The sequence below is a fragment of the Ningiella ruwaisensis genome (assembly GCF_004798935.1).
In the GTDB taxonomy this organism is placed as follows: domain Bacteria; phylum Pseudomonadota; class Gammaproteobacteria; order Enterobacterales; family Alteromonadaceae; genus Glaciecola; species Glaciecola ruwaisensis.
In genome coordinates, this window is the sequence record NZ_RAHT01000005.1 from 173014 (window position 1) to 230684 (window position 57671).

At 41.2% G+C, this 57671-nt stretch carries 46 protein-coding genes (2 of these 46 only partly in view); 27 read left to right on the plus strand and 19 right to left on the minus strand.

Annotation, left to right across the window (positions count from 1 at the left end):
- The 4 genes from D6V41_RS11755 to D6V41_RS11770 form a co-directional block, all read left to right on the plus strand.
- Positions 1 to 908 carry the 3' portion of a PEP-CTERM/exosortase system-associated acyltransferase gene (locus tag D6V41_RS11755; RefSeq protein ID WP_136251716.1) on the plus strand. It extends 19 nt beyond the left edge of the window, so the window shows 908 of its 927 coding nt (coding positions 20-927); the start codon falls outside the window, past its left edge; it ends in the stop codon at positions 906 to 908.
- A 98-nt stretch (positions 909 to 1006) separates the two neighbouring features.
- Complete coding sequence (locus tag D6V41_RS11760; RefSeq protein ID WP_136251717.1) at positions 1007 to 1858, plus strand: ThiF family adenylyltransferase; 852 nt, start codon at positions 1007 to 1009, stop codon at positions 1856 to 1858.
- A gap of 236 nt (positions 1859 to 2094) precedes the next feature.
- On the plus strand, positions 2095 to 2874 hold the full coding sequence (gene pepA / locus D6V41_RS11765) for a flocculation-associated PEP-CTERM protein PepA (RefSeq protein WP_168711018.1): 780 nt from the start codon (positions 2095 to 2097) through the stop codon (positions 2872 to 2874).
- A gap of 86 nt (positions 2875 to 2960) precedes the next feature.
- Positions 2961 to 5525 (plus strand): tetratricopeptide repeat protein, encoded by a 2565-nt coding sequence (locus D6V41_RS11770; protein ID WP_168711019.1) that lies wholly within the window; start codon positions 2961 to 2963, stop codon positions 5523 to 5525.
- A gap of 8 nt (positions 5526 to 5533) precedes the next feature.
- On the opposite strand, the gene D6V41_RS11775 is transcribed toward D6V41_RS11770, so the two are convergent.
- A complete protein-coding gene (locus D6V41_RS11775) occupies positions 5534 to 6004 on the minus strand; it encodes an acyltransferase (RefSeq protein WP_338324261.1) in 471 nt (156 codons plus the stop codon).
- Between the two features lie 384 nt (positions 6005 to 6388).
- Here D6V41_RS11775 and D6V41_RS11780 point away from each other — a divergent pair, with 384 nt between their 5' ends.
- The 3 genes from D6V41_RS11780 to D6V41_RS11790 are packed head-to-tail and all read left to right on the plus strand — an operon-like array spanning position 6389 to position 10382.
- Entirely contained in the window at positions 6389 to 7378 is a 990-nt protein-coding gene (locus D6V41_RS11780) for a polysaccharide deacetylase family protein (protein WP_241664530.1), read from the plus strand.
- A 2-nt stretch (positions 7379 to 7380) separates the two neighbouring features.
- The gene (locus D6V41_RS11785; protein WP_136251721.1) at positions 7381 to 9204 is read left to right on the plus strand and encodes a carbamoyltransferase family protein; all 1824 of its coding nucleotides are present in this window, start codon (positions 7381 to 7383) and stop codon (positions 9202 to 9204) included.
- A gap of 5 nt (positions 9205 to 9209) precedes the next feature.
- On the plus strand, positions 9210 to 10382 hold the full coding sequence (locus tag D6V41_RS11790) for a GNAT family N-acetyltransferase (protein WP_136251722.1): 1173 nt from the start codon (positions 9210 to 9212) through the stop codon (positions 10380 to 10382).
- Positions 10383 to 10389: 7 nt separating this feature from the next.
- Here D6V41_RS11790 and D6V41_RS11795 read toward each other — a convergent pair whose 3' ends face one another.
- Both D6V41_RS11795 and D6V41_RS11800 read right to left on the minus strand, forming a co-directional pair.
- The gene (locus D6V41_RS11795; RefSeq protein WP_136251723.1) at positions 10390 to 11574 is read right to left on the minus strand and encodes an acyltransferase family protein; all 1185 of its coding nucleotides are present in this window, start codon (positions 11572 to 11574) and stop codon (positions 10390 to 10392) included.
- A complete protein-coding gene (locus tag D6V41_RS11800) occupies positions 11552 to 12274 on the minus strand; it encodes a GDSL-type esterase/lipase family protein (RefSeq protein WP_136251724.1) in 723 nt (240 codons plus the stop codon). Before D6V41_RS11800 ends, D6V41_RS11795 begins: the two co-directional genes overlap by 23 nt.
- Before the next feature lie 291 nt (positions 12275 to 12565).
- Between D6V41_RS11800 and D6V41_RS11805 the strand changes: the two genes are divergently transcribed.
- The 7 genes from D6V41_RS11805 to D6V41_RS11835 are packed head-to-tail and all read left to right on the plus strand — an operon-like array spanning position 12566 to position 22751.
- Positions 12566 to 15220 carry a hypothetical protein gene (locus D6V41_RS11805; RefSeq protein ID WP_136251725.1) on the plus strand — a complete coding sequence of 885 codons (2655 nt, stop codon included), beginning with the start codon at positions 12566 to 12568 and terminating at the stop codon, positions 15218 to 15220.
- Complete coding sequence (locus tag D6V41_RS11810; protein ID WP_136251726.1) at positions 15217 to 16179, plus strand: glycosyltransferase family 2 protein; 963 nt, start codon at positions 15217 to 15219, stop codon at positions 16177 to 16179. Before D6V41_RS11805 ends, D6V41_RS11810 begins: the two co-directional genes overlap by 4 nt.
- Positions 16169 to 17317, plus strand: coding sequence for a glycosyltransferase (locus tag D6V41_RS11815; protein WP_241664531.1), 1149 nt, complete (start codon positions 16169 to 16171; stop codon positions 17315 to 17317). The genes D6V41_RS11810 and D6V41_RS11815 overlap by 11 nt, the downstream gene beginning before the upstream one ends.
- The gene (locus D6V41_RS11820; protein WP_136251727.1) at positions 17307 to 18386 is read left to right on the plus strand and encodes a GNAT family N-acetyltransferase; all 1080 of its coding nucleotides are present in this window, start codon (positions 17307 to 17309) and stop codon (positions 18384 to 18386) included. The genes D6V41_RS11815 and D6V41_RS11820 overlap by 11 nt, the downstream gene beginning before the upstream one ends.
- Positions 18387 to 18398: 12 nt before the next feature.
- Positions 18399 to 20282 (plus strand): asparagine synthase (glutamine-hydrolyzing), encoded by a 1884-nt coding sequence (asnB, locus tag D6V41_RS11825; protein WP_136251728.1) that lies wholly within the window; start codon positions 18399 to 18401, stop codon positions 20280 to 20282.
- 22 nt (positions 20283 to 20304) lie between these two features.
- Positions 20305 to 21423: a glycosyltransferase family 4 protein gene (locus tag D6V41_RS11830; protein WP_136251729.1), complete on the plus strand. Its 1119-nt coding sequence runs from the start codon at positions 20305 to 20307 to the stop codon at positions 21421 to 21423.
- Positions 21424 to 21425: 2 nt separating this feature from the next.
- Positions 21426 to 22751: a glycosyltransferase gene (locus tag D6V41_RS11835; protein ID WP_136251730.1), complete on the plus strand. Its 1326-nt coding sequence runs from the start codon at positions 21426 to 21428 to the stop codon at positions 22749 to 22751.
- 22 nt (positions 22752 to 22773) lie between these two features.
- On the opposite strand, the gene D6V41_RS11840 is transcribed toward D6V41_RS11835, so the two are convergent.
- Positions 22774 to 23781, minus strand: a complete 1008-nt coding sequence (locus D6V41_RS11840; RefSeq protein WP_136251731.1) for a sulfotransferase family protein — start codon at positions 23779 to 23781, stop codon at positions 22774 to 22776.
- 221 nt (positions 23782 to 24002) lie between these two features.
- Here D6V41_RS11840 and D6V41_RS11845 point away from each other — a divergent pair, with 221 nt between their 5' ends.
- From D6V41_RS11845 to D6V41_RS11870, 6 genes are all read left to right on the plus strand, one after another.
- The gene (locus tag D6V41_RS11845) at positions 24003 to 25214 is read left to right on the plus strand and encodes a TIGR03087 family PEP-CTERM/XrtA system glycosyltransferase (RefSeq protein ID WP_136251732.1); all 1212 of its coding nucleotides are present in this window, start codon (positions 24003 to 24005) and stop codon (positions 25212 to 25214) included.
- The gene (locus D6V41_RS11850; protein WP_136251733.1) at positions 25214 to 26542 is read left to right on the plus strand and encodes an O-antigen ligase family protein; all 1329 of its coding nucleotides are present in this window, start codon (positions 25214 to 25216) and stop codon (positions 26540 to 26542) included. The genes D6V41_RS11845 and D6V41_RS11850 overlap by 1 nt, the downstream gene beginning before the upstream one ends.
- A complete protein-coding gene (locus D6V41_RS11855) occupies positions 26514 to 28022 on the plus strand; it encodes an oligosaccharide flippase family protein (protein WP_136251734.1) in 1509 nt (502 codons plus the stop codon). Before D6V41_RS11850 ends, D6V41_RS11855 begins: the two co-directional genes overlap by 29 nt.
- A 62-nt stretch (positions 28023 to 28084) precedes the next feature.
- On the plus strand, positions 28085 to 28945 hold the full coding sequence (locus tag D6V41_RS11860) for a sulfotransferase domain-containing protein (protein WP_136251735.1): 861 nt from the start codon (positions 28085 to 28087) through the stop codon (positions 28943 to 28945).
- 59 nt (positions 28946 to 29004) lie between these two features.
- Entirely contained in the window at positions 29005 to 29619 is a 615-nt protein-coding gene (locus tag D6V41_RS11865) for a sulfotransferase family 2 domain-containing protein (protein ID WP_136251736.1), read from the plus strand.
- Between the two features lie 40 nt (positions 29620 to 29659).
- Positions 29660 to 30628, plus strand: a complete 969-nt coding sequence (locus D6V41_RS11870; RefSeq protein WP_136251737.1) for a sulfotransferase family protein — start codon at positions 29660 to 29662, stop codon at positions 30626 to 30628.
- A gap of 52 nt (positions 30629 to 30680) precedes the next feature.
- Here D6V41_RS11870 and D6V41_RS11875 read toward each other — a convergent pair whose 3' ends face one another.
- The 6 genes from D6V41_RS11875 to D6V41_RS11900 all read right to left on the minus strand — a co-directional run bounded on the left by D6V41_RS11875 (position 30681) and on the right by D6V41_RS11900 (position 37471).
- Positions 30681 to 31577: a glycosyltransferase family 2 protein gene (locus D6V41_RS11875; RefSeq protein WP_136251738.1), complete on the minus strand. Its 897-nt coding sequence runs from the start codon at positions 31575 to 31577 to the stop codon at positions 30681 to 30683.
- Between the two features lie 147 nt (positions 31578 to 31724).
- Positions 31725 to 32507, minus strand: a complete 783-nt coding sequence (locus D6V41_RS11880; RefSeq protein WP_136251739.1) for a hypothetical protein — start codon at positions 32505 to 32507, stop codon at positions 31725 to 31727.
- A 256-nt stretch (positions 32508 to 32763) separates the two neighbouring features.
- Positions 32764 to 33606, minus strand: a complete 843-nt coding sequence (locus D6V41_RS11885; protein WP_136251740.1) for a SirB1 family protein — start codon at positions 33604 to 33606, stop codon at positions 32764 to 32766.
- Positions 33607 to 35136 (minus strand): exosortase A, encoded by a 1530-nt coding sequence (gene xrtA / locus D6V41_RS11890; protein WP_136251741.1) that lies wholly within the window; start codon positions 35134 to 35136, stop codon positions 33607 to 33609.
- On the minus strand, positions 35133 to 35951 hold the full coding sequence (locus D6V41_RS11895; RefSeq protein WP_241664537.1) for an XrtA system polysaccharide deacetylase: 819 nt from the start codon (positions 35949 to 35951) through the stop codon (positions 35133 to 35135). The genes xrtA and D6V41_RS11895 overlap by 4 nt, the downstream gene beginning before the upstream one ends.
- 104 nt (positions 35952 to 36055) lie before the next feature.
- On the minus strand, positions 36056 to 37471 hold the full coding sequence (locus D6V41_RS11900) for a TIGR03013 family XrtA/PEP-CTERM system glycosyltransferase (RefSeq protein ID WP_136251743.1): 1416 nt from the start codon (positions 37469 to 37471) through the stop codon (positions 36056 to 36058).
- 319 nt (positions 37472 to 37790) lie between these two features.
- Here D6V41_RS11900 and D6V41_RS11905 point away from each other — a divergent pair, with 319 nt between their 5' ends.
- The 4 genes from D6V41_RS11905 (at position 37791) to D6V41_RS11920 (ending at position 42805) form a co-directional block, all read left to right on the plus strand.
- The gene (locus D6V41_RS11905; RefSeq protein ID WP_421907808.1) at positions 37791 to 38384 is read left to right on the plus strand and encodes an XrtA/PEP-CTERM system exopolysaccharide export protein; all 594 of its coding nucleotides are present in this window, start codon (positions 37791 to 37793) and stop codon (positions 38382 to 38384) included.
- A 125-nt stretch (positions 38385 to 38509) separates the two neighbouring features.
- A complete protein-coding gene (locus D6V41_RS11910) occupies positions 38510 to 40087 on the plus strand; it encodes an XrtA system polysaccharide chain length determinant (protein ID WP_136251745.1) in 1578 nt (525 codons plus the stop codon).
- Positions 40084 to 41073, plus strand: a complete 990-nt coding sequence (locus D6V41_RS11915) for an XrtA-associated tyrosine autokinase (protein WP_136251746.1) — start codon at positions 40084 to 40086, stop codon at positions 41071 to 41073. The genes D6V41_RS11910 and D6V41_RS11915 overlap by 4 nt, the downstream gene beginning before the upstream one ends.
- A gap of 7 nt (positions 41074 to 41080) precedes the next feature.
- Complete coding sequence (locus D6V41_RS11920; RefSeq protein WP_136251747.1) at positions 41081 to 42805, plus strand: TonB-dependent receptor; 1725 nt, start codon at positions 41081 to 41083, stop codon at positions 42803 to 42805.
- 35 nt (positions 42806 to 42840) lie between these two features.
- On the opposite strand, the gene D6V41_RS11925 is transcribed toward D6V41_RS11920, so the two are convergent.
- Positions 42841 to 43914 carry an XrtA/PEP-CTERM system-associated ATPase gene (locus tag D6V41_RS11925; RefSeq protein ID WP_136251748.1) on the minus strand — a complete coding sequence of 358 codons (1074 nt, stop codon included), beginning with the start codon at positions 43912 to 43914 and terminating at the stop codon, positions 42841 to 42843.
- A gap of 408 nt (positions 43915 to 44322) precedes the next feature.
- Complete coding sequence (gene hldE, locus D6V41_RS11930) at positions 44323 to 45753, minus strand: bifunctional D-glycero-beta-D-manno-heptose-7-phosphate kinase/D-glycero-beta-D-manno-heptose 1-phosphate adenylyltransferase HldE (protein WP_136251749.1); 1431 nt, start codon at positions 45751 to 45753, stop codon at positions 44323 to 44325.
- A gap of 49 nt (positions 45754 to 45802) precedes the next feature.
- On the opposite strand from hldE, the gene D6V41_RS11935 reads away from it, so the two are divergent.
- Positions 45803 to 46138 carry a GIY-YIG nuclease family protein gene (locus D6V41_RS11935; RefSeq protein WP_136251750.1) on the plus strand — a complete coding sequence of 112 codons (336 nt, stop codon included), beginning with the start codon at positions 45803 to 45805 and terminating at the stop codon, positions 46136 to 46138.
- A gap of 57 nt (positions 46139 to 46195) precedes the next feature.
- Here the strand turns inward: D6V41_RS11935 and D6V41_RS11940 are convergent, their stop codons facing one another.
- Positions 46196 to 47104: a DUF350 domain-containing protein gene (locus D6V41_RS11940; protein WP_136251751.1), complete on the minus strand. Its 909-nt coding sequence runs from the start codon at positions 47102 to 47104 to the stop codon at positions 46196 to 46198.
- A gap of 358 nt (positions 47105 to 47462) precedes the next feature.
- On the opposite strand from D6V41_RS11940, the gene glnE reads away from it, so the two are divergent.
- Positions 47463 to 50444: a bifunctional [glutamate--ammonia ligase]-adenylyl-L-tyrosine phosphorylase/[glutamate--ammonia-ligase] adenylyltransferase gene (gene glnE / locus D6V41_RS11945; RefSeq protein WP_136251752.1), complete on the plus strand. Its 2982-nt coding sequence runs from the start codon at positions 47463 to 47465 to the stop codon at positions 50442 to 50444.
- Here glnE and D6V41_RS11950 read toward each other — a convergent pair.
- From D6V41_RS11950 to D6V41_RS11975, 6 genes are all read right to left on the minus strand, one after another.
- Positions 50416 to 51012, minus strand: coding sequence for a TcpQ domain-containing protein (locus D6V41_RS11950; RefSeq protein WP_136251753.1), 597 nt, complete (start codon positions 51010 to 51012; stop codon positions 50416 to 50418). The genes glnE and D6V41_RS11950 overlap by 29 nt on opposite strands.
- Before the next feature lie 2 nt (positions 51013 to 51014).
- Complete coding sequence (gene lpxL / locus D6V41_RS11955; protein ID WP_136251754.1) at positions 51015 to 51947, minus strand: LpxL/LpxP family Kdo(2)-lipid IV(A) lauroyl/palmitoleoyl acyltransferase; 933 nt, start codon at positions 51945 to 51947, stop codon at positions 51015 to 51017.
- A 127-nt stretch (positions 51948 to 52074) separates the two neighbouring features.
- Positions 52075 to 52332, minus strand: coding sequence for a DUF3081 domain-containing protein (locus tag D6V41_RS11960; RefSeq protein ID WP_136251755.1), 258 nt, complete (start codon positions 52330 to 52332; stop codon positions 52075 to 52077).
- 102 nt (positions 52333 to 52434) lie between these two features.
- Entirely contained in the window at positions 52435 to 53001 is a 567-nt protein-coding gene (locus D6V41_RS11965; protein ID WP_136251756.1) for an outer membrane beta-barrel protein, read from the minus strand.
- Positions 53002 to 53057: 56 nt separating this feature from the next.
- The gene (locus tag D6V41_RS11970) at positions 53058 to 54251 is read right to left on the minus strand and encodes a hypothetical protein (protein ID WP_136251757.1); all 1194 of its coding nucleotides are present in this window, start codon (positions 54249 to 54251) and stop codon (positions 53058 to 53060) included.
- Between the two features lie 81 nt (positions 54252 to 54332).
- Positions 54333 to 55124, minus strand: coding sequence for an outer membrane lipoprotein-sorting protein (locus D6V41_RS11975; protein WP_136251758.1), 792 nt, complete (start codon positions 55122 to 55124; stop codon positions 54333 to 54335).
- 378 nt (positions 55125 to 55502) lie between these two features.
- On the opposite strand from D6V41_RS11975, the gene D6V41_RS11980 reads away from it, so the two are divergent.
- Positions 55503 to 57671 carry the 5' portion of an acyl-CoA dehydrogenase gene (locus tag D6V41_RS11980; protein ID WP_136251759.1) on the plus strand. The gene runs 90 nt beyond the window's last position, so only the first 2169 of its 2259 coding nucleotides appear in the window; it begins with the start codon at positions 55503 to 55505; its stop codon lies off the right edge, out of view.

Sequence of the window (57671 nt, forward strand, 5' to 3'; positions counted from 1 at the left end):
ATCATTCAGCGCAATCATCACTGTCGCATCAAGCAGACAGCGATACAATGGAAAGGATGTCGGCGAACATAGCGGGAAGCTTAGACAAAACCGTTCAAGAAAAATTGGAAAAAGCTGAACGGGCAGCCAGATTAAAAGCGAAGCGCCAGCGCATTGAGCGACTGCGACAGCACGAAAACCATATGAAGCAAGAAGCTCAATGGGCATTTGAACATTTCACAAAACACTTTACTGCTGTTAGAGCGCAAACTGCAGAACAATTACAAAGCGCTTACAGAATTCGACACGAAGTGTTTTGTGAAGAAATCAAAATATTTGAAGGCAATGCGGCAAGATTAGAGTGTGACACTTACGATGCGTACGCGGAGCAGTGTCTTATACAACACCGACGTTCACTAGACTATTCAGGTTGTGTTCGCCTGATAATGCCTGAAAAACCGGATCAAATTCTTCCGATTGAAAAGCAAGGCTTAGACTACATCGAAGATAAATCAGCTTTGCCAAGTAACTTTGACCGCAATGAAATTGCCGAAGTGTCGCGTATTCTTATACCCAAGGTGTTTAGAAAGCGCAGATTAGATAAGGCTGCATGTGCCGAAAGCACTGGAATCAACGTTGAGCTGTATGATGAAAACGACGTGCGCTGCTTCCCATTTATCGCTGTTGGTTTATATATGGCTTGCACCGCTATGTTCAAAAATAGAGGTCGAAAACATATTTACTTCATGGCAGATCCTCGCTTGGGTAAAAGTATGCAAGTTGTCGGTCTAACAATGAAACAAATAGGACCTGAATTTGAGTATGTTGGCAGAAGAGTTCCTTACTACATTGATTTTGAGGACTTCTTGAAAAATCTTAAGCCTTCATTTAAGTTTATGTTAAATGACTTTCTTAAAACGATTAACTAACTGACATTTGAGTGGTTAATTTATATCAAATGCTTCCGTTAATAAATTGCCGAATGAGTCGATAAAGGACTATCGGCAATTTATTTTTAGGAGATGCGATGTTTGACTACGACAAAGCTTTTTCTCGCAACATTGGTTGGGTAACCAAGCAAGAGCAACAAACTATTAAGAATACCAAAATCGCGATAGGTGGTTTGGGTGGCGCCGGCGGTGAACATGCCCTTGCCCTTGCGAGAATGGGTTTCGAAAATTTTCACTTATCAGACTTTGACGAGTTTGAAGTGCATAACTTTAATCGTCAGGCTGGCGCGTTCATGTCAACGGTTGACAAGCCAAAATGCAATGTAATGGCGAGCATGATACGCGACATCAACCCAAATGCTAAAATCACAGAGTTCCCGGATGGTTTGAACGAATCAAACATCGATGCGTTTTTCGATGGTGTTTCAGTTTATGTTGACGGCATTGATTTTTTCGCACTAAAAGCAAGAAAGCTGGTCTATCAGGCAGCCCAGGATCGCGGTATTCCGAATTTATTGGCAGCTCCCCTCGGCTTTGGCGTATCGTTAATATGTTTTACCAAAGATTCGATGAAGTTTGATGAATATTATCGCTTTAGTGAGAGCAAAACCGAAGAAGAATCTTTCATTAAACTATTGATTGGCCTTTCGCCAGCATTACTACATACAAAATATTTAGCTGACCCAAGTGCTGCGAATTTTAAAGAGCAACGCGGCCCTTCTACGCCAATGGCGATAAAGCTATGCTCTGGGTTACTTTGTTCTAATGTAGTAAAACTAGTATTGGGAAGAGGTAAAGTGGTGACAGCTCCTCGCGTGTTGCAATTTGATGCTTACAGGGATAAATTTGTAACTTCATGGTGTCCATTTGGGAATGCAGGCCCCATTCAAAAAATCAAGTTTGCAGTTGCTAAAAAAACAGTATCGTAAATAGAATCGTAGCTTTAAACGAGAGTTACTCGAGATTTTAAAAAGCACTGACAGAAACGAATATCGGCACGTTTTTCATCTCACCCAGAGACTAAAAAAGGTGTCGATATTTTTAACACATTTGAAAACACCACATATCAAATCAACATTTATCGCATAAAAATCAATACTTTGAAAAGTTGGCATTGTGCGTGCTTAGGTACTTTGAAAGCAACGAAACCATAAAGGAAATGAAAATGTTGAAACAAATTAAAAAAGCGACCTTAGCCGCTTCACTAGTGGTAGCGTCCATGGCAGCCTCTGCTACCACAGGTCTTCCGTTTACCTTCGACGCATCAAGCATCGGCTCGAATGTAAATACAGGGTTAACTCAGTTTACTGGTCCTTATAATGAAGTAATTATGGTTAATCCAGACTCTTCATTCGACGCTACTGTACTTTTAGACTTCACGTCTTTCAGACGCGGTAGTGACATTGCCCGCGGAACTGGTTTAGCAAGCGACTACGGCATGTATGCGATCATCAATATCAACGGTCAATTACTTGAAGGCGGTCCTGATTTTAAAACGGGTAATTGGAACGGTAGCATCGACTTGTGGATTGACCGAAACTTCGATACTGATTCAAACTTGGCATCAAGTTTGGTTGGTTTAAATAACGTAGTATTCGGTGCTGGGCAAACTGCAGACGACGATATTCTGTTTAGCTCCACAATTGGTTCAGGTCAGTCTAACGGTGATGTTGATTCTGCTTCTTTCAGCTTGGGCTCTGACGATGTAGGTCTAACTGCAGTAGGTTCAACATTCTTCACTGCTCCTGATCCTTTTTACAACATGCTAATATCGTTTGGTAACTTGGAAGACTTCTTTGCGCAAGTCGACTTCACAAACTTCACTGAATTACAAGATTTCTCAGGTGAAGCTAACGTTCGCTTTGTTCCAGAGCCTTCAATGATTGGTTTGATCGGTTTAGGTTTGATTGCAATGGGTTTCAGCGCTCGCAGAAATCGAAAATAAATCAGCTTAACAAATATTAAAAAAAGCGACTTATGTCGCTTTTTTTTTATCTGTGAATTATGATTGCGAGAAACATAGGAGGTTTCATGCTCAATTACCAGAAGGTATTTTTACTAACATCGTTTACACTTTTTCTCTTCGCTTGTGGAAACAATTTATCCGAAAAAGAAATTTTATCTGAATCTTTAATAGCTTCAGAAGAAGGACAATATAACAAAGCTGAGATACTTCTAAAGAATTTCTTAACAGAAAACAGCGAATCTGATGAAGCCAGGAGGCTTCTTTCTGACATTCTTGCAAGTCAAGGAAAGTATCAGGAAGCTGAGCATCAATATCTAAAAACTACAGGTTCATATTCAACAACTTCTTCAGAAAAGCGAATGGAAACGCTTTATATGCTAGGCCAAATGGAGGATTTGATCACCTTTTGGGAAAGCTTGGATAGCAAAGAGAAAAATACAGGTCAGCATGCTCAGTTTATTTATTCTCTTGTAAAATCAAGACTGGAAGGCGACTTAAAGTATTTAAGTCAATTTGAGAAACAAGAGAGCACTCCTCCAGTTTTATCAAGCCTGTTCGATGCCACACAGAGCTTTTCTGAAAACCAAGAAGAACCAGAGTACATAGACGATTTATTAAAGATTGTTGAAGCATACAATGAAGCAAAACAGGATTGGCTTTTCACTCATATTACTGCAAATATGCTATTTACCAATCAACAATTTAAAAAGGCATCAGATTATTTTAAGAATCTTATTAGCCTGCGTCCGAAATTTAGTCGACTTAAATTATCGCTTGCGTCTGCACTTGTTGAGGCTAAGCTGTGGAGCGAAGCTGAAATAACCGTTGATGAGATTTTAGCGCAATCTAAAAACCAGGCGATCGCTAACCAACTCAAATCACTTATCCTGCTAAATAAAAACGATGTTCAAAATGCTAAGGTATATATCGAAAGAGCAATAAGTGCAGGATTTACCAGTAAAGCTAACTACTTAATTGCAGGATCAATTAACTTTCAGTTGAACAACTATGAACAAAGTATTTCGCAGCTTGAGCGTGGTTTATCTGGCATAAATCAACGCACGCCATATCACGATCTTCTTATTTACCTCAGAGCACAGGCCAATAGTGCTGACGTAGAAATTGCCGCGATTGAAAAGAATAAAATTAGATCTTTAAACGACATAGAGTTTGTTTCGAGAGTACTAGGAGGCTTAAACGTAGCTGGTCAACAAGATGAAATCAGCAAATTATTAGTTAACGCTAAATTAGACGACCAAGCTTCTGATATTGCTAAAGTAGAGTTTTATTTAATCAAGCCTCCCATTGAAGAACAGGAAATCGAATCTAATATATCGGCTAGTAGAGCAATTTTGCAGGAAAGCATGAAAAATCCTGAATTGTATTCAAATCAACAAATCATGTTGGTTAAAAGTAATATCGTAAATAGTTATCTTGCAGAGGATAAATATCAAGCTGCAGAGGAAGAAGTTACGTCTTGGATTGATAATGAGCCGTCCAATATTCAGAATAAATTTTACTTGGCTGAAATTTATAACTTGCAAGGCCGTTTTACAGATAGCATTTCATTGCTGGAACCTTTAACTGCTGACTTTAATAATTACGTTGGCTCTCAATTACTTTCCTATGCATATCTTCAATTAAAAGAATACGCTAAAGCCAAAAGTGTGGTGATTAACGAGTTAGCAGAGTCGCCTTATAACTTGGATATGCTCAAGCAACTCGTTGCGCTTGAGAAAAGAACAAATGAGAACTTAAGTGAACGTGTGCGGGGAATATATTCCAATCCCACCTCAAGTGTTGCTGATGCTCTTTCACTGTCGCTCTACTTCAGTATGCACGAGAGGTTTTCAGCCGCCATTGAAGTTTTAACCAAGTTAAATGAGCAAGCCAGAAAGACGCCCGCGTTTTACTATACGCTCGCTGAGACCTATATTCGAAACAATCAGAACGATAAAGCGGTAAAAGTACTGGAGCAAGTGTCTGGCTTGAATAATCTTAAAGTTGACGAAGCCCTCAATTTATCTCAAACATTTGAAAAACTAAATTTAACTGAAGCGAACATTAAGTTTTTGGAACAGTTTGGTGCCAATAATCCATATAATAACCAAGTTCACCTTCAACTTGCCAAGGCTTACTTTGCAGATGGCAACTATATGAAAACAATCGAAAAAGTTGATGAACTGACAGTAAATTCCCAAGCTGGCACAATATTGAAGGCAAAATCTCTCCTCAATATTGGTGATATCAATAAAGCGGAACCCCTGTTTAAACGAGCATTCCAACGCTCTCCATCAGAAGTAACAGTTGTGGAATATGCTCAATTCTTGGTGCAAACGAACAGAACAAAAGAGGCGCTAACCATACTACGAGATTTTAATGAATCAAACGGCATGCCGCTTAATTCTACTTTACTGCTAGCCACGTTGGTAGACGCTAGGGCCTCTGTTAGGCTTTACGAACGAGTGTTGCAATTATCGCCTAACAATATTGTTGCGTTAAATAATCTGGCGCTAGCACTGCACGAGCTAAATCAAACCCAGCGCGCGCGCGAATACGCGAGTAAAGCAGCGTCTATTTCACCAAACAACTCGGTTGTGCAAGAAACTTTAGCAACTGTGAATCAGTAGAAACTTATTTAACGACATTTAACAACTTTAGCCGGATTGCCTGCAACAATGCTTTTTGCAGGCACATCTGATGTCACAACGCTTCCTGCTGCGACAATGCTTTTGTCGCCAACGTTCGCCATAATAAGCGCGCCGTTTCCAATCCAGCAATCCTTTCCAATCCTAATAAGAGAAAAGGCGCCTCCCTGTTCTCGTATTGGTGTGTTCAAATCTTCAAAATTATGTTGCTGCTTGCCGCTCATAATATGCACACCGCTTCCAAGCAAGGTATCGTTCCCAATTTCACATTTACCAATGTTGCACTGTGGGCCTATATACACCCCTGAACCAATAGAAGTATCCGTCTGGGATAAAATTGTGCCGAAAGAAATAAGCGCATGCGCATCGCAATGTCGCAATGCTAATCGGTAAAACGCGGCGCGCAGGTATGCACCAACTTTTCCCGGAAAAAGGCTTAAAAATTGACTATGCGCCGACAACGACGCATCTGCAGTCCCCAAAACTTTGAAGATGATAAAGCTTAAAAAAAATGGAAGTATCAATAAGATACAAAACCAATGAGCTAAAAATTTCGCACTTCTTTTAATTACAGCCAAGTTCATTTATCGCATCGTTTTGTTTATTTAAAAAGTCAGAGCTATAGTAACCTCAACTTGGGATAAGCGATAGTGCAAACATTTGTTTTAACACTGCATTCATTAGCTTATCACCAAGTGGTGATAAAAACGTGAAGCACTAGGCGCAGAAGCGACGTAATAGCCTATTGCAAGTAAGTTGATTTATACTGCGCTGTGCATTAGATTAACACCTTCGCGACAAGTGCAGAAAAAGAGCACAGCAAGGGCATAAAGAGGACGCTTTATATGCATCGAATGCATCAGGGATCAGCATTGCATCAGAATCAATTGGAACAACCATTACTGATTGTTGTTGTCGATACTGAAGAAGAATTTGATTGGACAGCCCCACCAGATCGAAACGAAACCGGCGTTTCACATATGCAACATGTGCATTTGACTCACGATATCTGTGTTGAATATGGTCTGTCACCCTGCTATGTCGTTGACTATCCTATCGCATCTAAACCAGATGCTTATCAAATACTTCAAGACTTCAAAAATAAATCTCAATGTGAAATAGGAGCGCATCTCCACCCTTGGGTGACTCCACCTATGATAGAAGAGCTGTCGGTGGCCAACATGTATCCGGGCAATTTACCCGAAGACATTGAGTACAAAAAGCTAGCGAGTTTAGTCAGCAAAATACAGGAAAACTTTTCAGACGCACCAACCAGCTATAAGGCAGGAAGATACGGCTTTGGTCCGCACACTTTAAAAACCATCGAAAAGCTTGGGTTTACCGTGGATTTATCGTATTGCCCACCCATCAATCATAGCGCAGATGGCGGGCCAGATTATAGCCGCTGTAACTCAAATCTCTTTCGGTTTGATAACAGTCATATATTAGGTATACCTATTACTGGTGCATTTACTGGCATGCTTGGTAAGCAGGCACCGAGTATTTTCGAATTGAGCCAAAAGTTCGAGGCAGTCAAACTACCGGGAATTCTTTCTCGCTTAAATATATTGGATCGACTTATACTCTCACCTGAAGGTTACACAAGCGACGAACACATAAAGTTAACAAACTTTTTATATAATCAGGGTCAGCGCGTTTTCACCTGGAGCTTTCATAGCCCAACGGTCGTTCCGGGTCACACGGAGTATGTACAAAGCAAACAAGACCAACACGTTTACCTCGACAAGTTTAAACGTTTTTTTGATTTCTTTTTTAATACACTTAATGGGCGTGCAGCAACGCCAGCTCAAATATACAAAATGATGGAGAAGTAACAATGATTGTTATGGGAATTTCCCCTTTAGATAAAGACGCAACAGTTTCAATCGTCAAGGATGGCGAAATATTATTTGCAGCTGGCGAAGAGCGATTTTCAAGAAATAAACAGCAAGATGGATTTCCGTATCTCGCTGTAGAGCAGGCCCTTGAGTATACTGGATTAAGTGTAAAAGATATTGACAAAGTTGCTTACGCCTTTTTAGAGGCTGATAAAGAAAAAGAAATTTTCACTAAAAACCTCGAAAACGAAAAGCAGTTTATTGAGCAGTTTGATGCGCCAGATGTTGGCCAAATGATCAAAGAAGCGAAAACCAAAGTGCCCAAGCGTAAAGATGCTATCCATGGTTTAAAAGACCCGAACGAGAAAATGGATAAAAGCATCTTACATAAAACCTTTTACAATGTTGCTGGCAAAAGTGGCTCGCTCTCAACTAAAGCGGCCTTAGACGGTTCACAAGAATGGGCAAAAGTCGCGGAAGAAGGTCATAAAGCGTATCAAAAGCAATTGTTAGAGGGGCTTGAAAAACTGGGCCTTAAAGACAAGCTTGTTCGCTTGGACCATCATATGACACATGCTGCGAATGCGTACTTGACTAGCGGCTTTGATCGCGCACTTTGCATTACCCTCGATGGATATGGAACCGGTTTAGCAGGTTCTGTAAGCATCGCTGAGGGAGGTAAAATCAAGCGCGTACACGGTGTGAAATATCCAAGCTCGCTTGGCACGATGTATGAACATGTCACCTCTAGCTTGGGTTTTAAACCAAGTAGACACGAAGGAAAAATTGTGGGACTAGCCAGCTATGGTGATCCCGATATATTAACGCCACTGTTGCTAAGTCGCATTCATCAAGAGAATGGAGACTTCAAAATTTATCAGGCTAACAATATTTATCTGTCTCGTTTACTAGCATCTGAATTTCCGAAGATTGACGTTGCCGCAGCCTATCAAAAGGTACTCGAACTTGTTGCGAAAGACTTTGTTGAATACTGGGTGAATAAAACCGGTATTGATAAAGTCGTGCTTTCCGGTGGTGTAACCGCTAACGTAAAACTGAATCAACGTATTTTTGAAGTCGATGGCGTAAACGAGATTTACGTCTATCCAAACATGGGCGATGGTGGGTGTGGAACAGGCGCAGCGCTTTATCTAAGTTCAAAAGGCGTCCGACCCAGCATTGAAAATGCTTATTGCGGACCTGACTTTAGCGCTGATCAAATGAAAAAAGCCCTGGACGATGCAAACCTAAGTTACAGTGAGCCGGAAAACTATGCCCAACAGGTCGCTCAGCTGATTCACGACGGGAATGTTGTGGCTCGATTTGATGGAAGAATGGAATATGGTCCCAGAGCTTTAGGAAACCGTTCAATCATGTATCACGGAAGAGAGCCAGAAGTGAACCAGTGGTTAAATAAACGATTAGGTCGCACTGAATTTATGCCTTTTGCACCTGTAACATTATTTGAACACAGAGAAGCCTGCTATAACAATATCAAAGGTGCCGAGCACGCAGCCGAATTTATGACAATTACTTTTGACTGTACCGATAAGATGAAAAACGACTGCCCAGCGGCTGTTCACATTGATGGCACCGCACGGCCACAATTGATCAAACGGGAAGTTAATCAAGGCTATTACGATATCCTGTTTGAATATCACAAAATCAGTGGCATCCCGAGTTTAATTAACACAAGCTTTAATATGCATGAAGAACCCATTGTGTGCTCACCAGAAGATGCCGTTAGAGCCTTTTTACAAGGTAAACTCGATTACTTGGCGATGGGCCCATTTTTGGTTGAACACCCTGAGAGAAACGCATAATAAGAATGCCGAATTCGTCTGCAAGGGTTAATCAGATTGATGCAATGCATGCCAACGCAAAAAATGTCAAGGTCGATATCATTAACGATATTGATCTTGCTGAGTTAGAAGCGCAGTGGCAACAACTGCAAGAAGCATCCTCGCATCGATTTTTTTTGTCTTGGCACTGGATTAAAGCATGGCTTGAAACCTGCGCCACAAAACCCTTTCTTTTGCGAGCCAAAGAAGCTGAACAAACCATTGGCCTGGCGCTTTGTTGTGAGCGTCAAATAAGGCGCAATGGTTTTGTTATAAACAGATGTATCGTTCACGAAACCGGTGTTGCGAATAATGACCAACAATGGATTGAGTTTAACGATCTCTTATTACATAAGGCCTTTGAAGAGACTGCCAGAGCCGCAATGCTCACTTATTTAAAAGCTCAAAAAAACTGGGACGAACTTGCTATAGGCGTCGCAGATAGCGGTACAATAACCAACTTTGCAAAAGCGCTTCAACTGCCTATTTACACAACCTGGAAAACGCGAGCGCACCATATTAATCTTGCCAGCTTAAGAGAGTCCAACTCAGACTATCTATCATCGCTTTCCAAAAATGCGCGAGCGCAAATAAGACGAAGCTTAAAGGCCTATCAGCAACTCGGTGAAGTAACCATTAAGCATGCCACCTGCGAAGAACAAGCGCTTGAATTTCTGGATGAAATTGCTCCTATCCACATACAGCGTTGGGGAAGCGGTTATCAAGAAAGCGGCTTTGCCAATCCGACGTTTGTTGATTTTCATAAACAACTTATTAGAAATAGTTTTAAGCAAGGTGTTGTCGATATTATTCGCATCGATGTTGGCGAGGCGCCCATCGCATACTTGTATAACTTTATTTATCAATCGCGGGTTTATTTCTATTTAAGCGCACTTAAGTTTGAAAGTGACAATAAACTTAAACCTGGCCTTCTTTCTCATGCTTTATGCATACAAGAGTATATGGATAAAGGCTTGGATCTTTATGACTTTATGGGAGGTGGTGAATCATATAAAGATAGATTGGCAAATCATCATGATGAGTTTTATCGGGTTGCCTTTCAGCAACCACGCCTAACCCTTAAACTAGAACGCTTTTTAAGAAAAACAAGAAATTATATTCAAAATCGCAAGCCAGCTGAATTCAGGCTGCCTCGATAAACACGCGCTAGTTTCTTTCAACAAGGTGTCCCTTGTAGCTTGCCAGTCTTTTTCCCAAAGAGATGCCGGGTTTTTCTATTAACTTATATGAATAATGCGAAATTAGAAGTGTGGTCGGCAAAACAATCAGAAAAATAATCTCAGGATGCGTCAAAAGCCCCAGTAAATTCCATTCTAAACACACAATTACGAGCGCGCCTAGTACAAGATTGTGGTAGAGATACAAACTATAAGACACCTCTCCTAACCAATAAAATGGACGTACCAGCCAATGGGTTTTAGGTAAGTCAGATGAAATGAATAAAATACTGACAACGCACATTAAGCCGAAGATACCGGTATATCCATATGGGTTGGAAATAATTGGCAAATCGCCAAAATCAATATACGACAGTTGAGTTAGCGAACATAAAAAAGCGGAACACAGCGCCAGTAGCATCGCAAGTGCTGTAGGTAGACGAAAATTAATTTTTGAATAAATGTGAGCGGCCAGAACACCAAAGCAGAATGTGTAAGCCAGAAAAAAGACCAGATTAGATGAAAAATCAACAAAATTAAATTTTTGCAAAATGTAGCAAACGATGGCAATAAGTACGGGCCCTGCCATTCCAACTAATTTTATACTAAGGATAATAAGCGGAAATAGTAAATAGTACTGAAACTCTATTGGCAAGCTCCAGTAAGCGTTGTTAAAAATGCCGCTAGGCCCGGTAATATTAAAAGTAAGCGTTACATATGAAATAAATGTCGAAAGATCCCAACTTGCAAGAAACTGCTGTTCAATCCAGTTACCATTGGCAAATTGATAAAAATGGCTAAATAAAGGCATAAAGGCGATATATGCCAGCAGTGAGACAAAAAAAGCAGGCCAAATTCTAAAAACGCGTTTGATATAAAAACTGGGAGTGGCTTTAAGCGATACTTTGGCGTTGCTGAAATAAAGGGTTGCACCGCTTAACGCAAAAAATACCATTACGCCAAAGGTCCCTAAATCAAAGAAATTGATAAGTCCAATATCCTGACCCGTTATCTGCCCACTGTAATTAGCGCTGGCATACTTTCCTTCAGATGTTCTGATGCTGTGAGAGATAACGACCAAAGTGGCCGCAATGCCTCTTAACCAGGTAAGTTGAACTAAGTACTGGCGCTTATCCATATACTGCTGAGAACTATTCACTTGAGATTTCAGCATTTAATAATGCTGCCATAACCGTATAACCTTTCGTGCTTATGTGTAGGCCGTCCCCTCTGTCATAAGCCGGTTTTAAAAAACCGTCCGAAGTAGTAAAGTGATTGTGTAAGTCTATATACCTCACATTATCGTTCTGCTGCGCAATTTTCACTAGCTGGTCATTGTATAAAAGTATTTGCGCTTTCAGGGGCTTTTTTGTTTCTCGTTCCTGGCTGACGGGTAAAGCCGATATCAAGTATACGTCGGTATCAGGCGGTAGCTGTTTGATGATCTTATTTACATTTGCACTTATTTCCTCGGCACTTATCCCTGCGTTCAAATCGTTGATTCCAATTAATACGGCGACATTTTTCCAGGTGCTCTTCGAGTCAAAAGTGTCAATCGCATTGAGCATACGAGCGCTTGTATTGTTCCCTATTCCAAAATTAACGAATGGCGTATTTAGATTCAGAGTATTTAAACTTTGAACCAGACTATCCCCTAAAAAAATCGACTGATTATCAGGCATCTGTGCATCTTGAAAGCGCTGAAATGTGTAAAGGGAATTAACATAGTATTCAACTCTTTCGTTTACTTGCTGATACCCCAGAATTTTTGCAACGCTATCATGCACTTTTGCAGCAGCAGATGGTTTCAGCAGGATTAATAGTATAATTACATGAAGACTAATGACATAAGCCCAAATCCATTTTTTTTGCATTCTGATTTTCTCTTCTATCTATCGCTTTTCTCACTGGCTTTTAGCGCACTGTCGTAAAAATGAATATCAAACAATGATGCTTGTTGGGTATGTTTCATTATATTCACGCATCTTGCAAGATCCGCGGTTTTTAAATGAAGTATTTTGTTTTATTCTGACCACAAGGTATACTCATAAACTTATGAGTTGTGAGTGAGACTGTGGGTTAACGAACCAGTATGTTTAATTGTGAAATGGTTACTCTCAGCTGATATCAGAACGGAATCTTTGTAGGTCGGTAGAGTCCACTTCATGTTGCATATATTTTCAGTTACGTCTTCAATTTCATCAAAGCAACACTTTTCTTTAGGTATCCCACTTGCCAAGGGATACGCGAAAAAAAACACAAATACAGATGCAAAAGAGCAAGCTCAATTCCTGGTGCAAAACGAACTGGGAGAAACCATTGAAGCATGCGTCACCCCAACCGCATATTGGCCAGATAAAACAATTAAATGGCTTTCGATTGAGGGCTTTCTTGACCAACATTCGCGCACAGGCAAATATTTCCTGGTACCCGATGCAGACCTTAAAGTAGAAAAGCATCATGCCTCAAATTATCAATTAGGTAACTTTTCTATTTCTGACGTGAGCAAACCCATTCATTCTGAATCTCGCCTTTCGGTGCTGAATTTAAAAGCAAAAAAACCTTCACCGTCAATTAGTCTGTATTTGACTCATCATGAAAAATGGCAGCGTCATATTAATGAATCCGTTGTATCGACTTATATATTAAATGATCAGCTCATAAGAAATACGCTTCGCCACTCCAGTAGCTTTTTTGATAGCGATGATAGCAGTGATCGCCAACTAAATTGCTTTGTGACGGTCAAACATTGGCCTCAAAGTGGTGTGATTGATATTCAATTTAAGGTTCACAATCCAAAAGCGCAGAGCAACCAGGGAGGTAAATGGGACTTAGGGGATGAAAACAGTCTTTATTTATCTGATCTAGGTATCTGTATTGACTTACCTGAAAGCACAACGAACACTCTGTCAATTTCAAAGGACGCAGAAAGCGTTACGCTCGATAATAGCAATGAGCAAATTTCGCTACACCAATATAGTAGCGGCGGTGATAACTGGAATTGCGCCAATCATGTAAATTCAGATAACGTCGTAAGCTTAAAGCAAAAAGGCGCCTTGCTAGTTAAAGAAATTAAAGAAGTTAAAGAGTGTAAAGAAGCAAAAGGCAACGAAATACTGCAGCAAATAGACAGACCCGAGCCCGTTGTGCGCATACAAACTGACGAGGTTCAATACTCTTTGCATCCACAGCATTTCTGGCAGAAATTTCCATGCTCATTGAGATTATCTGGAACGAAAGCTGAAATAGACTTTACAGGAGAAGGCTCTCAAGTTGAGATTCAACCGGGTGAGACAAAGTCTCACCGATTGTTTATCAGTTTAGATGACGTTGAAATTGCTAACACCCCTGCGCCTATAGAAATTTCCTTGTCTCAAATTGAAAGCTCACAAGCCATTCCATGGTTCAACGCTGATTTAGACAAAGATCCGCACCAAATTATTTTGAAAAACTGTCTTAATGGTGAGCATAACTTTTTCGCAAAGCGCGAATCTCTTGATGAGTACGGATGGCGAAACTATGGTGATATCTACGCTGACCACGAGGCTCATAATTTTTCAGGCAAACTGCCGTTTATTTCGCACTATAATAACCAATACGATCCTCTTTTTGGCTTTTATAAGCAATACTTTTTGACTGGCGATATCAAATACCAGCAACTTGCACAAGATTTGCTCGATCACACCTTGAATATCGACATATATCGCAGTGAGTTAGATAAACCTGAATACAATCATGGATTGTTTTGGCACACCGACCACTATGTACAAGCCGCGACGGCGACGCATCGCACATATTCAAAGCACCAGGCAGACAATGTCTACTCCAACCATGCAGGCGGCGGCGGCCCGGGAGCTCATCATTGTTACCCTACAGGCTTGGCACTGGGATACTATAGTTGCGCCGATGAGGACCTTAAATCTGCTGTTTTGAAAATGGCGCAATGGATGACCTATATCTATGAGGGCGATGGAACCCTCTTAGGTAAGTTATTGCAGGTCAAAAACTGCAATTATTTGCGCGTTCCGTTTTCTGATAAATTGCTGCTTGGAGCTGGGACCGGGATTACGCGCAATCCATTTACTAACCAATATCCTCTGGATAGAGGAACCGGGAACTACGTCAATATTTTACTTGATGCTTATGAGATGAGCGGCGACAGCGCTTATTTGTCTAATGCGGAGCGAGTAATACTTTGCACTATTGATGAAAACGACGAGCTAAATGACGGTCGCTTTTACGACATCGAAAATACATGGTTTTACACGGTATTTTTACAGGCCGTCTCAAAATATCTGTTTCTGTTAGGTACAGGGCACATTAAGAGAGAGGCTAGCACTTTCATTCTGAATGCCTTCATTCATTATCTTGATTACATTTGTGAACATGAGCGCCTATATTTGGATCATGCCGAAAGACTAGAGTATCCAAATGATACATGGACCGCGCAAGACATTCGCAAGGTACAACTGCTATGTATTGGCACTTGGTTTGTGAGCGCTGAAAAAGCCGACAGCTACATCGCAAAAGCGAAACAGTTGAATGCCGAAATATACAACAAGTTAAAAGAAAGCCCTGAAAATGTGTATACCCGTTTACTTGTTCTAATGATGCAAAATTACGGCGGCCCTTCTCTTGTAGGCAAACGAGCTTCTACATTTAAAATTCCCTCGTGTTCATCGAAAACCAGTAAACAAAACATAAAAATTTCATTTTTAAAGCGCGTTTGGACATTTTTACGTGCTTATTCAGTCTCGCGTGAACGAAAACATTTGTCGCTGCGAGTTCCGAAACTTCAAAAATGGATTGGCAAGCCATGAGTGTAGAAGTCAGTTTCATCATTCCGCACATGGGCAGAGAAGGCATGCTGCTTGATACGCTGAAATCAATTAGCCAGCTTCGCTTAGATGGCATTTCTATTGAAATCATCGTTGTTACCAAAAATCGCTCATTGAATGAAGATACTGTATCAGCTGCAAAGCCTATTCCTTTAAACATCGTTCATGCTCCTCAAGAATTGACCATTTCAGATCAACGCAATTTTGGCGTTGAAAAAAGCAATGGTCGCTTTCTTGCCTTCTTAGATGCAGATATTGCTTTAAATGCAAACTGGTTGTCTGCGCTTTTACCAATTTTAGACAAGCAAAAAGATATTAAATTGGTAAGTGCCATTCAAAAACCTGCTGACAACGCGCCTGCTCTTGAAAAGTTAAGAGTAGCGCTGAGTAACGCAGAAATAGACTGTGATGTTGCATTTTTACCTGGCAGAAATTTATTATTATCTCGCCTTACCTTCGATGTCAGTGGCGGATTTCCCAGTCATCTTGTGACATGTGAAGACTACGTTTTTACGCAAAAAGTATCGCAGCAAGGGCGTTTGTTTTATTCAAGTGCCAGTGACTATGTGCATATTGGCGAGGATAAAGCGTTTTTTGCAATGGCAAAAAAAGAAGTGTGGCGAGGCTTATCGAATATCGCATCACTTAGAGGTCGTAAAATTCCATTACGAGAGTGGCCAAGCTTTATTGTACCACCGGTTTTTCTGTTGCTTTTACTCCTGAGTCTTTTCGCTGCGCTATTAAACGCCTGGTCATTGGCGTTATTCAGTCTGTTTGCGTCAATGTGTATTCCTTTACTATATTCACTAAGGTTGAGACGACTGACAAAAGGCGATCCCAGCTTTTTCACTATATTTATGTTTTATTTATTTTACTTTCCTGCGCGAGCAATAGGTACGATAGGCGGAATATTCAAAGGAGGTAAAAAAAGTGAGCGATAAGGCAAAGCCGTTGCATGTTTTACAATTCATTTGTTCCACCGGTTTTTATGGCGCAGAAAGGTGGGTTCTTGCCCTTAGTCGCAACTCAAATCCGAATGAGATCACCTACTCTTTAGCGACAACGCTAGAGGAAAATTCTAAAGACTTGGAATTAGTCAGCGCGTTCCGCAGCGATGGTGGCCGCGCATTTGAAATACCCATGAGCAATAAATTTGACATAAAGGTTGTCAGTAAGCTGGTGCGCATTATTAAAGACGAGGGAATTGATGTTATCCACACCCACGGATATAAATCCGACATCTTGGGGGTAATCGCTGCCAGACAAGCGAAAGTTCCGGTTGTTATTACGCCGCATGGCTTTGAAAACGCGCAAGATTTTAAACTGCGAACCTTTATTTGGCTTGGCTGTCAGGCCATGCGTTTTGCAGATAAAGTGGTTCCTCTATCTCCTCAGTTGATGCAAGACGTACAAAAGTACGGAATAAAAGAACCCAAGCGTGTGTATATTCAAAATGGCGTTGATTTAAGCGAGGTCGATAAAGTACGTCAGGCCGAGCCAAAAATAAAACCTTCCAAAATCAGAATTGGCTTTATTGGGCAAATGATCAGCCGTAAAAATATCAAAGATATATTAGACATCTTCGACGATTTGGCGAAAAACCGGAAGGATATAGAGCTTGTTTTATTAGGAGATGGCGAAGAGCGAGCCCAGCTTGAAATGTATGCCCAAACCTTGGCATCGCGCGATGATATTCACTTTTTAGGATACAAAGACGACCGTTTGGACTATCTTAAAAGCTTCGATCTCTTTGTGATGACATCAACTCTTGAGGGCATTCCTCGCTGTTTGATGGAAGCTTGTGCGATGGGTATTCCAGTAGCCGCTTACGATATTGCGGGTATTGACCAGTTAATCACACATCAACAGACAGGCTTGCTAGCGCCTCTGGGGAATAAGCAATTACTAAGTGAATACTGGAACACGCTTATTTCTGAACCCGCAGTAGCATCAAAACTGGCAGAGGAAGCAAGACACAATGTAAACGACAAATACTCTGCCAAGCGAATGGCAAATGAATATCAGACCTTGTTTAATAGCCTTGTACAAAATGGAATGATGACTAAAAATGCAAGTTGAAGTTAAACACGTATTCCAAGATATGCAAAGTCAATGGGATGACTTTGTATTAGCGCATCCGCAAGCATCTGCATATCATTTATTTTCATGGGGACAGGCGGTAGAGAGTGCATACGGCTTTACTTGCCATCGTTTTGCCAGCTTTCGCGAAGGAACATTAAGTGGTGTCCTTCCAGTAGTTGAAATGCGAAGCCTGACCGGAAAAAAGCAACTTTGCGCTCTGCCCTATTGTGATATTGGAGGTCCGCTTGCGCTCGACTTAGAAAGTAAGGATGCGCTTTTAAATTCGCTTATCAATCACGCGAATACAAACAAAATAGACCAGGTAGAGTTAAGAAGTACTCACAAAGAAATACTGTCTCTAGACGAAGCGCCTGCAAATGCCAAAGTAAGAATGCTTCTACCCTTGCCGCCATCAAGCGCTGAGCTTATGGCAAGCTTTAAATCAAAATTGAGAAGCCAGATAAGAAAAGCAGAAAAGAATGGCTTGCGTTTTCGTATTGTAAGTTCTGAAACACTAAAGGATGATTTGCCGCAGTTTTATAAAGTAATTTCAGAAAATATGCGCGATTTAGGCTCACCTGTGCATTCTATTAGCTGGTATGAAGCAGTTTTACATCACTTTCGCAAGAACGCCTTTATTGCATTAGTTGAAGCGGATATTGACGAGAGCCCCAATGCCAGCCCCGCAGTCATTGGCGCTGCGCTGGTTTTATTATGTAATAAGCATGCGGTTATTCCCTGGGCGTCAACATTAGCGAGCTTCAATCGCCTGGCGCCAAATATGTTGCTATATTGGGCGGTGCTCAGTACATCGATAGAGCGCGGCGCCCAGCACTTTGACTTTGGTCGCTCTACGGTAGGAGAAGGAACCTTTAATTTCAAAAAACAGTGGGGAGCATTGCCTCAACAACTCGATTGGAAAATACTTAGCGACGGCGAATTTAAAAACCAAGTCTTTTCTGAACCCAGTTCGGCGCGCAATGTAGTGGAAAAAGTGTGGAAAAAACTGCCTTTGGGAGTGGCCAATAAAATAGGGCCTCCTTTAAGAAAACGGATAAGTCTTTAGGAATAATTAAGCATGTGTGGCATTGCCGGATTTTTAACTCAGAATTATCCCCAGTTAAGTGAAGGTCATTTACTTGATATGGGAAATAGTATTCAGCATCGTGGTCCTGATGCCAAAGGTGAATATTTAAACGAGCACGTTGGGTTATGTCACAGGCGCTTAAGTATTCTTGATCTTACTGAAGCGGGCAATCAGCCAATGTTTTCTGAAGATGGCAGCATTGCGATTGTTTTTAATGGTGAGATTTATAATTATCCTGAGTTAAAAGCAGAATTGGCTGAACAAGGTGCAAGCTTTCGTTCAACAACAGACACCGAAGTCATCATTCATCTTTACCAGCGTTTAGGTACCGATTGTTTGGCAAAACTCAACGGCATGTTTGCATTTGCCATATGGGATAATAAGCAACAGTCTTTATTTATCGCAAGAGACAGGCTGGGAAAGAAACCTCTTTACTACTTATCGCATGAGGGTCGCTTTGCCTTTGCGTCAGAAATCAAAGCTATTTTGACACTGCCTGATGTTCCTAAAGACGTTCGTGTAGACGCCGTTTATGACTTTTTTGCCTATCAGTACGTTCCAGACCCAAAAAGCATTTTTAAGCACATCCATAAACTTCCCCCTGCTCACTTTTTAGTGCATAAAAACAACGCATTGCATATCGAGCAATATTGGGATGTCGACTTTTCATCAGTCAAACAACAGGATGAAAGCACGCTTAAAACCCAGTTACAGACGCTTGCACAAGCGTGTACAAAGCGTCGAATGCTCAGCGATGTACCACTTGGAGCTTTTTTAAGTGGCGGCGTAGATTCAAGCGGTGTGGTCGCCATGATGGCACAAGCATCAACTAGCCCAGTCAAAACCTGCACTATCGCCTTTGATGATGAGAAATATAACGAAGCAGAGTTTGCGCAAATAGTCGCCAAGCAATATAAAACAGAACATCATGAGTTTTTAGTCAGTCAAAATGTAACGGATACGCTTGAGCATATTGTCAGCTTTTTTGACGAACCCTTTGCCGACCCTTCACTTGTGCCGACGTATTTTGTTTCAGAGTTGGCAAGGCAAGCCGTTACGGTGGCGATTGCCGGAGATGGTGGGGACGAAGTTTTTGCAGGTTACCAAAAGTATAATACCGACGATATTGAAAATCGCTTAAGAAGTAAGTTCCCCTCGTGGCTTCGGCGCTCGTGCTTTCCCCTGCTGGCTAAAGTTTTTTCTCTTTCAGAGAACACTTTCATGCGCAAAGCATGCTCACTGTTCACGAGTTTAAGTGTGTCTCCGGCTATGGGCTTTTATATTACAAACGCTCAAATTAAAGATAAACAGTGGCATGAACTGGTGAAAGCAGACGTAGCGAACTCACTTGGCAATTATCACCCATCTAAATTCACTGTCGAAACTTACAATAAAGCCAAGGGTGAGGACCATCTCGCTAAGATTTTATATACCGATATAAAAACATATCTCCCGGGCGGCATTTTGGTCAAAGTAGATAGAATGAGTATGGCGAACTCGCTTGAAGTCAGAGCACCTTTACTTGACAAGGAGATGCTGGAGTTTGCAGCTTCTGTCCCCTCTTATTTAAAGTTTAATAAAGGCGAAAAGAAATATCTTCTTAAAGAGGCATTTAAACCATATTTACCAGACGACATTCTGTATCGCAAGAAAATGGGCTTTTCAGTTCCATTGGCAAACTGGTTTAAAAACGAAATAAAACCAATCGCGCAAAAATTTATCATCGATAATCCAAAAGGCCTGCCTCAGTATTTCAAAATGGATGTGGTAAATCGATATTGGAAGCAGCATCAAGAAGGCTCCGCTGATCATTCAAACTTGCTATGGTCAATGCTGATGTTTGAGATGTGGTGGCAAAGGTATGTAGATGATTAATTGTTACTTTGAATATTTATAAATGCAGAAATTAAATATACTTCACATCACCTACGATATGCGAATTGGTGGCACCGAAATGGTCATCAAAAACATAGTAGAGAGCATTGATAAAAGTCAGTTTGACATGCATATTTTTTGTATTGAATCACCTCTAGGGCCATGGGGCGAAGCTTTAAAAAAAGATGGAGTACCGATATCGACAAGGGCGCGACAACCCGGATTTGATGTCTCGCTTATTAAAAGTATAAGAAGGTATATAAATCAGCATAATATTCATATTGTGCATTGTCATCAGTATACGCCATGGGTGTACGGTACCTTTGCGTCAATCGGAACCAAAGCAAAAGTCATTTTCACCGAACACGGACGATTTTATCCAGACTCAAAATCCATAAAACGGCGCTTTGTTAATCCGGTTTTACGACTTTTAACAGCTAAAATTACCGCAATATCGGATGCAACTGCAAATGCACTCGATGAATATGAATATATTCCCATAAAGTATGTCGAGACGATTTATAATGGTATTGATGACAAGTTGCCGGAAATACAACATGATATCCGCAAGCAGCTTAATTTTGGCGAAAATACGGTTGTGTTTGGCACTATTGCCCGTTTCGATCCGATAAAAAATCATATGATGATGCTAGATGGATTTGCCAGCTTAGTAGAGCAAAATCAGGATGTTCATCTAATTATGGTGGGTGATGGCGAGTGCAGAGCCGAAATCGAAGCAAAAATTAAAGCATTGCAAATAGATGCTCACGTTACGCTAACAGGATATATTGCTCGACCTTTCGACTATCTCGAGGCGATGGATGTATTCTTACTAACCTCGTTTAGTGAGGGCACATCTATGACACTGCTTGAGGCTATGCGCGCCTCAAAACCTTGCATTGTTACCGATGTAGGAGGAAATCCTGAAGTAATAAAGGACGGTGAAAGCGGTGTCGTGATTGCTTCTAACGATGTATCAGGGCTTAGCTCAGCAATGTTTAGAATCGCTGCAAATTTCGATTATCGCCAAAGCTTGAGTGAGGGCGCACAAAATCGTTTTCAATTGAAGTTTACTTCATCAATAATGTGCCAGGCTTTTCAGCGAATCTATTCTTCACTAATCAATAGGGAAATTAGTTAACAATGTCATGGTTAAGCAAAGACCGTATTAAAGAGTTTATCAAGTACGATTATAACGAATATAAGTTTCCACTTGTGGTGATGGCGCGCTTTGCCTGTTTTCTTCTTAAATTAATCAACAAACATGACAAAGCATTTTCGATTGCGAGTAACGTTTATAGAACTGGATGGCCGGGTAGTTACGACCTCGGCTTAGACTACGCTAAATTTTATTTTTTTGAAAAACCCAGCATGGGAAAGCTGTTGGTAGATAACTACATCAACGCCATTGAGCCTTTAGAGAACACCAAGAAGTTTTTTGATGACCCTCTGGACATGCTAGATGGCGTTGTGACGGTATTGCAAGCCCCTGCTAATGGCAATAAAGGTGTTTTAATAATCAAGTATAGCTATTACTTCCCTTTGTTCATTCGGCTCTATAATGTAAAGGCAGTTGCTGAGAATTATCATATAATTTTAGAGCCGAGCTGGGCTGGTTTTTGCGATTTAAACCTTTTATCGTATTTGCAGTTTCCTTTTCCTGTATTTGTGCAAGCATATGAAAAGCGTGATAAACAATTTCTCGAAGCGCTGAACAGCAACCTGATCCCGCTTGATGTTGGCCCATCTTGGTTTATTAATCATGAAAATTTCAACTTACCTACCGAAAACTCGGTTCGCGACATTGATATTATAATGGTTGCAGCCTGGGCTAGATACAAACGGCATAAAGAGTTTTTCAACGCGATTAAAAACCTAAAGGCGCAAATGCCCGAACTCAAAATCTTTTTGATTGGCTATCCTGTTGATATGACAAAATCTCAAGTTCTTGATATTGCTAAACAGGCAGGTTTTGAACACAACGTGACAATACTGGAGTGGATTACGCCAGAGGAAGTTGCAGACCATCAACGACGCGCTAAAGTGAATGTTTTATGGTCAAAATTTGAAGGTAATAATCGAGCGATTATTGAAGGCATGTTTAGTAACACGCCTGTTGTTTTGCGCAGAGGCCACAACTACGGCGAACACTACGACTTTATAAACGAGCAAACGGGGTGCTTTGCTGATGAAGCAAATTTAAGTCAAACTCTACTGAGTATGATTCAGTCACAGGAAAAGTTTGAGCCCAGAAATTACGTGATGGAGCATCGAAATTGTATCAGGGCAGCAAAGATTATGGGCGATACCATTGAGCGAGTTGAACATTCACGCGGCAACAGCGGATTTAAAGCGGATTTAGTGGTTAAAGTGAACGAACTTCATGGTATGAAATATTTAAATCAAAGCGCTGATTTTTTCAAAGACTGTTATGATGAGCTTGCATCGCATGTCAGTCAAAATAGCTAAAGTCGAGGTTAATTCAAATTATTCACTTCAGTTTAAGTAATTGTTCATAAATATCTGAGGTATGTAAGTTTATTACTTCCTTCTGTTTATCATCTAAAATACTTTTCCAGGCATCTTGGTCAAATGACGCGGTTCTGAACACGCCGTAATATTCGCCGCCCTCACCCTTTATTTCACTAGATGATGAAGCTTCACCGGAACTTTCTTTAATAAACTGCTCAACGTCGACTGAAAACGCTAAGCCAATCTTTTTGAAAAGAGATTTAACTTCTTCAATTGGATTTTCAACAAAATCCTCATAGAAGCACAGGATGCTATCTGGATGCTCACTTTTAATTTTTAGCATTTCTAAATGATAGAGTCTCCAGTTAATCGCATAAAACTCAGTGTCAGACATACTCGCAATTTTTTCATCATTTAAATCAAGCGCTTTTATATAGTCTAAATCTTCGAAAGTACTAAACCACTGACTCTTATAGCGGTTTCCCGGTGGGTTCATCTTTCCCTTTTTAATGCCCGATAAATGAGAAGCAATAGACCCATGAGGCTTGCGAATAAGAAGCAATTTATTTTTAACCCGTAAGCTCGTAAACATCGACGACATGTCTACAGTCGATCTTGTCTCCTTTATGAGGATATTTAAATCGCTTCGATCGATTGGAATCTTAAATAAGTGATTATAAAGAGGGCGGAAAGGAGGAAAAAATTTAGCTATCATCCAGCATGTATGATGAAACTGAGGCGATTTTGAATAGCTTAAACCCTTTTCAAAAAACGGTGGTTTATCTGTATCGATATTCGCGCTGCAAATTACCTTCATGGCTTGCGCAAATTGATCGTCAGTCAAGCCACCATCGCCCTTTATTTTTTTAAAAAGTTCGTCACCAAATTTATGATAATTGCGGCCAATTAATTCATGTCTGTAAATTACGTTGCGATGAGAATTAAAAATGTTTGCGAACCACGTTGTTCCAGAACGAGGGAATCCTGCCACAAATATAAGTTCCGGGCTTTTTGTCTTGCTATCCATACTGTTCACTAAACTAAATTAATATTCGAATATACTTAATAACTGGTACTATCTTAACTTACCGATGAACAATCAGAAACACAAATATTCAAAATCAACAATAAGTTATTAGGGCGTGTTAAAAAATGAGAGCGTTTTTTAATCAGCTATATTTTTTTGAAACACTACAATAAACAAATGTTACAATGTCGATGTTAGTCGTAACAAAAAAGGAAGTTTAGTTGGCAAACATAGTTGTTATTGCACATCGAGTACCTTACCCGCCAAATAAGGGCGAAAAGCTGCGTACGTTCCACCAGCTTGAACACTTACAAAAAAAAGGACACCGACTTGAAGTACTTGTTCCCTGCGAATCGAGTGAGGACGAGTTTCTTGCTAAGCAACTCGCTGAACATCTGAATATAAAAGTATCAACATTTCGATTGGCTCCCACCATTATTCGGCGATTGCGTGCTCTCGTGTCTGGTCGCTCAATCAGTGAAGTCAATTTTTACAGCAAGGACCTTGCGAAAGCGCTCAAAGAAGATGTTCATAACGTTGATGTTGTGTATTGTACAGCATCCTCTCTTGCACCCTACGTGTTTTCTCAACAACTTGATCTGTCTCATCGATGTTTAATGGACTTTATGGATGTTGATTCAGACAAATGGGCGCAGTTTGCAAATTCTGCAAGCTTTCCTCTGCGCTATATTTATCGACGCGAGTCAAAACTTGTTCAAAAACTTGAACGTGATGTATTACAAAAATTCGACGCCAGCTTTGTAATAGCCCACGAAGAAAAAGCATTAATGCAAAGGCTTTTTAAGCACACCGATACCCTTCATGTATTAGCAAATGGCATCGATAAAAGTTTATTCTTCCCACCAATAGAAAAACCCAAACAAGACGATCAACGGTTCCATTTCTTTTTTGCTGGCGTAATGGACTACAAGCCGAATGTTGACGCGGTGCTGTGGTTTACTGAGAATTGTTGGCCATCTATTCGTCAGAGTATTCCCAATGCTCATTTTACAGTGGCGGGAATGAACCCCACGTCGAGCATTCAACAATTGTCAAATCAGGAAGGGATTGAAGTCACTGGGTTTGTCAACGATATCAAGCCTTTTTTTGACAGAGCTGATGTGTTTGTTGCGCCATTTTTAATCGCTCGCGGTGTACAAAATAAGGTATTGCAAGCAATGGCCTGCGCAATTCCGGTACTATCTACAAGCCGTGGCTTGGAAGGGATCGCATATGAGGATGGAACACATGCAATTAGTGCAAATACAAAAGAGGATTTTATCGACAAAGCACTTACTTTTGCGAAAAATAAAGAATTACGTGAAAGAATCGGACAAGCTGCATTAGCACTGATAAATCAAACTTACACTTGGGAAAGTGTTTTACCACCACTTTATGAACAGATAGCGCACGAACAAAAAGCGAAGTATTAATGATAACCGTAGCCTTATTCTACCTGACTTTCTTAAGCACCATTTTTATGGCGATCAGGCATAGTGCGCTTTATTTATTCGTGCTGTACCAAGCTTATTACTTCTTTAATCCCAAAACAAAATGGTGGGATGACTACGTTCCCGACATACGATTTTCATTTTATATTGTTCTGACACTTCTTATTGTAACTATCATTAAGTGGCCAACCCTTTCTGAAAACAAACTTTTAAAAGTACCACAATTTAAATTTCTCTATCTCTTTGTTGCTCTGTATGGAATTGCAAGCTTTTACGCCATTTTCCCGGATAGTCATGCTATTGCCTTTGATGCAATTTTGACTGCTACGGTGGTTATTACCGTGGTATATAAACTTGTAAAGACACCAAAAGACCTAGACCTGATCATCTATGGATATATAGGTTTTGCCACTTATCTTGCGTATTACATCAATCAGATTGGCCGTGTAAGTATGGGCCGATTCCAGGGTGCGGGGATGGTCGATTCTCCCGATGCAAATGGTGTTGCTGCTGCTCTCGCGCCGACTATTGTTTTATGTCTCTATTATTTTTGGCGAAGTAAAACCTGGAAAAAGAAGCTACTTTTTACCATAGCAATTGCATTTATTGCGAGCAGTCTGGTTCAAGTGGGCAGCAGGGGCGCTTTCCTTGGCGTAGCAACCGCTGTTTCCCTATTCCTCGCCTATATGTATTTTTCAAAAACGCGGACTCGCAACCAACGATGGACGGTAATCGGACTTATCATAATGGGTTTAATCGGCACTGCGGTAGTGACCGATGACATATTTTGGGAACGGGCCAAATCCATCGTAGCAGACACTAAGAAGGATGTGACTGAACAACAAACCGGTGCAACGCGTGTTCATTTCTGGACGGCTGCGTGGGATATGTCAAAAGACTATCCATTTGGTCAAGGTTCAAGATCATTTATTTATTATAGTCCGCGCTACATCCCACCTGATATAAACACCGGCAACAGCAGAAATAGAGCGGTTCATTCTACTTGGTTTGAAGTCTTAACCGAAGCTGGGTACCCAGGACTTATTGCATTCGTTCTTACCATGGTGATGTGCATAAAAACCTGCACAAAAGCGGCGAACAAGCTTAAAGGAAGCAACCTTCAAGATGACTATTACAAAATACTTGCAATAAAATGCGCATTTATAGGCTTTATGGTCACAATGACGTTTCTTAACAGGGCACGTGCAGAAATACTCTATTGGCTGATCCTTTATAGTGCTTGCGTTTACAATGTTTACTTTTTAAAAGGCACTCAAGTTAGTGACCAACTTAAAACAAAAAACAATTAAAAGCTCCGGTTTTGCATTAGCCCTGCGCTTTGTCGAGAGAAGCTTGGGCTTTGTAAGCCTTTTAATACTTGCCCGATTATTAGTGCCGGAAGATTTTGGTATTGTCGCTATTGCTTCAAGTATTGTATTTTTGTGCGATGTATTAAGTGAAACAGGTGGTAAACAATACATCATTCAGAAAGATGAGGTAGATGATGAAGATTTAAACACCGCATGGACTTTGGGAATAATTCTCAAATCCATTTTAGCCATAATTTTGATGATGATGGCAGACAGTATATCGGTATTTATCGAATCTGAATCAGTAAAAGCACCATTAATTGCACTTTCCTTAATTTTACCTATTTCAGCTTTTACTAACCCGCGACTTTTCGTAAAAGCAAAAGAATTGTCTTACAACGTAATCTTTAAGCTTCATGCCATTCAAAAGTTTACTGCGTTTACCGTAACGGTTACTTTGGCGTTTATCTATCAAAGCTATTGGGCCATGATTGCAGGTGTAATCGTGAGTCAAATTACCAAGATGTTTTTGTCGTTCTATTTACTTCCTTCGCGAGTAAAGTTTTCTTTGTCAAAACTAGCTGAGCAGTGGCGATTTTCAAAATGGATGATGGCAAAGGCGATTGTGGGATATACACGATCTGAATTTGACACATTTTTCGCCTCAAAAGCATTTGGAATGACTGAGTTAGGCGCGTTAAATATGATGAAAAACATTGCGCTTTTACCGGGTAGAGAACTTTTAGTGCCGCTGTCTATGCCTTTATTGGCTTCACTTTCACAGCTAAAAAGCAATATGTTTCATTTTAACTCGTCGCTTTTGAAAATCTTAACGCTAATTCTTACCGTTATTTTGCCAATAGTCGGGTTTACCGTTTTGAAAGCTAAATTAATCATACTCGTTTTTCTCGATGAAAAGTGGGTCGAATATTCACCATTATTATCAGCAATGATTTTATTTGTTGTCACATTCTCATTAGGGACAATACTCGAACAAGCGATTACGGCCTTCAATAAGGTCAGAGTTCTAGTACAAATTCAGTTTCTATCACTTGCTGTTATTATCATCTATTTCGTTGGCTTTTTTGAAGGTAATGTTTATGAAATGGCTGAAAGTAGAGTTGTAATAGCTTTCATATCAACATTTGCGGTTTTAGTTGTTACGCATTTCGCGCTTAAAGTGAATTTTTTTAAAGCTGTTTTGATGCTCATTCCCGCCATTTTTGCCCTTGCAGCATCTTCTTTTGCCTTGATTAATTTATCGCCATATATCATGTTTAAATTTCAATTATTAAATTTAATTGTCAATACTTTAGTCTTTTTTGCATGCTATTTTGCTATATGGCTTCTAAGTACCCTGCTATTAAATAAAATAAAATCGATAAATGATTTTAACACTTGGGTGTTTCCCTTAGTAAAAGAACTCTTCACAACTGTCGCGGATAGAATTAAAAGGGCGGCGAGTAGCAAACCCAAGTGAAAACCCTAGTGATGTAAAAGGTTAACGGCGAGCAAATTAAATCGCCCAAATGAGTTAAAATTATGGAAAATAAAATTAAAGCTGAGAGCAAGAAAACTAAAATTTTTGTACTAGGTGCCGGTTTTCAGAAGTGTGGTACATCCTGGGCGTATGAATACCTCCAGAATATGAGCAACTTTAATGCGGGTGCTTATAAAGAGTACCACGTGTGGGATGCCACAGATTTAAACATTGCTCAGAGCAGTATAGTAAAAAAGGTATCCATCCTTGATCGGGTTAAACGCTCACCAAAGTACATCAAATTTAAAATGCAAAACGACGCACAATTTTATTTTGATTACTTTCAGGATTTGTACAACGATAGTAAAAACCTTACAGCTGACATCACACCTGCTTATAGCGCCCTATCAAAAAAACGTTTTCAATTTATTAAAGACGAGTTCGAAAAACGGGATATAAAGGTCAAAGTACTCGTTTTTATGCGTGACCCTGTCGAAAGAATTAAAAGTGCAGTACGGTTTAATTTAGACAGGCATTGTCACACTGAAGGTGTAAGTCATGACATAAAAGACTTTGAAAATGCTATTGAGGAATATTTCAAGAGCGAGCACTGTACATCCAGAACAAGGTATGGTGAAACCTTGGAAAATATTTATTCAGTTTTCGATCGCGATGATGTTTATTGCGGAATCTACGAGTCGATGTTCTCGAGCGAGGAGATCACTAGATTTTCTGAATTTCTAAATTTGCCAGCCGATACTAGTTATAGCAAGGTGGTTATTAATAAGACTAGCGGGACAAAATTAGACTTACCGGAGCTTGAAGAGGAAATCGCACAGTATTACAAATCGACTTACGCATATTGTTCTCGTTATTTCCCGGTCACAAAAGAGCTTTGGCGCTCCTCGACTGTTGAAAATTAGAGGACTACCGAATCGAATTTAAATAACGAGTGTTCTAACATATTCAAAAAGAAGAAATCATGCCAATTTTTGACCAACATAAGTGTATTTTTGTCCATATCCCGAAGTGCGCAGGAACGAGCATTTCGAATGTATTTTCTGATGGGCACCCGATATTTAGCACTTCAAATTACGACGAGTTTTCACTCAAATATATGAAAGGGCGTAACCTGGAACATTCGACTGCAAAGAAAATCCGCCTGCTCGCCCCATTTCGATTTAGACGTTACTTCAAATTTGCTTTTGTTAGAAATCCATTTGACAGAATGGTATCTGAATACAAATGGCGAAAAACTTGGGATGATCAAATGAATGAGAAATCATTTTCAGACATGCTTAAAGACATTCCTGTTTATAGAAAACAGAAGAAACCGCATTTTTTTACCGCTAAAAGCTTTCTTACCGACAGGCGTGGTAACTTAATAGTTGATTATATAGGTAAATTTGAAAATATTGACAATGACTTTGAAGAGATTGCAAAAAGAATTGGCATAGCAAAAACACTCCCCAAAAAAAATGTCACCGCCTCTGAATCACAGAAATTTTCAGATTATTACGACGACGAAACAAAGCAGCTTGTTATGCGCTATTTTTCGGAAGACTTCGAGTATTTGAGCTACAGCACAAATATTTAAGCGCTTTTGATAACTTTAAATTAAAAGAAATAAGTTAAATATGAAAACTGATAAGTCACTACAAAAAGGACTGATAATATTAGGCATGCATCGAAGTGGAACTTCGGCTTTGTCTGGTGCGCTTTCTGAGTTAGGCTGTTTTGTCGGAAAAGATCTTTTTCAAGCGCAAAAAGGCGTTAATGAAAAAGGTTTTTTTGAAAATTCTAAAACTGTTGCCTTGAATGAAAAGTTGTTTAAACAAATGAGAAGTGATTGGGATGACCCTTTAGGTTTTCTACGAGACTTGGACCCCTGCTTTAATCAAAAAAACATTGAGCATGCCACTAAATTTATTCGAAAAGAGTATGGCAAGCATATACTTTGGGGGATGAAAGACCCAAGAACGTCAATTTTGCTACCTTTTTGGAACGCCGCCTTTGAAAAAACAAATATGGTTTGCAAATCCATTATCATGGTTCGAGATCCATTTGAAGTAGCAGGCTCTTTGGCTAAGCGAGATAAATTTTCTTTAGAAAAGTCGCTAATTCTTTGGTTGAGTTACACACTTGCAAGCATAAAATATACCGACCAACAGGATAGGCTAGTAGTTCTCTATGACGATTTAATTTCAGATCCTGAAAAGACCTTGTCACTCATTACCAAGACATTTGTACCAGAATTAAACGATAAAGCTAAGCATGCAGCGTCGTTTATCGATGCAAAGTTGAGGCATCATAAAAAACCCGCTTCAGAAGAAGAAATATCCAGCGATCTTATAAAACTAAGCAAGCGGCTTTACAACTTGTTATCTTCTGAGAATTTTGACGAACAAGATGTAAAGGATATTGAGCAAAAGTACACGGATTATTTAGAATCGTTAAAAGGCGTACTCTCAGAGCATCTGGATCAAGTTAAGAAAAGTGAGTTACAAGCAAGAAAACTCTTTAGTGAGGCCTATCACAGCTATTGGTGGAAATTAAGCTGGCCTCTTCGAGCTGCGGAAAGAATTATCCGTCCTAATAGAGACTGAAGGGTAATTAAAGCTTATAGCGTTAAATGGATTATTGACAGTTGATTATTGATTATGATTTCAAAAAAGAGGCCATAAACGCCTTTAAAGCACGGAAGGAAACGCGATGCCTCATAGACATGATGAATTGGCTTCTAGCATCTGATTTTTGATCGTTTTCAAGATAAAACTCACCAAGCCAATAATGAATACTCGAAAATCGTCGCTTCGCTATTTTCTTCTGGGAAGCGGATGAAAAGTCAAAATGTTCATTAAGCACCTGCATTTCTTGCAACAGCATTTTATCTCGGTTACGGTGCCCTTGATTGCTGTGCGTTCTCCATACAGTCAATGGTTCATTTATATAGTCTAAGTACCAGCGTTTGGAAATTTTTAACCACAAATCGTAGTCTTGGCACGTGTTACCTTTTATTTCTAAATTTATACCACCTACTTCATCGACGCACGACTTTCTTACCATCACGCTCGAATTATAAATGTGGTTTTCTCTGAGCAACTCTTCAAAGCAATTCCCTACAAGTTTCTCCGGTGTGGCTTTTCGATTAATATTTGGAACAAATTCCTGCAAGCCTTCATCATAGGTTCGAACGGCAGTGTGCACTAAACCGATGTTTGGGTTTTGTTCAAAAAGTGACACCTGTTTTTCTATCTTATCTATAAACCAATAATCATCTTGATCCAAAAAAGCGATAAGTTCTCCGCTCGATTTTTCGAGCCCAGCCGTTCTGGCAAATGCTACTCCTTGATTTTCTTGATTAATGTAAATCAGATCTTCAGAGTAGTTCTGAATGACATCGCCAGAGCTGTCTGTTGAACCGTCATTCACAGCAATTAGTTCGATATTTGTGTAGCATTGCTTTAATACGCTTTCTATTGCTTGCTGCAGATAAGCTTCACCATTATAAACGGGAATAATTACTGAAACTAAAGGCTGCTTTTCTTTTGACATAAAATTCCCTTTAAAAATGGTGGTTTACATTTCCAAGCATGATTTTACCTTAAGCGTTTTCTATTTATACAACAGTCAGACTGTGATTTCTAAATATCCTTGATAGAAAAACATCTTATTATTACTCTAGGTGAGCTGAATCTACTGTTATGTTGTCTGAGCATTAATTTCATCGACAACTTGGTCAATTGATTTAGCGTATACACCCTGTCTATGTTTTAGAAGAAAGTGCATGTACTTTACTGCGTCTTTCGACTTGTAAAGATTAAACGATTCTTTGGAACCAATAAGAGGATATTCATCAAAGCTTAATTCAACTGTTTTCGTATGGGCAAATACTAACCTCCAAATACACTCGTCGCCATAGACTGGATAGTCTCTATTAACTTTTAAAGTCTCGATAATATCGATAACGCTTTCCAGCGTAATCATGTTTTTGTTAAATCCGAAGAGGCCACCGTTAAATCGAGATAAAAACGACGCATTAGGAAATATTGCACTGTAGCTTTGTTGATCAATTTTAAGATTTGGATTAACAGGTATAGCGTAGAAATTTTCTGTTGTTGAAGATCGTGTCCATTCAATGATTTGTGTGGGCGGCTTAAAAAATAGGGTGTCAGAATCCAAAACTATTACTTTAGGCGCAGAAGAAAGAAGATGAAAATCAAGAACTTTAAGCGCCCATGCTTTTTTCTGTTTCTCGAACTTTTGGTCTAGTTGAAATAATTCCCCTATGTTTTTTCTTAGTTCAAAGATTTGTTCAGATGTTTCTTTAGCTATCTTATCTGCATCCTCAATTGAGTATACTTTTGCATTTTTTATATGTCGTTGAATTAGCTCCATATCATCTTTATCTAACGATTCATCTCCATGAAAAACAACGCTCATATTAACAAACCGCAACAGCGATTTTACGGCTAGAATGGCCATAAGCAGATCTCTCTTACATGTGACGAGATGTAACTCAGTATTCGAGTTAATCTCGCATGTAAATTCCTTCGAATTATGCACTCGATGTAAGGCTCGTTCTAATGAAGGTCTGTAAATAGTGTTCTGAAGATAGTTTCTAACTGAATATGGAAGACGCCTCTCTATCAATAGAACAGAGAGGGGATGTTGGATTTTTTTGAAGATGCCTCTCATTTCTTCGCCGATTCCTATATTTAATTATTGATTGCTTAACTGATTATCCTGAATGGTTCTCAACGTAACCTTTTGATTTAGATCGAACCAATCTCTGAACCATCAAAAAAACAACAATCCCCAACAATGGCAAAACCCATTTGGCAACATAGGCAAAGCGCTCAAAGTAGAACTTTTTAGTAATAAAGTGATGCGCTCCATCCCATACTGTGTAGCGACCGGTATAGGAGTTTGCAAAAAATTCTGCATCCTTTTGAGTATAGCCAGCGTTGAGATAAATCGCATTTGCAGCATCAATGTTAGGGGCAAGCTCTTCTAAAGAGAACGGTAAGGTCACGCCAAAGTCAGGGTCAAATAAAAGCTGCTTATCTTCCGGCTGAGCCGCTACAATTACGTGCCCCTTAAAGCTGATAATTTCTGCAGGTATGCCCTCTCGCTCCAAAAGCTGTTCCATCACCATCGACACTTCGCCACAAATTCCAATTCCTCGCTCAATACTCCTGTGAGGGTCTGCAAAATGATAGCGCTCGTATTCTGGTATACCGGAGAACTTTCCCATAAAAAACAGGATCCAGTTTTCCCAAATAGGAACAAGCTGATTAAACTCTTCTGGTTCAAAGGTCGTCCAATGAATATGCGCTGTTCCCTGTGCTATAACCTTGGCAAGTCTTTCACTATAAGCCAGTGGCGATTCATTTTCTTTTCTTTTAATTGCTTCTCTATATTCTTCTAGCGAAAGCTGAATATCCTGCGCACCAAAACGCAAATCCTCTTCGTCAAATTGCGCAGGTCTTAAACTCTGTGTTAATCCATATAAGCTGACTGCCAATAGCATCACGCTTATAATTAGCATGCTCCAGTTAGCAAACTTTAACGCTTTAAGCATCTACAAATCCTCTAAGGCTGGTTCTGTCAAAACATTTTTTGATGCTTCTGTCACTGTTTTGATTTCTTCCGACAGTGTTTGATAAACAGCATCAGGCTCATTGCCGTCTTTAAGCTCAATAGCCAACGCAACAAAGGCACTTGGTGGCTTCAAGCCTTGTAGCTTTAACCACGCTTGCATTAATTTAACCTGCGCACTGCCGCTTAGTATTTGAGAATCCATTACATACCAATAGTAAAGCAACATTTGCTCGCCGCCCGGCCCAGCAATAATTTCTTCAATTACTGTGCTATTATCAATATCGACTTTACGTCTTTTCACCAGGGTCCAATTCTCTTGTCGATAAATTTTATTCATGGACGAAACCACTTCACCCTTATCGCCTGCAAATACCGCTTTGTAAAGATGGATATTGCCATTTTGCGTGCTATATGTTTTTAGTTGCTCGTTGTACGCATTTACAAACTGAGGTTGCCAGTTGATAGAGCGATCAACAGGAGTAAACGTCGATTGCGGTAGCTTGAGTTTTGTGTCCGTTAACTGCGGTGCTTGCGCATGCTGCATTCTATAATCCTGGAACAAAAACAACAGAAGACTGGCAAAAAGCGCTACAAGCAAAACCGGACGTGCTTCCACCCTGGCCGTGATTAACGCACTTTTTTCAGTTTCTGGCGGCGCTTCGCGCTTATGCTTTCTGCGCTCAATCTTTCTTATCAGCTCGCCGATGCCCAAAAGACAAACAAGAACAAAAGCGAAAAAGAACCATCCGTAGATAATATGATCTGCGCCAACTGCATGTTTCATATCGCTTAAGTGGGCAATTAAAATAATACCGTATACTCGCAGTGCATTTGCGATGATAGGAAAAACCACTGACAAAACAACAAAGGCAATGCGGTATGGCCACGTGATGAGGTTCATGTAAGCGTATAAATTACCAATCACAATAGAAGCGATTAGGAAGCTAACGCCTGAGCAAGCTTCTGCGACTAAAAATTTGCCTTTGGGAATTTCAATAAACAAACCTGATCTAAATAAGGGAACTCCTGTCCATTTCAGCATTTCGACCGATATGTCGGCCGTTATTTCCTGTAAAAACGGAATAAGTTCTTCGCCAACGGGTATAGCAAAGAGCATAAAAATCAGGGGGAACTTTATTTGCCACGCAAGATTATTACCAATAAACAACCAAATAATTGTAGGTAGCATCGAAAAAATAGCAGCGTGTTGAAAAAGCTGTATATCGGCGGCTGTTCCAAGTGTGTATAAGCACAATTGTAAAACAAGCGCGATTAACGCTAACCATGATGGGCGAGTATCTGTTGCTTTAAGCTGCTTTCGTTTTTCCCATATAAAATAGAGTGATGCAGGCAAAACGAGTAAACAATGATTATAAATATCGTTGCCTATCCAAATTACCACCGCATTGTAAAAAGGTTGATAACTTAGAACAAAGATTATTGAAATACTTGCTAAAAACGCTAAGCAATAAAATCTTTGCTTACCAACAAATGAACCATGCTCGCTCAAATTAAAAATTCCTTATACACATCTTCCATCGTAGACCACTTGTAGTCTTGCATTAGCTTTATCAACTTTTTCTCCATCACATTCAAATTAATGTAATGGCGTAAACGCGATTTAAACGGCGCGCCTTTCACCCGCGGCTGCTCACTATCTATCTCCCAAGGATGAAAATAAAAATTGTAAGGTTGCTCTGTGCTATCGATGTAAGCATCTATCCGTCTTTTTGAAAGCCAATAAGGAAATAAGCGAAAATACCCGCCACCGCCGATACCTTTGTTGTTTCCGTTGTTTTCAATTGTAGGGATTGGAATTTCAACAATTCCTTCTTTGCGTTTGTGCACAAAGCGAGGCCACGCCGGCACGCCATAAAGGTCGTGTTCAATCGGGTACGTGCTCGAAGAATAGGAAAAGCCCAGGTCGTTTAATATGTCAAAGACCCACTCATTGCTTTCATCGATAGAAAAACTTGGCGCTCGGTAACCTTTAACTTCCTTACCTGTAATTTGCTCCAATAAATCTTTGCTATTCTTGATGTCTTTGTAAACTTCTTCTCGAGACATAGCGGTATTGCGTCGATGGTTTGTACCATGACTGGCAAGCTCGTGTCCCTCATCCACAATGCGTTTGATTACATCAGGACAGTGCTGAGCAACCCATCCTAAAGTGAAAAAAGTGGCTTTTACATTATTTTCGTTAAACAAGTCTATTAAACGGTGCGTGTTATCGCCGACACGAGGCGAAATATGCTTCCAATCATCAGGACTAATGACCGACTCAAAGGCAGATACATGAAAATAATCTTCAACATCCACTGTCATGGCGTGAAAACGCTCTGCTACAGGCTCTGATCGTGAGCTAAATTCTTTGCTATTGTTGGCCTGATTATCAGTTTGGTCTTGCGCTTGCTGGTTCACAGTCATCCCTAACGCCCTTTTCCAAAAAGTATAATTTCAACCGTTCTCACCAATATGAGTAAATCAAGCAAAACCGACTGATGTTTAACGTAGTACAAATCGAACTTTAATTTTTCAAGGGAATCTTTTACAGACGCACCATAAGGGTAATTTAATTGTGCCCAGCCCGCCAGGCCAGGCTTTACGTTATGTCGTTGTTCGTAATACGGGACTTCCTTGATAAGTTTTTCAACAAACTCTGGTCGCTCGGGCCGTGGCCCTATAAATGACATCTCACCCTTAACTACGTTAAATAACTGCGGTAATTCATCAATGCGGTACTTACGAATAAAGGACCCGATTTTTGTCACGCGGTTATCATCTTTAGATGCCCACTTTGCGCCGTCTTTTTCCGCATCAGGGCGCATACTTCTAAATTTAAGAATATAAAAGCTTTTACCGTACTTCCCTACTCGCTCTTGTTTATAAAGCACTGATGCACCGGTTCTCCTGCCATCATCTAAATAGATAATAATTGCTGTGATCAGCATGATTGGCCACGTAACAATTAACAAGAGAATAGCCAGACCAATATTGAGCCAAAAATCGGCAAGCTCTCTAAAATAGTTTTGCGACTGAAAGCCATTGGAATACATGACCCAGCTTGGATACATAAGATCAACCGTAATTTGACCGGTTTCACGCTCCATAAAATCAAGCAAATCGGTTATTCTCACCCCTTTTAATCGCGCGTCAAACAGGGCTTTGACTGGCAAAGTACCGCGACGCTGGTCGCAAGCAACAATAATTTCGGCGACCTCGTTTTCCGATATAAATTCTTGAAGAGACGATTCACCCTTCATATCGAGCTCAATACGCTTTTCGTTCTGAATCCCGTCTTGCGCGTCGTCCCCTGCTACTGGCACGAATCCGAGTAAATGAAAGTTGGCACGATCCACGTCTCGTCGCATTCGCTTTTCGATTACCGACGCTCTCACCCCTGCCCCGAGTACCAAAATTTTAGGCTTTTTATAAAAGGCATCAGTGTTGTGAATGAAATATCGAAAAATAACAAGCGCTAGTATAATTAAGGGAACAGCGGTGGGCGCATAGAGAGGATGAGGCGCAAAGCCCGGAAGCAGCACATTTGAAATGATGGCAACGGCGAAGAAACTAAGAATAACGCTGACAAAAATCCGCCTGATGATGCCTCTAAATGATTCTCTCAAACGTTCTTCGTATAAGCCAACCGATAAATTTATGAGCACAACAGAAATGGTAAAAATGCTGACATTGAAAAAAGTCACACTGGTGTGAGCTGAAAAAATAATGTCTAACCATTTAAGACCAAGTGCTGCGAAATAGGCAACATAAGCAATAATGGCGGCTTCGCATATTACAAGCTTGTGAGAGCGACCAGATTTAGACTGCTTCAACTGAGCCATAAGACTTATATTCCTTTACTTTCAAACTGCTTTTATTTGATTTGCGTTGGCAGTCTATCGGCATTAGATTAAAATTGCGAAACATTATAGAAAAATAAGCTTGCCTATAAAACTATATTAGGTCTACTTTTTGATGAAATTATAATATTTTTAGTGCATACTTTTCATGCATTCAGTTTGAATGTCTAGTTCGTGGTAAACATATTTTATAATTTACTGAACTAACAACAGGTTACGCCTCTTAAGGCAACAAAGCGAATATATTAAGGAAAATCATATGACACACTCGCAACGAGTTCTTTTTGCTTTAGGCATATTAATGGGCGCGTTTGCAATTAGCGCGTGTTCAAGCAATAACAACCTCCCCAGTGCGACCTCCCGTGCTTCATTAACAACTGATGTAAATGACTATCGCTATCTGATAGGCCCGGGTGACCAATTGTCTATATTTGTATGGCGTAACCCAGAAATATCTGGCAGCTTTGTTGTGCGCCCAGACGGTAAGGTTACTACTTCTCTGGTTGAAGACGTTGAAGTTGCCGGACGCACACCCACTATGCTGGCTCGTCAATTAGAAGAGCAGTTGTCAACGTACATCAATAATCCCCGTGTAACAGTGTCTGTTAGCCGTTTTGTTGGTCCTTTCAGTGAGCAGGTTCGAGTGATTGGCGAGGCAACGAATCCACAAGCAATCAATTATACTCAGCATATGACCTTGTTGGACCTGATGATCGCTGTAGGCGGATTAACAGAGTTTGCAAATGGGAACAACGCAAAGCTGGTACGCGTGGTAGATGGACGCCAAACGACTTACAACATTAATATCGATGACTTAATTCGCGATGGCGACATAACTAAAAACGTGGATATTCTTCCTGGAGATATCGTTATTATTCCAGAAGCTTGGTTCTAGGCTAAGCGCCACTCAGCGTTTTTAGCGTTAGTCTGCGTTCAACTAAACGCTTGAAGGTTTTTTGGCTTTTATTGTAATAACATTTTTGGCTTTACTTTTGACGACATAGGTCACTGAGAAATTAAATGCAAGATTTACAACAAACAATCCAGATGGTGCTGGATTATATCCGAGGGATTTGGATACGTAAGCGGTATCTTATCATTACTTCTTGGCTAATATGTCCTTTGGGATTTGTCTATGTGGCAAATTTACCTGACGTGTACGAATCTAGAGCGCAAGTCTTTGTAGACACGCGCTCAATGCTTGCGCCTTTGCTATCAGGGATATCAATTTACACCAACCCGGAACAAGAAGTGCAGATGATGGCAAAAACGCTGCTGAGTCGGGACAACATTGAAAAAATTGCGCGTGAGTCAGATCTTGATATTACCGTAACGACGGACATTGAATATGAGGAGATGATTCAAGAGCTAACGAATGACATTCAATTGCGTTCAACCGGCAGGGATAACATTTATACCATTTCATATTCATCCAGACGTCCACAGCTTTCGCGAACGGTTGTGCAAGAAACGCTCGACATATTTGTAGAAGGTTCATTAGGGAATAATCGCCGTGACTCTAATACTGCCTCTCGTTTTTTAGATGAGCAAATTGCAGAATACGAAGCGAGATTATCAGAAGCAGAACAGCAACGAGCCGACTTTCAAAGAGAGCATGCTGATATTCTGCCTCTTCAAGGAACTTTCCACAGCAATTTGCAAAGTGTTAATGAGCAATTGGCACAAACACGCTTACAAATAAGAGAAGCAGAGCAGCAGGCAAATTCATTAAAATCGCGTTTAACCAATGCTAGAAAAGCATCCGATAGTTTTTCGGTGCGTGATAATGATTCTTCTTCTGTAATAACGACGCGTTATGACGAAAGGATAAGAAGCCTTGAAGAAAAATTAGACGAATTGCAGCTACGATTTACGGAAAAACATCCTGACGTCGTTGAAACGAATACCTTGCTTGAATCTTTACAAGATGCACGCGATAAAGAAATACAAGCCTTTCTCAGTCAAGAAGTGGGAGAAGATAACATTCCCCTCAATCCGCTCAATCAGGAAATTACGCTTGAAATAAGCAAGCTCGAAGGCTTAATCGCTTCTTTAAAGGTTCGTGAAGCGAGCTTTGTGGAAAAGATTGCCGACCTTCAAAATAAAATTGATTTAGTGCCTCAAATTGAAGCAGAAGGAATGGCTAGAAACCGGAACTACGACATCATCAAGCAGAAATACGAAGAATTACTCGCAAGAAAAGAGTCTGCGGATATTACTGAGCGCGCTGCCGTGTCGTCTGACGATCTGCAATTTAGAATTATACAACCTCCTTTAGTTCCTACTGAGCCTACCGGGCCTAATCGCTTTATATTTTACACCGGCATATTAATCGTAGGATTTGGAGCTGGGATTGCAATCGCGTTTTTGCTCAGTCAACTTACGCCGGTTTTAGTAAGAGGGAAGCAACTTACTACTATGACAGGTTTCCCAATATTGGGCGCAGTAACCCATTTGAAAGCGGATGAAATCAGAAAACGTAATCGAACTCGCATGTTGGTATTTATTGCTTCAACTGGCGCAATTTTATTTATGTATAGCGTATTAGTGGTAGCTGACTTTATGAATATTGATGTATTGAGCAAGGTGATATCATGAAAAGTACTATAGAAAAAGCCTTGCAGCGCCAAAGAGAAGCAGAAGCCGCAAAACAGGCAGCGCAAGAAGCAAACGAAAATACGTCTATTGAGAAGGCGATTGATTCAACGCAGCTTGAAGGCTCAACTTCATCCTCAAATACCGAAGCCGCATTATCTGAAACGCAAGTAAATGATGCAGTTGTTGAGCAGTCCGTCATAAAAGAGAAGCATAAGCCTCAAACGGGTGGCAAGAAGTCGACAAATCGAATAGATATAGACCTGGACCGATTGGAAAGACTCGGCTTTGTCACTCTCACGAATGCTCGTAGACAAATTAACGAAGAATATCGCGAAATTAAACGCAAACTCATCCAGAATGCCTTTGGCCCGCTGTCCAAGACCTTACCAAACAGCAATATTATTATGGTCTCAAGTGCACGCCCCTCTGAAGGTAAGACCTTCACCGCGATAAATCTAGCGATGAGCATTGCCGCAGAACAAGATAAAACCGTTTTATTAGTAGATGCTGACGTATTAAAACCTAATGTGTTAAGAACGCTAGGTGTGCCTGAGCAGAAAGGTTTAATGGACTATTTATTGTCAGAAACAGACGATATTAGCGATGTAATGTATCGTACAAATATACCTAAACTGCGAATTATTCCAGCCGGTAGTTCTCACCATTTGTCAACAGAGCTATTGGCAAGTGGCATAATGAACGACACCGTAAATGAATTTTCAACGCGCTATTCGGACAGAATAGTCATTATTGATACGCCTCCAATTATAGGTATTAATGAATCGGCAGTACTGGCAAGCTTTGCTGGACAAGCAGTCATTGTAGTAGAAGAAGGTCGCTCCAAATTGCACGATATTCAGCAGTCGGTTGAGCGATTGAACCCAGATATGGCGATAGGTTTTGTGGTAAATAAAACCATCGGCTCGTCTGAAGCAGGTGGATATTACGGCTACAATTATTATGGAGCCGACAGAGAAAGCGAATAAGGAAATGATGAGTAAAGGACGCACACAATTCGATTATTTAAGGCCTGCCAAGCATAGCTTAGTTTATGTAGTCTGCTCTTGTGCATTTTTTACCACGTTTTCTCAGGCTCGCGAACTGGATCTGAGAGCGGGAGTTGAGGCTGAATACGTAATTCAAACGGTAGATGATATAGAACGCTCGCAAGAGATTGACTCAGACAATATCATTATTTCACCTTTTTTTACTGCAATTTACGAAGCAAGAGACTTACAGTTTTTGTTAAATGCTGAGCACAATCACGTTCGGCGCTCTCTCGATTCCAATGATGTAACGAACAATTACACGAATTATAATGCGTCGGGTCGATATGAAATTGTTCAGAATTTACTGGATTTTAACGCAAGAGCCTCTCGTTCATATCGCTCTCTGGCGGCGCAGTCTTTCTTAGTTGATAACTTTCTACTTAATGCGGATAACTTAACCAAGGTTGATCTGCAGTCAGCGGGGTTAAATTTCAATCTTCCAACCGGAGATTACTTTGGCGTAGTCGCGAATGTTTCTGCCAGTAAAACCAGTAGTGAAACTGAAAGTGACCCAGGCGAAGATAACCCCCTTGCTCGCAATGATTTTGATAACGATTTTCTTAATGCTTCAATCAGGATTGAAAATGGCATTGCTACACTGCCAGTTACTTATAATTTTGACGGTAGTTATAATCGTACAGAGCGACAAAACTTTCAGGACCTTACCAGCGAATACTATAACGCCAAATTAGGTTTAAATTTAATCAGCGATTTCGCTATTAAACTTTTAGGTTCGTACGAGAATAACGACCTCGCAAGAGAAGAGAGTGGTGAACAAGGTAGCGCGCTACGTGAATTTTATTCGTACGGCGTCGGTTTTGCATGGCAACCAAGAAACAATCGCTACATCGAACTAGGTTGGAACCGCTCTACTACTGAAGGTCTCAATGGAGAGGAAGACGAGGAAAACGACTTTTTATCAGTCGACGTAAATTGGGCATTCACTTCACGAACAAGTATCCGTGGTAATTACGGGCGGCGTTTCTTTGGTGAAAGTGGTAGCTTAAGCCTAAACCACAATCTTCGGAACTGGCGCTCCAGTATTACCTACAATGAAAATATACTGGCAAACTCCCAGTTGCTTTTAGTTGAGCAGCCAGGTCTACTGATTTGCGCAAACGGCAGTACAGATATTTCAGACTGCAGTTTGACCGATGAAATAAACGAAAGTGATCTAGGCCCTGATGACATACTGGTCCCTGTAATTACAAACGATTTTGAATTGAACGACAGAGTAGTCATTCGAAAAGCCTGGACGGCGCAAACCTCCGTTGATGTAAGAAGAACCACGCTAACCGCTGCCCTTAGTAAAAGCTCTAATGAAGAAGTTGAAATAGCAAGGGATCAAGATATATTGTTAGGTCGTTTGGGTGCGGCTATTGATATCGGCCCCCGAACAGTTTTAATCTTGGATGCCAGCTATTCCGATGTAGAAAATACTACCCCAGAACGAGGGTTAACTGACGCAGTTATCAAACAGGCGTCCATAGAATTTGAACGCAGAATGACTCGTCGCTTGTTCGCTTCGATTGGATTTTCGTATCTTGATAGAGATAATGAACCGGGTGTGGGTAACATCGGCGGTGGCAACATACAAGGCATCAACGGCCCGCTAACCGACCGCCGAATTACTGCCAGTATTCGTTACGAATTTGATTCTAATCGCTAACGTAAATAAGTACAGGCTTACTCATTGTAAGCCTGTTATTCTTCTTTTTTAAGCCTGACGTAAGCCTGATATTTTTGCTTGAGCATCTTATCGATGTATTGCGTGAGTTTAATTTTATGCTTTATGGCATCGTCAAGCGCGTCTACAAGCTCTCCGAGCATTTCTTTATAGTACGCAGCTTCCTGAATCTTATTGCCATTAGGAGTTAGGTAGGCAGTCTCAGGTTGTGAGCTAAGAGGCGTTTGCGTTTGAGCGGCTTCCTGATTAGGTGTCACGCCATCGTACTGCGCCTTGCTAACAAACATTTCACCTTTCACTTCTTCGATTACTTCACTGATGCTTTTGGCATCAAAAATTTCGAGCTCTTCTAAAAAGCCGTAAAGTAAAACTCTATCCATCAAGGTATTTACTTTTCGAGGCACACCGTTGGTGAATCTGTAGATTGAATCGTGCGCTTCGTCTGATATTAAATTTTCTTTATCACACCCAGCATGATGCAATCTGTGCTCGATATAATTTTTCATCTCATCCCGGCTAAGCGGGGTCAAATGGCATGAGGCAACAATACGCTGTCTGAATTGCTCCATATTTGGCGCACGCAAAATGGGTTGTAATTCTGCCTGTCCAAGTAAAAAACTTTGTAGCAAAGGCTTTCCGTCAAGCTGAAAGTTTGAAAGCATACGCAGCTCTTCGATTGTTTCAAGCGGGAGGTTTTGAGCCTCGTCTACCAGTAATAGAGCTCGCTTTCCGTTGGCATTTAACTGTTCAAGAAAAATTTGAATACTTTCAAGTAAATCTGACTTGGAGCGGCCTTCAACCGGAAGGTGAAATTTGGACGCCACCATTTTTACTAATTCGTCAGGCGTTAATTTTGGCGTGACGATTTGTGCCGGATAGATATCTTCTGCGATTTTATCCAATAAACTATTGGCAATGGTGGTTTTGCCTGTACCAATATCGCCTGTAATTACAATAAAGCCCTCTGCTTGCGAGAGGCCATACTGCAAATAAGACATAGCGCGTTTATGCAGCTTACTTTCGAAGAAGAAGCTTGGGTCAGGCGTTAATTGAAATGGCTTGGAGCTCAAGCCATAGTAGCTTTCGTACATAATTAAATCCCTTGATGATTACGCTTGCGACACCTACTCTAATAACAAGCTTAAGCGACGCTCTAGAGTGCTATGCTTAAATGTCAAATTGACGCGAAAAGCGGCGACACAACGCAATCTTTTTTGAGCAATTGACGACTCATCGTTCCGTTGCCTTAATTGTATAATCTTCGAGCAATTAAGGCTATCTATGATTTACACAAATTTGGATGATGAAATTGACCAATAAATCGTTTTAAATCGCTTTGATGAGTAATGCTATGTTACAAATGAAAGCCGCTTCAAGCTCATCCGTGAGACGCTTGACAAAAAACATCCCTGTTTTTTGACACTTTCATTTGTGACATAGCATTACTCAATTTGTCTTTTAAAACGATTTATTGCGTCAATTTCACCAAAATAATTCTTCTAACGTCCGCCTTTTTCTATAATCTGCGAAATAATGCCTGTGGTAGATACACCATCTTCGAACCCAAGCACCTTAACCTCTCCGCCATTTGCTTTGACCTCAGCGCCTCCAACAATTTCATCTTCGCGATAATCTCCGCCTTTCACTAAGATGTCTGGCAATAATTCACTGATGAGTCGCTGCAGAGTTTCCTCAGAAAATTCAAGCACCCAGTCAACGGCAGATAATCCGGCAAGTACGGCCATTCGTCGAGACACGTTATTTACCGGGCGTCCGGGTCCTTTAAGTGCGGTGACAGATGCATCAGAATTGACCGCTACAATCAATCGGTCGCCCAAAGATGCAGCTTCGTTTAAATAGCTTACGTGCCCAGCATGTAAAATATCAAAACACCCGTTAGTAAAAACAATACGCTCAGCACGTTCTTTTGCCTGGCTAACCGCCATTTTTAACTGCGCTTCGCTCATAACTCCGCCATCAATAGACTTGTGAGAATTAAGTGCAAGCGCAAGCTCCGTTGTGCTTACCGTAGAAGTGCCCAGTTTTCCAACTACAACACCAGCAGCATGATTTGCTAACTGGCAAGACAAACGCATGTCCAGCCCTGATGCAATGGCGCAAGCCAAGGTAGATACCACGGTATCCCCTGCCCCCGTTACATCATATACTTCTTTTGCCAAAGCTGGCAGATGGTAAGCGCTGGATTGACGGTCAAACAATGACATGCCTTTTTCGGAGCGCGTGAGTAATACGTGCTTGAGATCAAGTCGATGACATAACTGCGCGGCAAGGTCCTGAAGTTCGGCTTCACTATTATGCTCCCCAGCCACTTCGCTAAATTCACTCATATTTGGCGTGATAACGGTTGCGCCTTTGTACTTCTCAAATGAGTTTCCTTTGGGATCGACTATTATAGGTTTGCCTGCTTCTTTGGCGAATTCAATCAGCTGTTTTACCTCAGACAGGCAGCCTTTGGCATAGTCAGATAGTACGATAACGTCTGCTTGTTCGACATAACGTGCATACTTATTAAGTAAATTTGTTTTATCAACATCATCGAATGGCTTTTCAAAATCAAGACGAATAAGCTGCTGATTGCGACTCATGACCCGTAACTTAGTGATGGTATCTCTGTCTTTTATTTCGCTAAAATCAGGTCTTACGCCTCGCGCCTCCAGCTGCGTTTGAAGAATTTTTGCAGACTCATCACAACCTACCAAGCCCAGCAAGGTCACTGTTGCGCCTAGTGCTGCCGCGTTTACAGCGACGTTTGCTGCGCCGCCCGGTCTGTCTTCGATATCACCTACTTTTACCACTGGAACGGGAGCTTCGGGTGAAATTCTCGCGGTAGAACCTGACCAATAGCGGTCAAGCATTACGTCACCAACAATGAGAAGTTTGCTTTGTGTAAATTCTGGAATTTGTGCCATCTACGTGTAATATGCCACCAAATAAAACATAGCTCGGAGTATAACAGCGATGACAAAAATTGCGACGGTGGAAAGCACCTCGCCTTCATGGTTTTTATATGTCATTGAGACGGCACATGGAAACTTGTACACGGGTATCACAACTGATGTACGCCGACGTTATAAAGAACATTGTGATCAGTCTGCTAAAACGGCCAAGGCATTGCGAGGCAAAGCGCCGCTTTCGTTACGCTTTGTCTGCGTTTTAAATTCTCACTCTGATGCGCTTAAAGCTGAAATCTGGCTAAAAAAGCAACGCAGAAAAATCAAAGAGCGTATTATCAACCAACAGCTTTCCATCCCTTTTGAGCACAATCCTCTAACACAATTGGTCGATTGTAAGTGAAAGTACTTTAGCGAAATTTTTGCTTAGCTTAAGCTAGGCTCTGAATTATTCAATGAGTTACGCGCTAACAAAAATATTGCTAAATAAAAGCGCAATTCCTATCGCTAACACGGCTTCAATACTGGCAATGCCAATGTTGTGCTGCAACGACACCTCAGACTTCCAGTTGACGCCAGCAAGCACCAGACGCTTGCAAATAGAGGTCATCAACATTAACGCTCCTGCGAGAACAAGCCCAAGAATAAGCCATCCTGTCACATTACTGACGTAAGATTGCGGTTCGTAAATAAGTAATTTATTGGCAGCAGATACCGCAATCGAAATTCCAATGAGATTGCCACTATGTTGCAGCGCAAGCGCGATTTGACCGGTACATAAGGTTTTTTGAAAAGACGTATCCTGATTACTTTCAGCATAGCGATATTCATAAACCCGGGTGGCAAAGAGCAAAACAGCAATAACCACAATTACACTTGTAAAAATTGCCACAAAGGCGTTGATGTCGGCACCTTGCGCCCACTCTATAATTGCCTTTGTAATGATCGCTGATGAAATTGCACTTGCTGCATCTACCAGCGCTACCGACACATTCTTTTGCTCGATCATCTCGTTCTTGTTAACTTGATTAAGCACTACCTTGTCGTGCGCCAAGCGGCCAATTTTTACCAGCACAATTCCCAGGCCACCAAATAGAAGCATGCCTATCGCGGCCACTTCGTACCCTAAGCCAACATGACGCCCCACTACCGCAGAAAGCACTATAGTAAGTGCTAACATCCGCCCTGCTAAACTAATGCCAAAAGCAAAGTTATCTCGCTTGCCTAATTCGTCTCGTACACTGGCTTTAACCATAACACCCGATAAGGCTCTAATGGCAAATAACAATGCAATTGCGATAGCCACATCTATTGCCAAATAAACCAATACACTGGTAGAAAAAGGTAAAAGTTGAATCAATTGTTCCATATACACCTGTTATGAGGCTTCTTGCCTCTGTAAAATTAGTCGTGTTAAATCAAGTTAGCGAGTAAAAAAGAAATAGTTTAAGGTGCTAAGCAAAGTAAAGCAAAGCAAGCTTTGATGAGTGACGTTTATTAGGGTCTGTTGATTTTATTGGAGCAGGTCGTAATCGCGAAAGAGTAGCAGCACCGTCTAAAATAAAGTGTCGAAAAACATGGATGTTTTTCGTCAAGCGCCTCATGGATGAGCTTGAAGCGTCTTTATTTTAGACGGTGCTGCTACTCGTAAAAGCGATTTACCTGCTCCAGTAAAATCAATCTTGTACTGTGACACATACCACAAAATCTAAAAAGTTGAGCAAGCCATGCCTGATATAAATAATGCGAAAGATTCCATACGCAAAGCCCTTAGCTACAGCGAATTTGTTTCGCGTGTGAATGAGCAACAGTCAGACGCGTTGTTGGACGCCTTTGTCGATTTAGGCAGCTATATAGACACGTATGCAAGCAATGATGAAGCAAGTCGCGCAGATCATATTGGCAACTTTTACAGAGAAAAGCTGCAGAGCGCGCTAAACGAAATCGCTGTTGATGTAAAAAATGAATCCAAATTAATGGCGGCTTTGCGGAAATTCAGGCATGCCGAAATGGCCGCTATCGCATGCTATGACTTGCTAAACGAGCAGAGCATTGAAGACTCAATGATAGAGGTGTCTGCACTTGCCGATACCATAATCAATTCGGCCTATTTTTGGTTGCATCAGGCGTTTATTGAAAAGTACGGAAGCCCGATATACGAAAAAAGCAGCCAAAGTCCTCAGCATTTACAAATCTTGGCAATGGGCAAGCTTGGCGGAAAGGAACTTAACTTCTCATCCGACATTGATTTAATTTTTACCTATCCCTTTGCTGGTGAAACGCAAGGCTCAAAACGTGCGCTCAGTCATCAGCAGCTTTTCACAAAACTGGCTCAAAAGCTTATTCACTGCCTCGATACCATAACCGAGCATGGTCGTTGCTTTCGGGTAGATATGCGGCTTCGTCCCATGGGTGAATCGGGGCCTTTAGTGATGCCGCATGCGGCATTTGAGTCTTACTATCAAGAGCAAGGGCGCGCATGGGAACGCTACGCTATGCAAAAAATGCGCATCATCAATGCAGACCCTGAAAATAATGCGCAAGCCAAAGCATTACGCGACATCATTCATCCATTTACCTACCGACGATACCTGGATTTCACCACCATCGACGCCATTCGCGAAATGAAGCGATTAATTGAAAATGAAGTAAAGCGGCGTCAGCTAAACGACAATATCAAATTAGGAAAAGGCGGTATCCGAGAAGTCGAGTTTTTTGTGCAGGCACTACAGTTAATTCATGCCGGGCGCACGGTAGAATGTCAAACGTCCAGCACCTTAAAAGGCTTGCTCGCGTTAAAAGAACAAGAATTCGTACCAAACGCCACATACAGTCAAATGCGTGAAGATTATCTTTATCTCAGGCGCATCGAGCACTTTTTGCAGATGTTTAACGATGAACAAACACAAACGCTCCCTTGTGATTCAAGCAAGCAAAAAAGGCTAGCTGAATTGGTCGGGCTCGAGAGCTACCAACAACTTACTGAGTGCATCTTTGCAAGCATGTCTCGTATCCACGATGTTTTTAACAGCGTTATAGAAGACGCTAATGAAAGAAGCTCCCCGCATCATGATTCTTCACATCATAGTAAGGATGTGAAGAATCAGTCAGATGCCAAGGAGATATTTGATGACGTGTGGGAGCTTGAGATGGATAAGGCAGAAATTGACGCCTTGTTGCTACCACTTGTTAAAGATCTCACCAACCCGGACGCAGTTGAAAAGCAGTCAAGTGAACTGGCTCAGCAAATCATCGACTTCCAACACAAGGTAAAGGTCAGCGGCTTAAGTGAACGAGGGATTCGGTCTGTTAATAAGCTTATGCCTTTGTTGCTATCTGAATTACTCATCGACACCAATCCGACAGAGAAAGACTCACTTAAGCAACACTACCTGGATAATAAAGTTCGCGGTGTGTTCAACATTTTGCAAACCATAACCGGTCGAGTCACCTATTTGGACTTACTTCGAGAAAACCCAGATGTGCGCCAACGCCTATATAAACTGTGTGAAAAAAGTTATTGGGTAGCGCAGCAAATCGCGCTGCATCCAATTTTGCTCGATGAATTGCTTCACCCTGTTTATTTGCAAACTGACGAAAGCAATTTAGAAGACTACCGTACGCAATGCATGGACGAGCTAAATCAGTTGCTATTGCGGGTGTTGCCTGATGACGTTGAACAAATCATGGATACGCTTAGACTATTTAAGCACACATTTCAGTTGCGTATCGCTGCCGCCGATATTGTTGGCACCATCGCTATCAATCAGGTGAGCGACAGATTAAGTATTTTGGCAGAAGTCATTCTTGAAAAGGTGGTTAATCTCGCATGGCGCGAAACCACAGAAAAATACGGTTCTCCTTGTAACTGCGATGCAGAAAACACCGGTTTAGGCATTATTGCTTATGGTAAATTTGGCGGTATTGAACTTAGCTACGGTTCCGACCTGGACGTTGTATTTTTGTTTGATTCCGAGCGTGAAGGCAGCACAGATGAAAGCGGCACGCGCAAAGCGCTAAGCCACTTGGCGTTTTACACCAAGCTTATTCAGCGTATTACCTTTTATTGCGTCACCAAAACGTATAATGGTCAGTTATACGACATTGATTTGCGACTTCGCCCCTCAGGTGATTCAGGATTGCTTATCTCACACATTGATAGTTTTGCTGAATATCAACAAAAAAGTGCGTGGGTTTGGGAGCACCAAGCGCTAGTCCGTGCGCGATGCGTATATGGCTCCAAATCGCTTCGACAAGCTTTTATCAGTGTTCGTCATCAAATTCTATCCATCACCCGGGATGCCGAATCGCTTTTAGAAGATGTGCATAAAATGCGCCTTAAAATGCGCGAACATTTAAATAAGAGTACCCAATCAGATATAGATATTAAGCAATGTGAAGGAGGAATTGTTGATATAGAGTTTATGGTGCAATTTTGGATTTTGAACCATACATGCAAACATCCGCGTTTGAGCACTTGGTCAGACAATTTACGTATTTTGGATGATTTAGCTTCAGAGCATATTATTGATGCGCACTTGGCTGAAGAGTTAAAACGAAGCTATTTATGGCTGAGGCATTTAGGTCACCGGATCCAGCTATCTGGACGGGAATTGGCAACGCCCTCCAGTAACTTATCGCAGGTACTTGCGAAAGTGAAAACAGCGTATGACGGGCTCTTTAGTCAAGTTGTTGGCAATTCGATTTAAGCACATCATCATCCTGGTCGGTAATGACCATTACTCGTTGACGTGCGCAATAGTAAACATCGACGCTACGGGTAAAGTTAGCGTCAATCGCGCTTGCCAGTTCTTGAAGCATACCGGCGATATTATTCTCAGATAAGAAGCGGTGACGGACGATAAAATCCTGATTCAAATGCCAGATGAGTTCCATACCCGCTTCTGAAACATAGGCATTAGCATTGCCCATAAGCGTGCTGTTTTGAGCGAAAGGACGCGTTTTATATTCGCCGCGCCAGTTAAAATCTTCCCTAAGTAGCGCCAGGGGTTTGTTTAATGCGCCAAGTTGCTGGGCAATTGGCTGTTCTGACATCTCTAAGGGTATAACAAATTCGCCATACTCTTCTTCAATTTTGCTTTTTGAGACCAGACTAAACTCTTCATAAAATGCGGCCATGTTTTCTTCGATGGACCGTTTTGGTATGGGATTGCCATTTTCATCCAGTTTTTCAGCTTGTGGCATGTAAAGTATTGCGGCAATTGCACCGGCAATCACTAAGCATATTAAGAAAATTCGTTTTGCCCAAAATCCCATTACTACTCATACAAAGATTGAGGCGACTGTTCTGGTCGCGTTTTAAACCTCTTATGCATCCACAAATAGCTTTCAGGTTGTTCTTCAACCATCCTCAATATATCTTCATTTAGCCTTGTGAGCGCACGCTCTTTATTCTTATCGGCCAAATAATCAATTGCTGGATAGCATTTTATTTTATATCCGTTTTTGGTGTACTGCGGACTAATGAGCAAAGGAATACAGTCGCTGCGTTCAGCAAACATAAGCGTGGCGGTCGTTGTTGCGGTATGCTGAACACCACCAAAAGGCACAAATGTGCTTTGGCCTTTCCCATAATCCTGATCGGGTAAGTACAAACACAGTTCGCCCTGATTCAGCGCTTCAATTAACGCACGTGCATTGCGCTTGTGGATCATATATTTATTTGAGCGATTCCGACCATGATACTGAAAGTAATCCATCAGCGGATTGTTATGTTTCCGGTAAAACGCGATACTCGGATGGTAGTAACCAATTGCCCTGCAGCAAAACTCCAGATTGACATTGTGAATGGCTAAGCCAAATACACCTTTACCCTGTTTAAGAACCGATTCGATGTACTCAAACCCTTCCATTTCAGAGTGCTTGCGTATTCGCCAGTCGGGCCACCACCAGCCCATTGCCGTTTCAAACAAAGCCATGCCCGTGCGTTCAATATTGGCCTTAAAAACCGCATCAACCTTTTCTTGAGGCCAGTCGGGAAAGGTCAACTCAAGGTTGCGTTTGGCAATGGCAACGCGTTTAAGCGCTAATACCGCCAGCAGTTTGCCAAAGCTTTTGCCGAGCAACTGTATTAGTCTAAATGGAAGCCAAGTCAGCAAATAAAGGATGCCTGCGCCAAGCCAAACGTGCCAGAAATTAGGGAGTAAAAAACGCGCTTCAAATTTAGGGGCTTTAACAGAATGTCGAGACAAGAGGGAATTTCATATTAATAATACAGGCGTAAATAGTAACACTTATTTGCTTAATTTGTGAATGAAGCTTAGCGGCTCGTTTTTAAGTCTAAAGCGTTGAATTGGCCAATGAACCTATTCACCGGGCTCAATAGGTTTTATCAATATGGACCAGTTTTTTCTCAAATGCTTCATAATGGGCATTAGAATCGTAGTCAAAATGATACTGATTATGAAAGCCAAAGCGCAGTTTCACCAAAGCGTCTTCCATATAAACAGTATAGCCATCAAAATCGGTATATGCCTTTACACCGTCGAGTGAGTACGCATCCTCTTTGTGATCGCCATGCTGCTGAATTTTGTCAAATACACGAAGCAAAAATTTGCTATCCAGTTCGTTTTTCAAGTGAATCTCCTATATCTAAAGCGTGCTTATTATTGATTCGTGTAAAGACTACGCCAAGATCAAAATAAATTGACACTTCAGGCTGTTTATAAATTTAAACACTTAGAAGTTAAGGCGCACGCCAATATAGGCAGCATTGGTCGTAAAATCCTCTTCTCCCTGCAAATGCTCAACTTCAAAGCGCAACATGGCATTTTCATAGGCAAAAAAGTCAAATCCCACGCCCACAACACCTGCCATTAGACTCTCACTAAAATCACAGATTGAGGTTGGGCAAGCTGCATTTCGAACGCGCAAATTAGCATCTACGCGGGCTACTCCCAATCGGTAAAATAGTTCGCCATATGTGCCTCTTGCCTTGCCAAGAGCAGATATACTGATGGCCGAAAATTCTGCACTCTGATTACCTTCGCTATTTCCCTCTTCAAGCAAACTGTCTCCGGCATTTAGCTCACCTAGGTGCTGATAATTCGCCTCAAGCATCCATCGGCTGCTTAACTCATAGCCAATTCCAAATTTATAACTGACTTTATCTAATTCGTACTCATCAAGCTCGTTATATGCATAACCTGCGCTTATATTACCGTAAAACTTGGTGTCTGCCTTAGCGTTTGAAACGCTGAAAACCGCAATCAAGGCAATGGCGAGTGTGAATAAAAAACGATTCATGTTTGCTCTCTTAAAGTGTGTAATAAGGACTATTGGTTTGATTTGAAATTAAGCGCCTAGAAAAAATATTCCAATTGCAGCGTAAAATGATCGTCTCTGCGTAAAGCATAAAGCGGGTCGCTGATTTCATCGCTCGAGAAGAAGTAACCATTAAACTCCAGGCGCCAGCGATCACTAAGCCGTGTTGATGCCTCAATAAAGGCTGAATAGCTCGACGATTCTTCCAGGTCTTGAACAAAGCCAAATAACATCTCAGAGCCTGCAAAATCGTTAAACTGCAATCTGGCGCCAAGCATTAAGTCGTTTTGTCCAAAAATAAGCGGATCTTCATCACGCTCATCGTATTGATGTTCCATCAGAACGCCCAAGTCATAACCTGAGCCCGCAAAATCAACAATGGTGCGTTCAAAGCCTGCTACATAAGCACTGAAGTTTTCATCCAGCGTGTTTCCATGGATGGCTTCAAGCTTAAATAGCCACGAGCCTGAAACGTACAAAGCGTCGATACTTGCCTGCTGTAAAAGATTATATTTAGGGCTTAGCACAAAATCGCCGGCTTCGTTTTGTCTAAGCAGTAGTTGCGGTAATCGAGACGTACCATCAAAATAAGCCAGTCCAAACTCTAAGCTGCCAAAGGATTGCTGCCAGCGAACAGCAAAATCAATATTGCTTTGCTCATCGTCCGATTCGTATAAAGGATTATCCACGTCCACCGGCAATATACCGCGTAAACGACCATCTTCTCCCGGAAAGGTCATTTCTCTGAAGTAAGGCAAAATGAAAAAGCTAATTGTGCCGGTATCTAAAAGATAGCGAATGTCTACCATGGGCTGGCCTAGCTTATCTTCTGCATCAATCGATTCGACAAAATCTGTCTGGTTGATGATGTCCACAAGATGCAAAGACTCGGTTTGCCCCCAAAATACTTTACCTATACCTGCTCGCACTTCCCAGTTATCAAAGTATTGAGCGTAAAGCGCTTCGCGAATGTCTACATGCGTGCGCTCTGAATCGCGCTGATCAGCTCGGGCAAAACCTTTAAAACTAAAATAGCCGCTATCCCCTACTGCGCTTTCAATCGTCGGCTCAAAAGCAAGTGAAGCCTGACTACTGGTTTGATTAAGGTAAGCGGGATCTTGCAAGAAGCTGCGTTGCTGCAGACTGGCACTACCTGAAAAGGCAAGCTCTGCTGACGCCTGAGAAGAAATCGCAAACGCTAAGAAAGAGAAGAAGTATTTTTTGCTAAGCATGTAAACCCTTGTTTAACAGTCAATAATTAAAAGCGCAATTGGCTGAAACCTAATTTGGCTCAGCCCCTATTTTCCCTGCGTTTATTTAGCTCGGCGGAGCGCGTTTTTATCCAAGTCCTTTTCATCCAGGCCTTGTTTAAATGCAATATCATCCACTATTAAGGTTGTGCTCTTTCCTGTTTGCACATTGTCCATATCCGAACGCATGGCCCGCCAGAACTTATCTTCATATAGTTCGTAATCGCTAAGTGTAAGAACTTTCAAAAGCGCGTCTTTACGGTCGTAGAACTCAATTTGATGCACACGATAATGCTCTTTGTCGACCCAAACGACTTGTTTGGTGTAACCAGAGTACTCGTCTTTTGGGATTTGCTCTACAACAAACATCTCGCGTCCATCTAGCACATCATCGCGCAAGTAGGCAAAGTCAAATTTTTCTACTTCAAAAGAAACCATGTCTTCAAAGGCAAATTCACTCCCCATAAATGGACCGGACTTATTTCGTGTCGCAATGCGTTTTACGCGCTTCACCGCTGGCAAAAAGATCCATTGTTCGTCAGGGCCTTCAATATGCGAAAAACTTAAAAAGGCAGTGCCCGCTACATCAAGCGGCTTATCAAAAATCGTCAAAGACTTGTCACCATCACCTTCAACTTCAAGCGTTTTTACACGTATCTCTCTTACAGATTCTCGCCCATCTTTGGCTCGCAGGATCATTTGCATGTCGGCAGCGGTATCTACCCAGCCTCGGTCACGCGCCTTCACTTCTTTTGCTATTTCCAGACCCTTCTCAGGATCTTTAGCGAAACTGCTGTGACTAAAAAGCAACATGCTTAGAATAAAACTAAATGCGAAGCGCCATTTTAATGACATAACTTTCCTCTATTTAATATTGTGACAACACGCTCTGGTATTGATGTGATTCAGGTGTTGCGAACTACTTTATTGCAAACTATCTATTGTGAACGAAGCAAACTACTTGCCAAGTGCGCGGCGCATTGGAGTTAAATGCGCACTCTAAGTTCAATTTTCCGCTTACCGTGCCACGCACTTTGAATTTGCCTTTCTTCTTTTGTACAGAATAAAGCCATCAAATTTTGTACAGAATAAAGCCATCAAAACGCTATCTGTTAAGCGTAGTTTGCACTGTATAAAAAATAAACGTTTATTATGCCATTTAAATTTTGACCTTGAGCAAATTTTGTGTTTTCATAGGTTTATTCAACTGGTCAGATGAGCGGATAAGTTACGATGAGTATTCGAACAAAGCTAAAAAAAGTTTTACCTCCTATTTCAATTACAGAGCAGGAAGCACTCGATGCGGGCGATGTCTGGATTGAATCATCCATTTATCAGGGTAAGCCTGACATGCATGCATTGCGTCAGTTGCCTCAAGCGACCTTGACCGCAGATGAACAAGCGTTCCTGGATGGTCCAGTGCAAACCCTACTCGAAATGATTGACGATTTTGAGCTACAAAATGCAACGCACATCCCAGAAGATGTTCTCGCGTTTTTAGGTAAAGAAAAATTCTTTTCAATGATCATTCCCAAGAAGTTTGGCGGTTTGGAATTTAGTCCTTATGCCAACTCAACGATTGTTGCCACAATCGCTGCTCGCAGTGGCGCGATTGCTGTGACCGTAATGGTTCCTAACAGCTTAGGCCCAGGTGAGCTACTTATGCACTACGGTACACAAGAGCAACAGAACTACTGGTTGCCACGTCTTGCGGTGGGTGATGACATTCCCTGTTTTGCACTTACCAGTCCAGAAGCAGGCTCTGACGCAGGCTCAATTCCTGATGCTGCCATTGTGACAAAAGGACAGTGGGAAGGCGAAGAAGTAGTTGGCTTGCGCGTATCGTGGGACAAGCGTTATATCACGCTTGCGCCAATTGCCACTGTTTTAGGTTTGGCATTTAAAGTATTTGACCCAGACCAGCTACTTGGTGACAAGCTCGAATTGGGCATAACCTGTGCGTTATTACCTAAATCTCACCCGGGCGTAGAGCTAGGCAATCGACACGACCCTATGGGCATGAAATTTTATAACGGTACGACTCGGGGTAAAGACGTATTTATTCCAATGGACTTTATTATTGGAGGCCAGAAAAACATCGGTAAAGGCTGGCAAATGTTAGTTAGCTGTTTGGGTGCCGGTCGCGGTATTTCATTGCCTGCGATGGGTGTTGCTACGGCGCAGTCTGCCTTTAAATCAACGGCTGAATATTCATTTGTTCGCGAGCAATTTGGTCTTCCGATTGGCCGCTTTGAAGGAATTCAGGAAAAGCTGGCGGATATTGCTGGCAAAACCTTTTTGCTAGAAGCCATGCGAGTACTAACCACAGAGGGCTTGGGCGAAGGAATTAAGCCATCTGTTGTAACAGCCATTGCCAAATACCACATGACAGAGTTAGGTCGTGATGTTATGAATTCAGCTATGGATGTTCAGGCGGGTAAAGCAATACAACGCGGACCGCAGAATACCTTGGCAAATGGTTATATGGCGCTTCCCATTGCGATTACGGTGGAAGGTGCAAATATTCTGACTCGCAATCTGATGATCTTTGGTCAAGGTGCAATGCGCTGCCATCCTTATTTGAAAGAAATGGTAGATCTAATTCACAGCAATGACTCAAGTGCAGATGCGCAGTTCAATTCTGTTTTAGGTAAAACCGTTAAATTCAGCGTTAAAAATGCATTTCGCAGTATGGCAAATAGTTACCTACCGTTTATGCGAAATAAAGAATCGGCTTTGCCAGAAGTGCGTCCTTACGAAAAACGTTTAAATGCACTTTCAGCAAAACTGGCTCCACTTGCGGATTTGTCACTATTGGTTCTCGGTGGTGACTTGAAAAAAGCGGAGCTTCTTTCAGCGCGTTTAGGTGATGTGATTTCTTATGTATATGCGTCAATGGCGGCCGTCCGTTTTTACGAGCAGCGTGTTGAAAACCGTCAGCAGGCTCTGCCATTTTTCAAATATGCGATGGAATGGTCACTTCAACAGGGTGAGCAAGCGATTGTCGATTTTGTTGCGAACTTCCCGAACGCGCCAACTCGCGTACTCATGCGCGTGCTTACCAATACTTACAGCACATCGGTAAGTGGCATTAGCGATGATTTGGTACGAGAGCTGTCCACTGCGGCACTTCAGGATTCAAGCATTAAACGGCAGTTGACGCATCTTGTGAAGCCAGTTGCTGGCGACGGAAACGATATTAATGAGCAAGCATTTAAAGCAAAACATGCTGTGCTTCCTTTATTATCAAAAGTACAAAAAGCACTTCGCAAAACGCCAGTGGTGCCATTTGTATCGTTTGAAAATGCGGTGAACAAGCTGTTTGAAGCGAACGAACTAACGCAAAGCGAACTGACAAGCTTGCTAGACTACAATGAGAAACGCAAGCTAGCGGTTCGAGTC

Coding starts and splice junctions, on each gene's coding strand:
- D6V41_RS11970 (WP_136251757.1), bottom strand. CDS start 54,251: ATGCTTAGCAAAAAATACTTCTTCTCTTTCTTAGCGTTTGCGATTTCT.
- D6V41_RS11795 (WP_136251723.1), bottom strand. CDS start 11,574: ATGCTGAAATCTCAAGTGAATAGTTCTCAGCAGTATATGGATAAGCGC.
- pepA (WP_168711018.1), top strand. CDS start 2,095: ATGTTGAAACAAATTAAAAAAGCGACCTTAGCCGCTTCACTAGTGGTA.
- D6V41_RS11830 (WP_136251729.1), top strand. CDS start 20,305: ATGCAGAAATTAAATATACTTCACATCACCTACGATATGCGAATTGGT.
- D6V41_RS11875 (WP_136251738.1), bottom strand. CDS start 31,577: ATGTCAAAAGAAAAGCAGCCTTTAGTTTCAGTAATTATTCCCGTTTAT.
- D6V41_RS11925 (WP_136251748.1), bottom strand. CDS start 43,914: ATGTACGAAAGCTACTATGGCTTGAGCTCCAAGCCATTTCAATTAACG.
- D6V41_RS11810 (WP_136251726.1), top strand. CDS start 15,217: ATGAGTGTAGAAGTCAGTTTCATCATTCCGCACATGGGCAGAGAAGGC.
- D6V41_RS11820 (WP_136251727.1), top strand. CDS start 17,307: ATGCAAGTTGAAGTTAAACACGTATTCCAAGATATGCAAAGTCAATGG.
- hldE (WP_136251749.1), bottom strand. CDS start 45,753: ATGGCACAAATTCCAGAATTTACACAAAGCAAACTTCTCATTGTTGGT.
- D6V41_RS11840 (WP_136251731.1), bottom strand. CDS start 23,781: ATGGATAGCAAGACAAAAAGCCCGGAACTTATATTTGTGGCAGGATTC.
- D6V41_RS11880 (WP_136251739.1), bottom strand. CDS start 32,507: ATGGCCATTCTAGCCGTAAAATCGCTGTTGCGGTTTGTTAATATGAGC.
- D6V41_RS11910 (WP_136251745.1), top strand. CDS start 38,510: ATGCAAGATTTACAACAAACAATCCAGATGGTGCTGGATTATATCCGA.
- D6V41_RS11790 (WP_136251722.1), top strand. CDS start 9,210: ATGCCGAATTCGTCTGCAAGGGTTAATCAGATTGATGCAATGCATGCC.
- glnE (WP_136251752.1), top strand. CDS start 47,463: ATGCCTGATATAAATAATGCGAAAGATTCCATACGCAAAGCCCTTAGC.
- D6V41_RS11935 (WP_136251750.1), top strand. CDS start 45,803: ATGACAAAAATTGCGACGGTGGAAAGCACCTCGCCTTCATGGTTTTTA.
- D6V41_RS11900 (WP_136251743.1), bottom strand. CDS start 37,471: ATGGCTCAGTTGAAGCAGTCTAAATCTGGTCGCTCTCACAAGCTTGTA.
- D6V41_RS11915 (WP_136251746.1), top strand. CDS start 40,084: ATGAAAAGTACTATAGAAAAAGCCTTGCAGCGCCAAAGAGAAGCAGAA.
- D6V41_RS11870 (WP_136251737.1), top strand. CDS start 29,660: ATGAAAACTGATAAGTCACTACAAAAAGGACTGATAATATTAGGCATG.
- D6V41_RS11860 (WP_136251735.1), top strand. CDS start 28,085: ATGGAAAATAAAATTAAAGCTGAGAGCAAGAAAACTAAAATTTTTGTA.
- D6V41_RS11785 (WP_136251721.1), top strand. CDS start 7,381: ATGATTGTTATGGGAATTTCCCCTTTAGATAAAGACGCAACAGTTTCA.
- D6V41_RS11800 (WP_136251724.1), bottom strand. CDS start 12,274: ATGCAAAAAAAATGGATTTGGGCTTATGTCATTAGTCTTCATGTAATT.
- D6V41_RS11805 (WP_136251725.1), top strand. CDS start 12,566: ATGTTGCATATATTTTCAGTTACGTCTTCAATTTCATCAAAGCAACAC.
- D6V41_RS11770 (WP_168711019.1), top strand. CDS start 2,961: ATGCTCAATTACCAGAAGGTATTTTTACTAACATCGTTTACACTTTTT.
- asnB (WP_136251728.1), top strand. CDS start 18,399: ATGTGTGGCATTGCCGGATTTTTAACTCAGAATTATCCCCAGTTAAGT.
- D6V41_RS11895 (WP_241664537.1), bottom strand. CDS start 35,951: ATGACAGTGGATGTTGAAGATTATTTTCATGTATCTGCCTTTGAGTCG.
- D6V41_RS11920 (WP_136251747.1), top strand. CDS start 41,081: ATGAGTAAAGGACGCACACAATTCGATTATTTAAGGCCTGCCAAGCAT.
- D6V41_RS11760 (WP_136251717.1), top strand. CDS start 1,007: ATGTTTGACTACGACAAAGCTTTTTCTCGCAACATTGGTTGGGTAACC.
- D6V41_RS11850 (WP_136251733.1), top strand. CDS start 25,214: ATGATAACCGTAGCCTTATTCTACCTGACTTTCTTAAGCACCATTTTT.
- D6V41_RS11885 (WP_136251740.1), bottom strand. CDS start 33,606: ATGCTTAAAGCGTTAAAGTTTGCTAACTGGAGCATGCTAATTATAAGC.
- D6V41_RS11865 (WP_136251736.1), top strand. CDS start 29,005: ATGCCAATTTTTGACCAACATAAGTGTATTTTTGTCCATATCCCGAAG.
- D6V41_RS11965 (WP_136251756.1), bottom strand. CDS start 53,001: ATGAATCGTTTTTTATTCACACTCGCCATTGCCTTGATTGCGGTTTTC.
- D6V41_RS11975 (WP_136251758.1), bottom strand. CDS start 55,124: ATGTCATTAAAATGGCGCTTCGCATTTAGTTTTATTCTAAGCATGTTG.
- D6V41_RS11780 (WP_241664530.1), top strand. CDS start 6,389: ATGCATCGAATGCATCAGGGATCAGCATTGCATCAGAATCAATTGGAA.
- D6V41_RS11940 (WP_136251751.1), bottom strand. CDS start 47,104: ATGGAACAATTGATTCAACTTTTACCTTTTTCTACCAGTGTATTGGTT.
- D6V41_RS11905 (WP_421907808.1), top strand. CDS start 37,791: ATGGGCGCGTTTGCAATTAGCGCGTGTTCAAGCAATAACAACCTCCCC.
- D6V41_RS11835 (WP_136251730.1), top strand. CDS start 21,426: ATGTCATGGTTAAGCAAAGACCGTATTAAAGAGTTTATCAAGTACGAT.
- D6V41_RS11950 (WP_136251753.1), bottom strand. CDS start 51,012: ATGGGATTTTGGGCAAAACGAATTTTCTTAATATGCTTAGTGATTGCC.